This window comes from Xenorhabdus thailandensis (assembly GCF_037996785.1).
GTDB lineage: Bacteria > Pseudomonadota > Gammaproteobacteria > Enterobacterales > Enterobacteriaceae > Xenorhabdus > Xenorhabdus griffiniae.
The window spans coordinates 57672-115342 of record NZ_JBBMXF010000004.1 but is presented as its reverse complement, the minus strand read 5'-3'; the positions used below and the strand labels follow the sequence as shown (position 1 = coordinate 115342).

At 42.6% G+C, this 57671-nt stretch carries 50 protein-coding genes, 2 tRNA genes and 5 pseudogenes (2 of these 57 cut by a window edge); 31 read left to right on the top strand and 26 right to left on the bottom strand.

Annotation, left to right across the window (positions count from 1 at the left end):
- A protein-coding gene (gene tkt, locus AAC853_RS01560; protein ID WP_338883165.1) for a transketolase crosses the window boundary here: on the bottom strand, nucleotides 1–1497 show its 5' portion. Its footprint begins 498 nt before the window's first position; only the first 1497 of its 1995 coding nucleotides appear in the window; the start codon lies at nucleotides 1495–1497; the stop codon falls past the left edge of the window.
- Nucleotides 1498–2071: 574 nt separating this feature from the next.
- Between tkt and AAC853_RS01555 the strand changes: the two genes are divergently transcribed.
- The gene (locus AAC853_RS01555) at nucleotides 2072–2623 is read left to right on the top strand and encodes a GNAT family N-acetyltransferase (RefSeq protein ID WP_340613478.1); all 552 of its coding nucleotides are present in this window, start codon (nucleotides 2072–2074) and stop codon (nucleotides 2621–2623) included.
- A gap of 45 nt (nucleotides 2624–2668) precedes the next feature.
- Here the strand turns inward: AAC853_RS01555 and AAC853_RS01550 are convergent.
- Nucleotides 2669–2745 (bottom strand) — tRNA-Asp (locus AAC853_RS01550).
- Between the two features lie 137 nt (nucleotides 2746–2882).
- The gene (gene dnaQ, locus AAC853_RS01545; protein ID WP_338885610.1) at nucleotides 2883–3632 is read right to left on the bottom strand and encodes a DNA polymerase III subunit epsilon; all 750 of its coding nucleotides are present in this window, start codon (nucleotides 3630–3632) and stop codon (nucleotides 2883–2885) included.
- 1 nt (nucleotide 3633) lies between these two features.
- Between dnaQ and rnhA the strand changes: the two are divergent.
- Nucleotides 3634–4166 (top strand): annotated as a pseudogene (rnhA, locus tag AAC853_RS01540) (ribonuclease HI).
- An 8-nt stretch (nucleotides 4167–4174) separates the two neighbouring features.
- On the opposite strand, the gene AAC853_RS01535 reads toward rnhA, so the two are convergent.
- Nucleotides 4175–4891 carry a class I SAM-dependent methyltransferase gene (locus AAC853_RS01535; protein WP_338883167.1) on the bottom strand — a complete coding sequence of 239 codons (717 nt, stop codon included), beginning with the start codon at nucleotides 4889–4891 and terminating at the stop codon, nucleotides 4175–4177.
- 52 nt (nucleotides 4892–4943) lie between these two features.
- Here AAC853_RS01535 and gloB point away from each other — a divergent pair, with 52 nt between their 5' ends.
- Complete coding sequence (gene gloB / locus AAC853_RS01530; RefSeq protein WP_338883169.1) at nucleotides 4944–5699, top strand: hydroxyacylglutathione hydrolase; 756 nt, start codon at nucleotides 4944–4946, stop codon at nucleotides 5697–5699.
- A 72-nt stretch (nucleotides 5700–5771) separates the two neighbouring features.
- Nucleotides 5772–7103, top strand: coding sequence for a murein transglycosylase D (gene mltD, locus AAC853_RS01525; RefSeq protein WP_338883170.1), 1332 nt, complete (start codon nucleotides 5772–5774; stop codon nucleotides 7101–7103).
- Nucleotides 7104–7115: 12 nt separating this feature from the next.
- On the opposite strand, the pseudogene AAC853_RS17735 reads toward mltD, so the two are convergent.
- The 3 genes and pseudogenes from AAC853_RS17735 to AAC853_RS01515 form a co-directional block, all read right to left on the bottom strand.
- Nucleotides 7116–7248 (bottom strand): annotated as a pseudogene (locus tag AAC853_RS17735) (IS982 family transposase); the annotation flags it as partial.
- A 40-nt stretch (nucleotides 7249–7288) separates the two neighbouring features.
- Nucleotides 7289–7565, bottom strand: a pseudogene (locus tag AAC853_RS01520) (Arm DNA-binding domain-containing protein); the annotation flags it as partial.
- A 165-nt stretch (nucleotides 7566–7730) separates the two neighbouring features.
- Nucleotides 7731–7807, bottom strand: a tRNA-Arg gene (locus tag AAC853_RS01515).
- 190 nt (nucleotides 7808–7997) lie between these two features.
- Here AAC853_RS01515 and folD point away from each other — a divergent pair.
- The 3 genes from folD (at nucleotide 7998) to sra (ending at nucleotide 9842) form a co-directional block, all read left to right on the top strand.
- A complete protein-coding gene (folD, locus tag AAC853_RS01510) occupies nucleotides 7998–8873 on the top strand; it encodes a bifunctional methylenetetrahydrofolate dehydrogenase/methenyltetrahydrofolate cyclohydrolase FolD (RefSeq protein WP_189759615.1) in 876 nt (291 codons plus the stop codon).
- Nucleotides 8873–9085, top strand: coding sequence for a ribosome-associated protein YbcJ (ybcJ, locus tag AAC853_RS01505; RefSeq protein ID WP_273558785.1), 213 nt, complete (start codon nucleotides 8873–8875; stop codon nucleotides 9083–9085). Before folD ends, ybcJ begins: the two co-directional genes overlap by 1 nt.
- A 520-nt stretch (nucleotides 9086–9605) precedes the next feature.
- Nucleotides 9606–9842 (top strand): stationary-phase-induced ribosome-associated protein, encoded by a 237-nt coding sequence (sra, locus tag AAC853_RS01500; protein WP_338883179.1) that lies wholly within the window; start codon nucleotides 9606–9608, stop codon nucleotides 9840–9842.
- 135 nt (nucleotides 9843–9977) lie between these two features.
- On the opposite strand, the gene cysS is transcribed toward sra, so the two are convergent.
- On the bottom strand, nucleotides 9978–11360 hold the full coding sequence (cysS, locus tag AAC853_RS01495) for a cysteine--tRNA ligase (RefSeq protein WP_340613477.1): 1383 nt from the start codon (nucleotides 11358–11360) through the stop codon (nucleotides 9978–9980).
- 271 nt (nucleotides 11361–11631) lie between these two features.
- Between cysS and ppiB the strand changes: the two genes are divergently transcribed.
- The 4 genes from ppiB to purK all read left to right on the top strand — a co-directional run bounded on the left by ppiB (nucleotide 11632) and on the right by purK (nucleotide 14638).
- Nucleotides 11632–12126, top strand: a complete 495-nt coding sequence (gene ppiB / locus AAC853_RS01490) for a peptidylprolyl isomerase B (protein WP_074019340.1) — start codon at nucleotides 11632–11634, stop codon at nucleotides 12124–12126.
- A gap of 17 nt (nucleotides 12127–12143) precedes the next feature.
- Nucleotides 12144–12866 carry a UDP-2,3-diacylglucosamine diphosphatase gene (gene lpxH / locus AAC853_RS01485; protein ID WP_189759619.1) on the top strand — a complete coding sequence of 241 codons (723 nt, stop codon included), beginning with the start codon at nucleotides 12144–12146 and terminating at the stop codon, nucleotides 12864–12866.
- A 177-nt stretch (nucleotides 12867–13043) separates the two neighbouring features.
- Nucleotides 13044–13568, top strand: a complete 525-nt coding sequence (gene purE, locus AAC853_RS01480) for a 5-(carboxyamino)imidazole ribonucleotide mutase (RefSeq protein ID WP_223281696.1) — start codon at nucleotides 13044–13046, stop codon at nucleotides 13566–13568.
- The gene (gene purK / locus AAC853_RS01475; RefSeq protein WP_340613476.1) at nucleotides 13565–14638 is read left to right on the top strand and encodes a 5-(carboxyamino)imidazole ribonucleotide synthase; all 1074 of its coding nucleotides are present in this window, start codon (nucleotides 13565–13567) and stop codon (nucleotides 14636–14638) included. The genes purE and purK overlap by 4 nt, the downstream gene beginning before the upstream one ends.
- 67 nt (nucleotides 14639–14705) lie before the next feature.
- Here purK and AAC853_RS01470 read toward each other — a convergent pair whose 3' ends face one another.
- Complete coding sequence (locus AAC853_RS01470; RefSeq protein WP_340613475.1) at nucleotides 14706–15320, bottom strand: riboflavin synthase subunit alpha; 615 nt, start codon at nucleotides 15318–15320, stop codon at nucleotides 14706–14708.
- 408 nt (nucleotides 15321–15728) lie between these two features.
- Between AAC853_RS01470 and AAC853_RS01465 the strand changes: the two genes are divergently transcribed.
- From AAC853_RS01465 to AAC853_RS01455, 3 genes are read left to right on the top strand one after another with little or no spacing between them, the layout of a single operon-like run.
- Nucleotides 15729–16517 (top strand): outer membrane protein OmpK, encoded by a 789-nt coding sequence (locus AAC853_RS01465; RefSeq protein ID WP_338883184.1) that lies wholly within the window; start codon nucleotides 15729–15731, stop codon nucleotides 16515–16517.
- Nucleotides 16518–16571: 54 nt separating this feature from the next.
- Nucleotides 16572–17849, top strand: coding sequence for an MFS transporter (locus AAC853_RS01460; RefSeq protein ID WP_340613474.1), 1278 nt, complete (start codon nucleotides 16572–16574; stop codon nucleotides 17847–17849).
- 42 nt (nucleotides 17850–17891) lie between these two features.
- Nucleotides 17892–18947 carry an LLM class flavin-dependent oxidoreductase gene (locus tag AAC853_RS01455; RefSeq protein ID WP_338883187.1) on the top strand — a complete coding sequence of 352 codons (1056 nt, stop codon included), beginning with the start codon at nucleotides 17892–17894 and terminating at the stop codon, nucleotides 18945–18947.
- Nucleotides 18948–19119: 172 nt separating this feature from the next.
- Here the strand turns inward: AAC853_RS01455 and ybbP are convergent, their stop codons facing one another.
- Both ybbP and ybbA read right to left on the bottom strand, forming a co-directional pair.
- Nucleotides 19120–21552, bottom strand: coding sequence for a putative ABC transporter permease subunit YbbP (gene ybbP / locus AAC853_RS01450; RefSeq protein ID WP_340613473.1), 2433 nt, complete (start codon nucleotides 21550–21552; stop codon nucleotides 19120–19122).
- Nucleotides 21549–22235: a putative ABC transporter ATP-binding protein YbbA gene (gene ybbA, locus AAC853_RS01445; RefSeq protein ID WP_189759625.1), complete on the bottom strand. Its 687-nt coding sequence runs from the start codon at nucleotides 22233–22235 to the stop codon at nucleotides 21549–21551. The genes ybbP and ybbA overlap by 4 nt, the downstream gene beginning before the upstream one ends.
- Here ybbA and tesA point away from each other — a divergent pair.
- The 5 genes from tesA (at nucleotide 22206) to AAC853_RS01420 (ending at nucleotide 26098) form a co-directional block, all read left to right on the top strand.
- On the top strand, nucleotides 22206–22838 hold the full coding sequence (tesA, locus tag AAC853_RS01440; RefSeq protein WP_338885611.1) for a multifunctional acyl-CoA thioesterase I/protease I/lysophospholipase L1: 633 nt from the start codon (nucleotides 22206–22208) through the stop codon (nucleotides 22836–22838). The two genes, ybbA and tesA, sit on opposite strands and share 30 nt — an antisense overlap.
- A 67-nt stretch (nucleotides 22839–22905) precedes the next feature.
- Nucleotides 22906–23685, top strand: coding sequence for an SDR family oxidoreductase (locus AAC853_RS01435; RefSeq protein ID WP_340613472.1), 780 nt, complete (start codon nucleotides 22906–22908; stop codon nucleotides 23683–23685).
- 71 nt (nucleotides 23686–23756) lie between these two features.
- Nucleotides 23757–24635: a co-chaperone YbbN gene (locus tag AAC853_RS01430; protein WP_340613471.1), complete on the top strand. Its 879-nt coding sequence runs from the start codon at nucleotides 23757–23759 to the stop codon at nucleotides 24633–24635.
- 49 nt (nucleotides 24636–24684) lie between these two features.
- Nucleotides 24685–25617 carry an SPFH domain-containing protein gene (locus AAC853_RS01425; RefSeq protein ID WP_338883192.1) on the top strand — a complete coding sequence of 311 codons (933 nt, stop codon included), beginning with the start codon at nucleotides 24685–24687 and terminating at the stop codon, nucleotides 25615–25617.
- Nucleotides 25618–25636: 19 nt separating this feature from the next.
- Nucleotides 25637–26098: an NfeD family protein gene (locus tag AAC853_RS01420; protein WP_340613470.1), complete on the top strand. Its 462-nt coding sequence runs from the start codon at nucleotides 25637–25639 to the stop codon at nucleotides 26096–26098.
- On the opposite strand, the gene cueR is transcribed toward AAC853_RS01420, so the two are convergent.
- Nucleotides 26089–26493, bottom strand: a complete 405-nt coding sequence (gene cueR, locus AAC853_RS01415) for a Cu(I)-responsive transcriptional regulator (RefSeq protein WP_338883194.1) — start codon at nucleotides 26491–26493, stop codon at nucleotides 26089–26091. The two genes, AAC853_RS01420 and cueR, sit on opposite strands and share 10 nt — an antisense overlap.
- 79 nt (nucleotides 26494–26572) lie before the next feature.
- On the opposite strand from cueR, the gene copA reads away from it, so the two are divergent.
- The 5 genes from copA (at nucleotide 26573) to AAC853_RS01390 (ending at nucleotide 31562) form a co-directional block, all read left to right on the top strand.
- Nucleotides 26573–29320 carry a copper-exporting P-type ATPase CopA gene (gene copA, locus AAC853_RS01410; RefSeq protein ID WP_340613469.1) on the top strand — a complete coding sequence of 916 codons (2748 nt, stop codon included), beginning with the start codon at nucleotides 26573–26575 and terminating at the stop codon, nucleotides 29318–29320.
- A 129-nt stretch (nucleotides 29321–29449) separates the two neighbouring features.
- Nucleotides 29450–30262, top strand: coding sequence for a TraB/GumN family protein (locus AAC853_RS01405; RefSeq protein WP_340613468.1), 813 nt, complete (start codon nucleotides 29450–29452; stop codon nucleotides 30260–30262).
- Between the two features lie 75 nt (nucleotides 30263–30337).
- Complete coding sequence (gene ybaK, locus AAC853_RS01400) at nucleotides 30338–30814, top strand: Cys-tRNA(Pro)/Cys-tRNA(Cys) deacylase YbaK (protein WP_189759633.1); 477 nt, start codon at nucleotides 30338–30340, stop codon at nucleotides 30812–30814.
- A 161-nt stretch (nucleotides 30815–30975) separates the two neighbouring features.
- Nucleotides 30976–31143, top strand: a complete 168-nt coding sequence (locus AAC853_RS01395) for a hypothetical protein (protein ID WP_189760477.1) — start codon at nucleotides 30976–30978, stop codon at nucleotides 31141–31143.
- A gap of 167 nt (nucleotides 31144–31310) precedes the next feature.
- Nucleotides 31311–31562: a hypothetical protein gene (locus AAC853_RS01390; RefSeq protein WP_340613467.1), complete on the top strand. Its 252-nt coding sequence runs from the start codon at nucleotides 31311–31313 to the stop codon at nucleotides 31560–31562.
- A gap of 234 nt (nucleotides 31563–31796) precedes the next feature.
- On the opposite strand, the pseudogene ushA reads toward AAC853_RS01390, so the two are convergent.
- Nucleotides 31797–33457, bottom strand: a pseudogene (gene ushA, locus AAC853_RS01385) (bifunctional UDP-sugar hydrolase/5'-nucleotidase UshA).
- A 241-nt stretch (nucleotides 33458–33698) separates the two neighbouring features.
- On the opposite strand from ushA, the gene AAC853_RS01380 reads away from it, so the two are divergent.
- A complete protein-coding gene (locus tag AAC853_RS01380) occupies nucleotides 33699–34916 on the top strand; it encodes an MFS transporter (protein WP_338883199.1) in 1218 nt (405 codons plus the stop codon).
- A 233-nt stretch (nucleotides 34917–35149) separates the two neighbouring features.
- On the top strand, nucleotides 35150–36862 hold the full coding sequence (gene ybaL / locus AAC853_RS01375; protein WP_340613466.1) for a YbaL family putative K(+) efflux transporter: 1713 nt from the start codon (nucleotides 35150–35152) through the stop codon (nucleotides 36860–36862).
- A 66-nt stretch (nucleotides 36863–36928) separates the two neighbouring features.
- Here ybaL and AAC853_RS01370 read toward each other — a convergent pair whose 3' ends face one another.
- The 5 genes from AAC853_RS01370 to htpG all read right to left on the bottom strand — a co-directional run bounded on the left by AAC853_RS01370 (nucleotide 36929) and on the right by htpG (nucleotide 43599).
- A complete protein-coding gene (locus AAC853_RS01370; RefSeq protein WP_340613465.1) occupies nucleotides 36929–38239 on the bottom strand; it encodes an inosine/guanosine kinase in 1311 nt (436 codons plus the stop codon).
- Between the two features lie 184 nt (nucleotides 38240–38423).
- On the bottom strand, nucleotides 38424–39545 hold the full coding sequence (gene wzz(fepE) / locus AAC853_RS01365) for an LPS O-antigen length regulator Wzz(fepE) (RefSeq protein ID WP_340613464.1): 1122 nt from the start codon (nucleotides 39543–39545) through the stop codon (nucleotides 38424–38426).
- A 158-nt stretch (nucleotides 39546–39703) separates the two neighbouring features.
- Nucleotides 39704–40669, bottom strand: coding sequence for a ferrochelatase (gene hemH / locus AAC853_RS01360; protein WP_340613463.1), 966 nt, complete (start codon nucleotides 40667–40669; stop codon nucleotides 39704–39706).
- Nucleotides 40670–40893: 224 nt separating this feature from the next.
- Nucleotides 40894–41538, bottom strand: a complete 645-nt coding sequence (gene adk / locus AAC853_RS01355) for an adenylate kinase (RefSeq protein ID WP_338883207.1) — start codon at nucleotides 41536–41538, stop codon at nucleotides 40894–40896.
- A 171-nt stretch (nucleotides 41539–41709) separates the two neighbouring features.
- The gene (htpG, locus tag AAC853_RS01350; RefSeq protein ID WP_340613553.1) at nucleotides 41710–43599 is read right to left on the bottom strand and encodes a molecular chaperone HtpG; all 1890 of its coding nucleotides are present in this window, start codon (nucleotides 43597–43599) and stop codon (nucleotides 41710–41712) included.
- Between the two features lie 206 nt (nucleotides 43600–43805).
- On the opposite strand from htpG, the gene AAC853_RS01345 reads away from it, so the two are divergent.
- Nucleotides 43806–44567: an IS5 family transposase gene (locus AAC853_RS01345; protein WP_340613462.1), complete on the top strand. Its 762-nt coding sequence runs from the start codon at nucleotides 43806–43808 to the stop codon at nucleotides 44565–44567.
- Between the two features lie 114 nt (nucleotides 44568–44681).
- On the opposite strand, the gene recR is transcribed toward AAC853_RS01345, so the two are convergent.
- From recR to apt, 4 genes are all read right to left on the bottom strand, one after another.
- Nucleotides 44682–45290: a recombination mediator RecR gene (gene recR / locus AAC853_RS01340; protein ID WP_338883208.1), complete on the bottom strand. Its 609-nt coding sequence runs from the start codon at nucleotides 45288–45290 to the stop codon at nucleotides 44682–44684.
- On the bottom strand, nucleotides 45290–45619 hold the full coding sequence (locus AAC853_RS01335; protein ID WP_340613461.1) for a YbaB/EbfC family nucleoid-associated protein: 330 nt from the start codon (nucleotides 45617–45619) through the stop codon (nucleotides 45290–45292). Before AAC853_RS01335 ends, recR begins: the two co-directional genes overlap by 1 nt.
- 47 nt (nucleotides 45620–45666) lie before the next feature.
- Nucleotides 45667–47628 carry a DNA polymerase III subunit gamma/tau gene (gene dnaX / locus AAC853_RS01330; protein WP_340613460.1) on the bottom strand — a complete coding sequence of 654 codons (1962 nt, stop codon included), beginning with the start codon at nucleotides 47626–47628 and terminating at the stop codon, nucleotides 45667–45669.
- 107 nt (nucleotides 47629–47735) lie between these two features.
- Entirely contained in the window at nucleotides 47736–48287 is a 552-nt protein-coding gene (gene apt, locus AAC853_RS01325; RefSeq protein ID WP_338883211.1) for an adenine phosphoribosyltransferase, read from the bottom strand.
- Nucleotides 48288–48500: 213 nt separating this feature from the next.
- Between apt and priC the strand changes: the two genes are divergently transcribed.
- The gene (priC, locus tag AAC853_RS01320) at nucleotides 48501–49043 is read left to right on the top strand and encodes a primosomal replication protein PriC (RefSeq protein ID WP_340613459.1); all 543 of its coding nucleotides are present in this window, start codon (nucleotides 48501–48503) and stop codon (nucleotides 49041–49043) included.
- Between the two features lie 19 nt (nucleotides 49044–49062).
- On the top strand, nucleotides 49063–49227 hold the full coding sequence (gene rsmS, locus AAC853_RS01315; protein ID WP_338883213.1) for a pleiotropic regulatory protein RsmS: 165 nt from the start codon (nucleotides 49063–49065) through the stop codon (nucleotides 49225–49227).
- Nucleotides 49228–49277: 50 nt separating this feature from the next.
- On the opposite strand, the pseudogene AAC853_RS01310 reads toward rsmS, so the two are convergent.
- From AAC853_RS01310 to acrR, 4 genes and pseudogenes are all read right to left on the bottom strand, one after another.
- Nucleotides 49278–49847 (bottom strand): annotated as a pseudogene (locus AAC853_RS01310) (mechanosensitive ion channel domain-containing protein); the annotation flags it as partial.
- A 29-nt stretch (nucleotides 49848–49876) separates the two neighbouring features.
- Nucleotides 49877–50638: an IS5 family transposase gene (locus AAC853_RS01305; protein WP_340613458.1), complete on the bottom strand. Its 762-nt coding sequence runs from the start codon at nucleotides 50636–50638 to the stop codon at nucleotides 49877–49879.
- A gap of 79 nt (nucleotides 50639–50717) precedes the next feature.
- A complete protein-coding gene (gene mscK / locus AAC853_RS01300) occupies nucleotides 50718–53591 on the bottom strand; it encodes a mechanosensitive channel MscK (protein WP_340613457.1) in 2874 nt (957 codons plus the stop codon).
- A 283-nt stretch (nucleotides 53592–53874) separates the two neighbouring features.
- Entirely contained in the window at nucleotides 53875–54525 is a 651-nt protein-coding gene (gene acrR, locus AAC853_RS01295; protein ID WP_338883215.1) for a multidrug efflux transporter transcriptional repressor AcrR, read from the bottom strand.
- A 142-nt stretch (nucleotides 54526–54667) separates the two neighbouring features.
- Here acrR and AAC853_RS01290 point away from each other — a divergent pair, with 142 nt between their 5' ends.
- Both AAC853_RS01290 and AAC853_RS01285 read left to right on the top strand, forming a co-directional pair.
- Nucleotides 54668–55867 (top strand): efflux RND transporter periplasmic adaptor subunit, encoded by a 1200-nt coding sequence (locus AAC853_RS01290; protein ID WP_340613456.1) that lies wholly within the window; start codon nucleotides 54668–54670, stop codon nucleotides 55865–55867.
- Between the two features lie 14 nt (nucleotides 55868–55881).
- Nucleotides 55882–57671, top strand: partial view of an efflux RND transporter permease subunit gene (locus AAC853_RS01285; protein WP_340613455.1) — the 5' portion only. 1360 nt of this gene lie beyond the right edge of the window; only the first 1790 of its 3150 coding nucleotides appear in the window; it begins with the start codon at nucleotides 55882–55884; the stop codon falls past the right edge of the window.

The following is a 57671-nucleotide window of genomic DNA, read 5'->3' as shown; positions in this document are numbered from 1 at the left end:
AGATTCAACCTGGTCACATGGACGCCATGTGCTCATGTTTGGTGTTACGCGCAGGCTAGCAATTTGCTCGACTGGTTGGTGAGTTGGACCATCTTCACCCAGCCCAATAGAATCGTGGGTATAAACGAAAATGCTACGCACTTTCATCAGTGCCGCCATGCGTACAGCGTTACGGGCATATTCCACGAACATCAAGAATGTTGCGCCATAAGGCACAAAACCACCATGCAGTGCGATACCGTTCATGATGGCAGACATACCAAATTCACGTACACCATAGTGAATGTAGTTACCATCCTGAACTTCGTTCAGAGGCTTAGAGCCAGACCACATAGTCAGGTTACTTGGTGCTAAGTCAGCAGAGCCACCCATAAATTCGGGTAGAACTTTACCGAACGCTTCCAGTGCATTTTGTGATGCCTTACGGCTGGCAATGGAAGCTGGGTTCTGTTGCAGCTTTTCAATGAATGCCTTGGATTCAGTTTCCCAGTTCGCTGGCAGTTCGCCACGGGTACGACGGTTAAATTCAGCAGCCAATTCTGGATAAGCTTGCGCATAGGCAGCAAATTTTTCTTCCCAAGTAGCTTCCTTACTCTTACCTGCTTCTTGGGCGTTCCAGCCAGCGTAAATGTTCTGAGGAATTTCAAACGCAGGATGTTCCCAACCTAGCGCTTTACGGGTTGCTTCAATTTCAGCATCACCCAACGGCGCACCATGACATTCTTCTTTGCCTGCTTTGTTTGGTGAACCAAAACCAATGATGGTTTTGCACATCAACAGGGATGGTTTGTTTGTTTCTTTGCGTGCTGCTTCAATGGCTGCCGCAATAGCGTCAGAATCATGACCATCTACGCCACGGATAACATGCCAGCCATAGGCTTCAAAGCGTGCTGCGGTATCATCAGTGAACCAACCTTCAACTTCACCATCAATAGAAATACCGTTGTCATCATAAAATGCGATCAACTTGCCCAGTTTCAGTGTACCCGCCAAAGAGCAAACTTCATGGGAGATCCCTTCCATCATACAGCCGTCACCCATGAACACATAAGTATAATGATCGACGATATCATGGCCTGGACGGTTGAACTGCGCCGCCAGTGTACGTTCTGCAATCGCAAAACCAACTGCATTGGCAATACCCTGTCCCAATGGACCAGTAGTGGTTTCTACGCCTGGAGTATAGCCATATTCGGGATGGCCTGGCGTTTTAGAGTGCAGTTGACGGAAGTTCTTCAAATCATCAATAGAAACATCATAACCCGTCAGGTGAAGAAGGCTATATATCAGCATGGAGCCGTGGCCATTAGATAACACGAAACGGTCACGATCAACCCAGCTAGGATTAGAAGGGTTATGGTTCAGATAGTCGCGCCACAGCACTTCAGCAATATCGGCCATTCCCATTGGTGCGCCAGGATGCCCTGATTTTGCTTTCTGCACAGCGTCCATGCTTAAAAAGCGGATAGCATTAGCAAGGGTTTTACGAGTGGTCATTCTTTACTCCAAGTCGGATAAAAGCGTTAGTGAACTAAGGACTAATTTTCGCAGCGCAGCATACAAGCCGCAATCATTAATGTCAGATAAGGAGAACTATCTTAATTGTTCTCAGACAATAATTCTTTGATTTACCCTGTTGTTTTGATCCTCTTCAAAGTAATGCATACAACGAAAGGTACTCTTGCGCAAATAGGGAGTCATTTCCTTGTTTGATTTGCGCAATAGAAAGCCACGTATTAGACACGATATTCAATAGGTTAATCAAGGCTAAAAAGGTGAGTTTTTCGGCCCAATTAGGTTTATGATGCAAAAGTAATACATCCTCTAATTCCGAACATTTACTCACTTCAAAGAACAGTAGTTTTGATAAATTCACTTGTAATATAATGCATTAAACTTCAAGTTGTAATTTACAACACGCTATGAAACCTGATTTCTCCCCACGAAGCGGGGAGAAATCACACACATTCAGCTTCATTTTATTATTGACATATGCATTTATTTTCATATACATGGCAAAAATATTATTGTACGGTATTTAACTTTCCTCTTACTCTAAAATCAATAATAAATGACAAAACCTATACCTGATTCAATATTAACTCCAGCCATCATACAATTAGATTCCATCAATACAAAACGCGATGAGCTTATCCAATTACTCCATAACTGTGTCGAAAGTAATGCCTCTATCGGCTTTATTGCGCCATTGAAAGAAAACGAAGCAGAACAATATTGGCAAGATGTCGAAGCAGATCTTATATCAAGTCATCGATTACTGCTTGTCGCGCTAGCAGGTGAAAACATCGCAGGTTCAGTGCAACTTTCCCTCTGCAAGAAAAAGAATGGACTGCACCGTGCCGACGTGGAAAAACTGATGGTACATACCGCTTACCGCCAGCGTGGGCTTGGTAGAAAGTTGATGAATGAACTTGAGCGCCTGGCGAAACAATATCAACGTCATTTATTGGTATTGGACACGCGCACTCACGATCCAGCTTCTACACTGTACCGAAAATGTGGTTTTATTGAAGTCGGGCAGATCCCCAATTTTGTTATCGATTCCAACGGAGAATTTTCAGGGACAACGTATTTTTATAAATGGATTGAAGATGTTCTGTAAAAAACAAAAAACCCTGAGTTAAAAAAACTCAGGGCTTATAAATTCTGGCGGTGCGGACGGGACTCGAACCCGCGACCCCCGGCGTGACAGGCCGGTATTCTAACCAACTGAACTACCGCACCGCATGGCGTTCTGGTTGAGAACGGGGTGGATAATACGGGCTACGATAAAATCCGTCAATCGCTTTTTATAACAAAATAGTTTATTTGCGCAGTATTTCGCCTAAATTATGCATTTACCCCTATTTTGCGGCTGTTTCTCAATGTATCTGTTCAGGTTTTATACGCCAAAGACAGCTTCCCCCCTTCTTTTCCACCAAATCCAAACGAGATTCATGCTGAATTAATTCTTCATCGGAAGCATAAACAATTCTCAGCCCTGACTGTGGGCGAGTAATCTTCTGGATTTCTGCAACCTGCGTACTGCCTGACGTTTCCCCTTCCATCGAAAAAGCCAATGATGTCTGACCACCTGTCATTGACAGATAAACATCAGCCAGAATCTCGGCATCGAGCAACGCCCCGTGGAGGGTACGTTTTGAGTTATCAATATGGTAACGATCACATAACGCATCGAGATTATTGCGTTTGCCGGGGAAAAGTTTCCTCGCCAATGCCAAAGTATCTGTAATAGTACAAAACTCAGCAGTGGGTGGAATATTGCGATTCAGTTTACTGAATTCATAATCCATAAAGCCAATATCAAACGTTGCGTTATGAATAATCAACTCAGCACCACGGATAAATTCAATGAACTCATCAGCGATATCAGCAAATTTCGGTTTATCCTGCAAAAATTCATCACTAATGCCGTGAACTTCAAACGCTTCGGGATCAACTAAACGTTCTGGCTTGATATAAATATGAAAATGGCGTCCAGTCAGACGACGGTTGATAACCTCCACGGCACCAATTTCAATGATGTTGTGTCCTTCATAGTGAACCCCTAGTTTGTTCATACCGGTTGTTTCAGTATCGAGGACTATTTGGCGAGTAATAGCAGTGCTCATCATGTTTTTTTGTGTCAGACTTAGATTTTTGATTAAAGACAATATAGGAAGAGTCTACCAAAAATGAACAAACAGGTAGAAATTTTCACCGATGGTTCTTGCCTCGGCAATCCTGGCCCTGGCGGATATGGCGTTTTACTCCGCTACCAACAGCAAGAAAAAACCTTGAGTGGCGGTTATTTTCGCACAACCAATAACCGTATGGAATTAATGGCAGCCATTATAGGATTGGAGGCTCTTAAACGTCCTTGTACCGTGATCTTGACGACGGACAGCCAGTATGTACGTCAAGGGATCACCCAATGGATCCATAACTGGAAAAAACGCGGCTGGAAAAAAGCGGATAAATCTCCCGTCGTCAATGTCGATCTCTGGCAGCGGCTCGATCAAGCTATCTCACGGCATGACATTGATTGGCGCTGGGTAAAAGGCCACGCTGGACATCGGGAGAATGAACAGTGTGATGAACTGGCTCGCACAGCCGCTAGTAACCCGACTCAAACGGATAATGGCTATATAGAAAGCGAAAATTAACCCGTCAATTAATAGCGTCGGTGAATATTTTTTGCTGCCCCCAACGCATTACTGAGTCTTGGTTTCATCAATGTTGCCCGCATGGGGTTCAATGTCAACGGTATTGTCCGTTTGCGGGCGATAATCACATTCAGACAACCAAATATTGACATACAGGAGTTATCAAAACGCTTTCCGTTTTGCCACGGTAAAACATGGAAGTTGGCGTGGTGGATAACTTCGTAATTAAGAAGACGCAGCCAATCCAATTGGCGCAGCATTGTAAACATTTGAGCTTTGCAAGATTGCCGACGATATACCGGAGCAATCATTTTCCTGAAACCTAATATACTCATTGGATTAAAACCACTGATAACCAACCAACCATCGTCTATCATGATCCTATCAACTTCTCTCAAAAGCCAGTGTGGATCAGTACTATAAGTCAACATATGCGCCAACAAACAGGCATCAACAGATTTAGTTGCAAAAGGGAGATAATTGGGATCAGTAATGACATCCATATTTTGCCCTTGTGATCCTATATTGACTTGATGGCTGACCAAACAGGAACGAGTATCAATTTCGGCACTTAAGTTACCAATTTTCACTAAATGAAAACCAAAGATTTTGGGCCACCATGGTTCCAATTGACGTTCCAGAGCGACACGGTAATATTCTCCCCATGGTAACTCAGCCCAAGAAGCAGGGAGGGTTATTTGCTTGATTAAACGTGCTGATCGCATGTCATCTTCCTTTCAACCTACTTATAAACCTACTATGAAAATGAGGCATATAATGGAGCTTATCAGGATACCGGCCCTTTCAGATAACTACATTTGGTTACTTTGTGATGAAAACAAGCATTGCGCTATTATCGATCCTGCTGAATCACAACCTGTGATTGATATTTTAGCAGCAAATCAACTTACTCCCGCTGCGATACTGCTGACGCACCACCATTATGATCATGTTGGCGGGGTTCCTGGACTACTTAAACAATATCCTGAGTTACCCGTATACGGCCCTGAAGAGACAAAAAACAAAGGAACAACTCATATTGTCTATGAAGATAACACGGTTGAAATAGGAAATTTTTCTTTCCGAGTCATCGCGCTGCCAGGACACACACTTGGCCACATTGCATTCTATCAGGCTCCCTATCTGTTTTGTGGAGATACTCTATTTTCTGGTGGTTGTGGGCGATTATTTGAAGGTACAGCTGAACAGATGTTTTCCTCTCTGGATAAAATTTCATCATTACCTGATGATACATTGATCTGCTGTGCTCACGAATACACGGCGGCAAATATGAAATTTGCAACAGCAGTATTACCCAATAATCAGATTATTCATGATTACTATCAAGAAATTCTTAAATTACGTAAAAATAACCAAGCAACAGTCCCAACAAATTTACAAACAGAGAAAAAAATTAATGTTTTCTTAAATTGCCACGATACTGATTTACAAAAAAATATCGGAATCAAATCTAATTCAATGTCACTTCCTTCTATTTTTCAGCAACTAAGGGCTTATAAAGATCGATTTTAACTTTATTGGGTTGTCTTCTACATAATAGGCCAGTATTATTGCTCGCCTTTTAGGCAAGCATCAGAAAAGAACATGAAGGCAAAAGTGATCTTGTTCAGCTCTGTTCTTCTTGCTGGGTGTCAATCGAGCCTACAGACAAAGGCTCCTTCCCAGCAACAAGCACAGAAGATGTTTTCAACGAACCAGAAAACGGACGGTATTGCAAAACCAGATGATACTGCAAACTGGAAGATAAGTCCGACAGCCCAACAAGATTTGTGGGGACATATTCGCGATGAGTTGAAAATGGAAGTTCCTGATAATAGCAGAGTGAACGAACAACAAAGTTACTACTTGAAACACAAGAGTCATATCCAAAACGTGATATCGCGTGCAGAACCATACATTTATTGGATAGTTGAGCAACTTGATAACCGACATATGCCAATGGAATTGGTATTGCTACCTGTAGTGGAGAGTGCTTTTGACCCCCATGCTACTTCCTACGCCAAAGCGGCAGGATTATGGCAGATTATCCCAAGTACCGGCCATCATTATGGCCTGAAACAAGATAAATGGTACGATGCTCGTCGTGACATTGCTGCATCAACAACCGTCGCTCTTGATATGCTTGAATCCCTCAACAGACGATTCAATGGTGATTGGCTTTTAACTATTGCCGCTTACAACAGTGGCGAAGGCAGGGTCATACGTGCAATCAAAGATAATAAAGCACAAGGAAAACCAACTGATTTTTGGTCGCTGTCACTACCACGGGAAACAATGCATTATGTTCCTAAGATATTGGCACTGAGTAATATCATTCACCATAATCAAAAATTTGGTTTCAAACTCCCTAAGCCTAACAACCAACATGCGCTGGCGAAGGTTGAAATAGGGCAACAAATAATGTTGTCACAAGCAGCTGAATTATCTGGGCTATCGTTGACATCAATCAGGGCATATAACCCAGGCTACAAACAAGGTATGACATCTCCTTATGGACCGCATTACATCATGCTACCAAAAAAGAATATCAACCAATTTAAGGCGTCCTTAGCAGATAAGGACATCTTGAACGACATCCGATTAGCAACTGAATACAATACACACAAATTACAGCAACGAAGCCACTATACCGTTCGTGCTGGAGACACATTGTCAACGATTGCAAAACGTTTCAAGACTACCCATCAAAAGTTGCAAAAACTAAATAGCTTAAAAACGGTAGATCGGCTCAAGATCGGTCAAGTGCTAAAAATCGATAACAATAGCCCGGTTACTTATCATGTGCGCAAAGGTGATTCATTCTTCAGTATCGCTAAACGTCATGGCGTGAATCTTAATGATTTGATTAGTTGGAATAAAAACTTAAAAATCAAAGAGATAAAACCTGGCATGGCGTTAACGCTTTATCTTAATTAACCCCAATTCCGTTTAAGCCATCATTGAAAAATCTTCTTCTGAGTAGAAGACTTCCAGTGATGGCTTATTCAATTTAAGGTAATAAGCAATCAATTAAAATACACAACAGAAAGCCTTTTATACTTCGGTGACGCGGATGCTCTATTTAAGACTAATCAACATCTTGAATATGTGACTCGAAATACTTTGGCTACCTTCTCCGCTTTCTTTTCCTCTATCGAATCATTACCATCCGATAGCGTCCGCCGTGCATCATTTTTCTTGGTTCTTGCTTCAGCAAGAGAGATTTCAGGATATACCCCAATCAATGCGAGTAATTTTTTTGCCTGCAATCCGATACGTTAACCTCCAATAGCGAAAGCCATTAGGATTAACCAATAGATATAATCCGCCACCATCTGCAAGTTTATAGGGTTTTTCTTTCGGCTTTGCAGTGTCCACCTGTCGGGCTGTTAGCTTCACTTGGGGGTATCTCACTTCATTGAACCTGAATGTACCCCTAAATGTGCCCCTATAAGATCGTAGATTTCAACATACCTGACTAGACTACAGGAGAACGGGAAAAGGCTAATACTGCGGATTTACTGGGGTTTTATAGACTTCGGAAGACGTTACGATATGAATGGATGGTACGCCCTACAGGATTCGAACCTGTGACCTACGGCTTAGAAGGCCGTTGCTCTATCCAGCTGAGCTAAGGGCGCATTAGGGGATATAGAATAAGGAACATTATTAATGCCTTAACGCAGCACCGGATTATACGGGCATAATGGAATGAGTCAATGCCCTTTTCGCTCATATGTTCATTTTATGGTTATTAATAAAACTGACAGGCGGTTCATGTTCTGACAAAATAGTCCCCATTCCTATACTTGATAGTGGAATCTTAAATACATGTCAGCAAAAATTATTGATGGGAAAACGATTGCGCAGACAATCAGAAACGAAGTTGCAGAAAAAGTCAGACAGCGCGTTGCCGCCGGAAAACGAGCACCAGGTCTTGCCGTCGTTTTAGTGGGAGAAAACCCAGCTTCTCAAATTTATGTCGCCAGCAAACGCCGCGCCTGTGAAGAGGTCGGGTTTATGTCCCGCTCTTATGACTTGCCTGATACTACCAGCGAGGCCGAATTACTCTCCCTGATAGATGACCTGAACGCCGATGCGCAAATCGATGGTATTTTGGTTCAACTCCCTTTACCTGCCGGCATTGATAATGTCAAAGTACTGGAACGCATTCATCCCGATAAGGATGTGGATGGTTTCCATCCTTATAATATCGGCCGTTTGTGCCAGCGCGCCCCTAAACTGCGCCCTTGTACTCCCCGTGGAATTGTAACTCTGCTTGAACGATGCAATATCAATACCTATGGGCTAAATGCCGTTATTATTGGCGCTTCTAATATCGTTGGGCGCCCTATGAGCCTTGAATTGCTGTTGGCAGGCTGTACAACTACTGTAACGCATCGCTTTACCAAAAACTTACGTCAGCATGTTGAACAAGCGGATTTACTCGTCGTTGCGGTTGGTAAACCCAACTTTATTCCTGGTGAGTGGATTAAGCCGGGCGCAATTGTGATTGATGTTGGTATCAATCGGCTGGAAAATGGCAAAGTCATTGGTGATGTTGATTTCGATAAGGCGTCCGAACGCGCAAGTTGGATCTCCCCCGTACCTGGCGGTGTCGGACCAATGACCGTTGCAACATTGATTCAAAATACCTTGCAAGCTTGCGAGGAATATCACGATGTGGATACAACTGAAGGTTATTGATGGAAATTTTTTATTTAGATGGTCACCCCTATGTCGAGTTATGTGATTTGCTGAAATTTCAAGGCTGGTGTGAAAGTGGTGCTGCGGCGAAAGCCGTGATTGCAGAAGGTTTGGTTCAGGTTGATAGCCAACTCGAAACGCGTAAACGCTGTAAAATTACTGCCGGTAAGGTTGTTGCCTTTAATGGCGAATCTGTTCGCGTTGAAGCATAACTCAATAGGTAAACATTACCACTAATACTTTTCAGAAAAACAGTACCTTAATATACAAGGTACTGTTTTTTTTATTTTATAAATAGAAATTAATTATTTTATATACCAATCGTCTTTCAAGATGCGTCTTATATCTCCCCGCTACGCGGGGAGATATAAACAGTTACATTGATTTGCAAGCTGCAACTTAAAATTCATTGGGTATATACGCATTAAACTTCAAGTTGCAATTTATAACACTATATGAAACTTGATGTTTTCCCGCAAAACGGGGAGGCATCACTCGCATCTTGAAGTTAGATTGGTATCAACCAGTACAAGGTGATATGTGAATATTAAATAATATGATGTCAATAATAACATCAATATTATTGGCAGATATTATTTTTTCTGGCTACGGATTTATCTGTTTTTATTCGAAAAATATGTGACATTGACGATATATTGATAAACAATCATATCAATTTTTTAATAAGTCGCTATACTGGGAAACTTATGTACAACTGAAACGGAGTTAATTATGTTAAGTAATAGAGCTGCAAGAAGGTTGTTAGGTTTGCCTTATAAATTAAGTAATTCTAAACGCAGAGTAAAAATTTCTCTTCTTAATCCTGCTTCCAGTGATAACACTCATCAAATACCAGAACATCTGAGCCATTCTTCTTTCGTTGCCATGAAACGAGATGCTGTTTCTGGAAAAGTCACGTATCACGCTGGAAATGCTTTCTATCCTAAGCACTTAAGCAGTCATCAATAAATTTGTCGGTTTTATTCCGCTCATTTATACAACCAGAACTACAACTAAAAAATCTCGCTAAGAAAGCGTAAAGACATTAAAAACTGAACCGCCCATCTAAGGGGCGGTTCTGGTGATCAAAAAAGCAAAAATCGATTATTTACGGCGCCATGTTGTTCCTTGTGGGCCATCTTCTAGCTCAATTCCCATTTCATTTAACTGATCGCGCGCCGCATCAGCCAATGACCATTCTTTGTTTTTACGGGCATCGTTACGCTGTTTGATTAATGCTTCAATTCGGGCAACATCGTCGTCCGCCTGTGCTCCGCCTTGCAAAAAGTGTTCTGGATCTTGTTCCAACAGACCAAGGATCCCTGCTAATTTACGTAACCTTGCCGCCAGACCATTAGCCGCAACCATGTCTTCGGTCTTCAAACGATTAAGCTCACGCGCCATATCAAACAAGACTGAATACGCTTCTGGTGTATTGAAATCATCGTTCATTGCTTCAACGAAACGGGCTTCAAATGCTTCCCCACCAGCAAGTTGGGCGAATTTATCGGTGCCACGCAGAGAAGTATACAAACGTTCAAGGGATGTGCGTGCCTGTTTTAGGTTCTCTTCCGTATAATTCAACTGGCTGCGATAGTGGCCGGACAACAAGAAATAACGCACGGTCTCAGCATCGTAATATTCCAGCACATCACGGATAGTAAAGAAGTTGTTCAATGACTTGGACATCTTCTCTTTATCCACCATGACCATGCCGGAATGCATCCAATAATTGACGTAAGGACCATCATGGGCACAAGTGGATTGGGCAATTTCATTTTCATGATGCGGGAACATTAAATCAGAACCGCCACCGTGGATATCAAAGTGGTGACCCAGCGTCTTGCCGTTCATGGCGGAACATTCGATATGCCAACCCGGACGTCCTGCTCCCCACGGAGATTCCCAGCTCGGCTCGCCTGGTTTGGACATTTTCCATAATACAAAATCCATCGGGTTACGTTTTACATCTGCCACTTCAACACGGGCACCCGCTTGTAATTGCTCCAAATCCTGGCGGGAGAGCAGGCCATAATGAGGATTGGTGTCGATGGAAAACATGACGTCACCATTAGCGGCAACATAAGCGTGCCCGCGCTTAATCAGCTCTTCCGTGATGGCAATGATCTCTGGGATATGCTGCGTTGCACGAGGCTCTAAATCCGGGCGCAAGATATTCAATGCATCAAAATCGCTGTGCATTTCTGCCAACATGCGTACGGTCAAATCGTCACAACTTTCATTATTTTCGATGGCGCGTTTAATAATTTTATCATCCACGTCAGTGACGTTACGAACATACGTCAGATTATATCCCAGATAACGCAGGTAACGAGCAATCACATCAAATGCCACAAATGTTCGGCCATGACCAATATGACACAAGTCATAAATGGTGATACCACACACGTACATGCCCACTTTTCCTTCGTGAATCGGCTTAAATTCTTCTTTTTGACGGCTGAGAGTGTTGAAAATTTTTAGCATCAGTGGGTTTCCGTAAAAATTAATGTACGTGTAATAAAATCAAATGAATTGGCTGATTATAGGCTTCTTTATCAGCAAGATAAATAAATGAGAATATAGAAAAGCCAGACGAGTATTTCACCTTGATATGCAATGCTTTGCAAGTGCCATAAACCGCCTTGTTCTGATACGTCTCAGAATACTGACTCAAAATCTGAGATATGATATAACAACGGTTGTTCCGAATCCCCTAAATACAGGGTCAATCAAAACTATTACTAGGATTTCTATTATGGTGACTTTCCACACCAACTTTGGCGATATCGTAATCAAAACCTTCGCTGATAAAGCACCTGTAACTGTTGAAAATTTCCTGAGTTACTGCTCTGAAGGTTTTTATGACAACACTATTTTTCACCGTGTTATCAATGGCTTCATGATTCAAGGCGGTGGCTTTGAACCAGGTATGAAGCAGAAAACAACGAAAGCTCCTGTCAAAAACGAAGCCAACAATGGCCTGAAAAACAGCCGTGGCACTATCGCTATGGCACGCACCAATGATCCGCACTCTGCAACTGCCCAGTTCTTCATTAACGTTGTCGATAACGATTTCCTGAACTTCCGTTCAGAGCGTCCAGATGGATGGGGTTACTGTGTATTTGCCGAAGTTGTTGAAGGCATGGACGTGGTTGATAAAATTAAAGGTGTTTCCACCGGTCGCAGCGGTATGCACCAAGATGTACCACATGAAGATGTGATCATTGAACGTGTCACTGTTGGCGAATAATTACTGTTAGACGCTACATGAGTACACTGTTTATTGCAGATTTGCATCTCAGTGAACAAGAGCCGGCAATTACTGCCGGTTTTCTGCGTTTTTTACGTGAAGATGCAATCCACGCTGAAAGTCTTTATATTCTCGGTGATTTTTTTGATTACTGGATTGGTGATGATGATCCCAACCCATTGCATACCAAAATCGCCCAGGCCCTTAATGAACTGAAACAACAAGGTATTCCCTGTTATTTCATGCATGGCAATCGTGATTTCTTGCTCGGCTCCCGTTTTGCCAGAGAGAGCGGTTTGATTCTGCTTCCACAGGAAGAAGTGCTGGAGTTGCATGGTAAACGTATTCTGATTTTGCATGGCGATACGCTATGCACCGATGATATCAACTATCAGCAATATCGTAAGCGGGTACATACTCCGTGGATACAACGGCTATTCCTGTTTCTCCCTTTATTTATCCGTTTAAAAATTGCAGCCAAAATGCGAGCAGGTAGCCACTATGCCAACAGCCAAAAATCCGCGTCTATTATGGATGTCAACCAAGAGGCTGTTATTGAGCATTTTAATAAATATCAAACAGATTGGATCATTCACGGGCATACTCATCGCCCAGCAATACACGATATTCAGATTGGCGATAAGACCGTGCATCGCGGTGTATTAGGGGCCTGGCATGAGCAAGGTTCGATGTTCAAAGTTACAGAAACGGCTATTGAATTGATATCCTTCTCTTTCTAAGCGCCTTGCTTATTTTGTAAAAATCGATAAATCAAACGACGCAAACGTTTTCCTCATGCTATTGGCATGATATGATCCGCCATCTGAAATTTCATCTTTGTTCTGGTAGACACCCAATACAGGAGCATCCGATTTATGACGTCCAGCTCTGATCCCACACTAGCTATTACTCCTACAATGACTTTTCCAACAGAAATAGAATCCCAAAACCACGCCAAAGTCGCCATTGTCATGGGTTCTAAAAGTGACTGGGCAACCATGCAACATGCAGCCGATATCCTGACCGATCTCGCCATTCCTTTTCATGTTGAAATTGTTTCGGCACACCGAACGCCAGATAAACTTTTTCGTTTCGCAGAACAAGCGAAAGAAAACGGTTTTGATGTCATTATCGCGGGCGCAGGTGGGGCCGCACATCTACCAGGAATGTTGGCAGCCAAAACTTTAGTGCCTGTGTTTGGGGTTCCTGTACAAAGCGCTGCGCTTAGCGGTGTTGATAGCCTGTATTCTATCGTCCAAATGCCAAAGGGCATTCCTGTTGGTACACTGGCTATCGGCAAGGCTGGAGCCGCAAATGCCGCATTACTGGCTGCGCAAGTGCTGGCGTTGCATGACAGTGCACTGTTTCAACGTTTATCAGATTGGCGCAGTGAGCAAACCCAGGCTGTTCTGGATAATCCAGATCCACGGGAGGATGCATGAAGCCCGTTTGTGTATTGGGAAATGGTCAGTTAGGCAGAATGCTGCGTCAAGCCGGTGAACCGTTGGGGATCGCTGTTTATCCTGTCGGGTTGGATGCCGAACCAGAGACAGTGCCTTACCAAAGCAGTGTGATCACCGCAGAAATTGAACGTTGGCCCGAAACCGCATTAACCCGCGAACTGGCTCATCATCAGGCTTTTATCAATCGTGAGATTTTTCCGCAACTGGCGGATCGTTTGCCACAAAAACAGCTCATGGATACGTTGGGTCTGGCAACCGCACCGTGGCAACTGCTTTCCTCTCCCGAACAATGGCCACAACTATTTGCAGAGTTAGGCGATTTTATTATTGTCAAGCGACGGAGTGGGGGCTATGACGGGCGTGGTCAGTGGCGCATCCGGCCAGGTGATGAAACAACGCTTCCACCTGAAATTTACGGTGAATGTATTGTAGAACAGGGTATTCCGTTTTCGGGAGAAGTCTCGCTGGTGGGAGCCCGTAATGCCAAAGGTGAATCAGTCTTCTATACTCTGACTCACAATTTGCATCAGGAAGGTATCTTACGTACCAGTGTTGCTTTACCTGATAATAGTGCCGATAAGCCATTTCAACAGCAAGCAGAGCAGATGCTATCCAGCATCATGAATCACCTGAATTATGTTGGTGTTATGGCGATGGAGTGTTTTATTATTGGTGATAATTTGCTGATCAATGAATTGGCTCCACGGGTTCATAATAGCGGCCACTGGACGCAAAACGGCGCTTCTATCAGCCAGTTTGAACTTCACCTGCGGGCGATCTTGAATCTTCCTATGCCACAACCAGAAATCTTTGCACCATCCGTCATGATCAATCTGATCGGCACAGAGGTGAATCCCGCATGGCTGAATTTGCCACTAGTTCGTTTACATTGGTATGAAAAAGATGTTCGTCCTGCACGTAAGGTAGGTCACTTAAATGTTATCCATGCAGATAAAGGGACATTGGAAACAACGTTGCAAACATTAGCCTCGCTATTGCCAGCAGAATATCAAAGCAGTCTTAAATGGGCACAAGATAAATTAAGTTAATCGGTTATTTTAGGAAGTGGTAACGATTAACATAAACTACCACTTCCCATTCCAGCCCGGTCAGCGATTATCGCATTCTTGATAGCGTTCGGGACAGTGTATCCACGATAGTTCTTGTCGTTTGATCTATTTCATAATTAAGGAAATCACCGACCTTAATCTTACTGAGATTGGTCATTCTTAATGTTTCCGGGATCAGGTTTAAAGCAATTGTCTTATTTTCTTCATCAATGCCATTAATGGTTAAACTACAACCATGTAATCCAATAAAACCTTTCAGGAAAAAATAGTTAATATTGTCTTGAGGTATCCGAATAACTAACCGATAAGTTTCACCAGTCGCAGTAAACTCTACCACTTCTGCTATACCTTCTATATGCCCATAAAGATTATGTCCGCCATTTTCTTTATGCATCTGATGTGAGCGTTCAATGTTGACTTCATCTCCCATGGAAAGCAACTTTAATGTGGTGGTATCGGCAGTAAAGTCAGAAATATCAAAAGAAACGCTATCGCCACTAAATTGGGTAACAGTCAGGCATGTACCATCAATCGCAACACTGGCCCCGACTGTAACATCATCAAAAAAATGATTATTATTGCTAATAATCAGTGTGCTAAACCCATTATTTTTATTGAGCGATAATACCCTTTCTTTTCCTTGTACAATACCTGTATACATAATTACCCTCTTCTACTTTATATCAAATCATTTCAATCTTAATACTTTTATCATAATTTAATTATTTTATTTAAAAGCAATTAAATAATTGTGATGAATATCGGCATATTAATATACCAATCTAACTTCAATATGCGTGTGATTTCTCCCCGCTTAGCGGGGAGAAATCAGGTTTCATTTAATGTTATAAATTGCAACTTAAAATTGCATTCGTATATATTCAATAACATCTTAGGTAAATTAAAAAAATATATCTATTTTATAAGGAAAAATTATTTACCTTCCCATTTATATGAAAAATAGCTTCAATTTGTTTTCGTTCTCGAGAGAAATTTTTTTGACAAAATTACCCTGTTAAGAGGATGCTATTATCCATCGCCAAGTCATAAATGTGAAAGGAGAAATCACTTGCGATTTACCAACAACTTGAAAGACCTTATGATTAGGATGGCTTTATCTCCGATCTTATTGTTATTTGTTGTCAGTTACGCCCACGCAAACAACTTTGTCAATTTTCAATCAATTGATACCAGCCTTTACTTCCAATTTGAGAATAAAGTTGCCCCTCAAAAAACCCTTTCCCCAATTGTGGAAGCGTTTGGTGATTACAAAATTGGCGATATGTATGTTTACAGTATTTGGCAAAATTCGCTGCAACACGATTACCAAGGCGACAAAAGTACCTATTACTATAAGTTTGTACCAAGGCTTAGTGCCAGCAAAATCACAGGGTATGACCTCTCCTGTGGCCCATTAAAAGATGTCCTGTTTGCCCAATGGATAGCCAAAACCAAAAACGTAAGATACGACTATTTCCCTGGTATCAGCTTTGATTGGCAAGTCGGCGGATTCAATTGGTTGCGCACTATCTTTTATTTTGAAAATAATGCTAAGGGAAACTGGAACGATCAGCGTATCCATATTGATTACGGTATTCCTTTCAGGAATCAATTGGGCGATTTCCGCATTGTAGGCACTTTCGATTATACACTGGGATTAGGTGATAACCCTGAAATGATCGATTTCAAACCCGAATTGCATTATGACTTAGGCAAAAAATTAGGCTATCAAACCGGCCATCTGTGGACTGGGGTTGTCGTGAATCCCGTCAAAAATAAGTACAAAATAAAAGATACGCCTGGCTTTCATACCAATCAATTTAGCTATGGTGTGTTTATTCGATACAGCTTTTTCTAATAAACACATAAAATAGTGCCGCTTTTAATCGTTTATATCCTTGATGGAGTCACAATGTCCATTCAACATGACAAATTCGGGCGTACTTATCAGTGGTTTTTGCTGATACTTTTAGGCATGGTCTATTTTCTATCCACAGCAACAACCTTTACGTCATTAGGTGTTGTCCTGCCGAGTATGATTAATGAACTGGGCTGGAGTTGGACAAATGCGGGGTTAGGGTTCACACTGCTCGGCCTGACTTGCGGGCTATCCAGTTTTCTGCCAACGATATTTATTCGTAAAATTGGTGTTCGTTTTACCCTGTTTACCGGCCTGCTGATTTTTCTGGCGGGTTTCTATAGCCTTTATCACACATACGCTATTTCATCCTATTTTATCGGTACGGCTTTAATGGGTATCGGTTTTACTTTTCTGGCGACAGTACCGGGCACTTATGTGATTTCACGGCTATATGAGAAACAATCCCTTGCGTTTGGTTTCTACTTCACAATCGGTGGACTAGGTGGGGTAATTGGCCCGTGGATCTACTTTCTGGCAACTCGTATTTGGGGAACATGGCGAATGCATTGGATGATTTCCGCGATTATCCTCTCCATTTTCGTCATCCTGACGATTATTATTCTTCAGGAAGGTAAACGGGAAATCGCCCACGCCAAGGCAATAAACCAGAAACATAACAATCAGGATACACCCAGCATTTATCGCACTAAGCAACGCTGGACTGCACATCAAGCACTGCGGACGTGGCAGTTCTATGTGATTGCTGCCACTTATACCGCATTTTTGTGGTGTGGCATTACCGTCAACAGTTTTGCAGTTGCTCATATCATCGAAAATGGTTTCAGCGAAGCTATCGCCGCAGGGTTACTGAGCACGATGGCTTTTATCAATGCCTTTTCCCGCTTAGCCGGTGGTGCTGTTGGAGAGTGGGTAGAACCGAAAAAGTTACTGATTATCAGCCTGTCTATTATTATACTTGGCTTGATTGCACTAAGTATCGCCTCGTCATGGCCATTCTTGATTGCATTCACACTGTGTGTCGGAATGGGATATGGCATGACTTTCCTTGCATCCAGTGTATTGCTGGCTAACTATTTTGGCCGCAAGCCTTATCTGGAACTGTTTTCTATCATGAACCTGATATCCACCCTGGCTTGTCTGGCGCCTTTTTTCGCCGGTGCCATCAAAGATTATTCAGGCAGTTTTACCTCTGCATTCCTGATTATTGCTATTCCCGTATTTGTTGTTCTTGTCGTAACATTAATGATGAAACCACCTGCTCATAAAATGAGAAAACCCGCGGTTGAAAACACCCAATTTACTCAATAAGGTAAATATGAACTGAAATAACGTAGAAACAAGGAAATAGCGATGTCAAAGAAAGAGTTCGGTGTATTTCTACCCATCGCCAAAGGTGGGTGGATCATATCCAAAAACACACCACTACTGGATGCGTCTTATAAACAGAACCGAGAGGCTGCTATTTTGGCCGACCAGATTGGCCTTGATTTCATTATGTCCATGGGAAAATGGCGCGGGTTTGGTGGTGAAACCGATCATTGGGGCTGCTCGCTTGAATCCGTCACCATGATGGCGGGCATTGCCGAAGTAACCCACCGCGCAAAATTAATCGCAACGGTTCATGCCGGGCTGCATAATCCGGCGGTTACAGCCAAAATGATCGCCACGCTGGATCATATTAGTCAGGGACGTGCGGGGCTGAATATTGTTTCCGGTTCATTCCAAGATGAATTTGAACAAATGGGTGCATGGGATGATAGTTTGAACCATGACCAGCGTTACGCCATGACTGAAGAGTGGACTCAGGTGATCAAACGACTTTGGCGTGAGAAACAAGTCAATCATGAAGGCACTTATTTTCATTTAAGACAGTGCGTTTCTGAACCCAAACCCCTTTCCCTTCCTTACCCTTATCTCGTTTGTGCCGGCCAATCCGAACAAGGACTGCGTTTCAGTGTACGTCACACCGATGTTTGTTTTATCGGTGGCAAAGATGAGACTGAAACGCGCAATATCAGTTTAACCGCAAAGCGTATCGCTGCTGAATACAACACAACCGCTAAGACATTCTGCATGTGTACCGTCATTTGCGCTGAAACAGATGCCTATGCTGAAACCCTCGCCCAGTTCTATCGCCAAGGCTTGGATGTGGAAGCGGTCAAAAATATGATGCATAGTTTTGGCGTCGATACGGATGGGAAATGCAATGCGATGATAGAACGCTCCCAAAACGCCTTTATGACTCATACTGCCATCGGTACACCAGATACCTGCTACAAGCAAATAACAAATTTAATGCGTACTTGTGAGTTGGATGGCGTTATGTTGATTTTCCCCGATTACATAAAAGGATTAAAGATTTTTGGCGATCAGATCCTGCCCAAGTTAAGAGAAGAATTTGCCTGATAATATCTGGTCAAATGACCGCTGATATACACATTAAACTTTAAGTTGCAATTTATAACATTAAATGAAACCTGATGTCTCCCCCGCAAAGCGGGGAGACATCGCACGGATCTTGAAGTTAGATTGGTATAAACCTCGTTGGTTTAAACGAGGTTTATCAAAGAGATGAAAATTATTCCGGCAAGCGCCGATATTGCCCTGGCCTCCGTAATAACCTGACGCCCAACCAGCCACCACATAGTGAAAGCAATAAGCTACTGATAATGGGAAGCAGAAACCACATTTGCCATTGTGGTTGCCACGGAAAATCAAAGACCTGAGTCTGTAACAACCAAAGTGCAATTTCTGCACCCAATGCCGCGGCCAAACCAGCCATAAAACCAAGCAGGGCAAATTCACTCCACAATGTACAACGCAAAAGTTTTTTGCTTGCCCCTAATGTGCGATATACCACCAGTTCAAGTTGTCGCTGGCTCATGCCGACCTGAATTTGTGCCAATAACAGCAAGCCACCACAAATCATCACCAAAACGACCATCACTTCTAATGCCTTGCTAACTTGCTGCAAAATGCCTTGTGCTTGTTTGATTATCGAACCAATATCCAACATGCTGATGGTTGGGAAATGACGGTTAATTTCCGTTAGTAGCTTTCCATCACCGTCATAATGAAAGCTGGTTAACCACATTCTGGGCTGATTTTCCAACGTCTCTTTGGCGAAAATAAAAATGAAATTCGGATTTATGCTCTCCCAATCCACTTTGCGAATGCTGCTTACCGTAGTATGAAATGTTCGAGTATCTCCGGTGAATGTGAGCCTGTCTCCAAGGTTGATTTTCAACCGCTCAGCGACGCCTTGTTCTATCGAAACTTCATTCGGTTTCGGCGGCCATGTTCCCGCAATCACGGTATTAAAAGGCGGCAATTCCGCTTTCCATGTTAAGTTCAGTTCACGACGTACCGTAGTACTATTAGGGTGTTTTTCATTTGCCCATTCCAGCGCAGATTGTCCATTCACTTCCGTCAAACGTGCCAATACTACGGGATAAAAATCAGTAGGCTCTACCTGGTATTTAGCCAATAAGTCATTAACTTGAGCAGTTTGTGGTTGGGTCATGTTAAGCAAGAAATAATTAGGGCTATCCGGCGGTAATTGCTGTTGCCATTGGTTCAATAAATCTCCCCTTGCCATAATCAGCAAAGCCAACAACATGAATGACAGGGAAAATGCCGCCAATTGGGTCATGGTCTGAAATGGCCGACACAGTAACCGATTGACTGCCAGACGCAGGCTTAACTGACGGAACGTCACACGGCGCAATAGCCATAATCCTCCCCATCCCAATAATGCCAGGAACAACGCGACAACCGGTACTCCCGCTAACAGCGACCATAATAACGGTTGAGTACCTGCCAGTAATACTAATCCTCCCGTTATGATGAATGCCACCGCAGGCAAATAATAACGCAAGGGCCAAATGGATGCTGTTACGTCACTTCTCAATACCCGTGAAGGCTGGGTAGCCATAAGTTGGCGATAAGGGCGAACACCCACTAATATGGCAATCCCAAACAGCGCAGCAACCGCCCATACCCACGGCCATATTCCCGCAGCCGGTAACATCTTAGGTAACATTCCAGCCAAAATTCGAATCAGTGCAGATTCAAAAGCCAAACCTAGAATGGAGCCTACCACTATGGCGGCCAGTAATATCACTAGCCATTGCCCAATGATCCATTGACGCAACGCCCAACGCCCTGCCCCTAATGTCTTCAAAATGGCAATCAGGTTATGTCGGCTACGGCAATAATGCGCCATAGAAACCGCCATCGCCGCGACGGCAAGGAGTAATGTCAACAAAGCTGACAGCAGTAAAAATTGCTGGGCACGCTCAATAGATTGTGCCATGACACCATTATCCTGTTTCAAGGTCAGCCAGCGTTGATCGGCTTTTAGTTGTGGCTCCACGAATTGCTGGAATGATTGGATGGCGGCAGGAGAGCCTGCAAACATATAACGGTAAGTCAAGCGACTGCCGGGTTGAATCGCTCCGGTTGCCTGGGCATCATCAATATTGATTAAAATTCGGGGAGAAATCTGGAAAGGATTGAAACCGCTGTCAGGCTCTTGCAACAGTTCCCCACGGATCTTCAACGTGGTATCCCCCACGTCAATATTATCCCCAACCTTGACACCTAATAATGTCAACAATCGTGGTGCCACCAACACAGAACCTTTTTCCGGCTTTAACCCATGCGGATTGGTTTCCAGTTCGCCATACAGCGGATAACGCGCATCTGCCGCTTTCACCTGAGCCAGTTGCGGAATATCTCCTGCATATGTCATGGTCGAAAATGAGATTTGGCGACTTAATACCAACCCCTGTTCTTGCGCCTTTTGCAACCAGGTTTCATCAACGGGATACGAAGCCCTTAAGACAATATCACCCGCCAGAAAATCACGGCTTTGATAATGCACACTTTGATCAATACGATCACTAATACGCCCTAATGCCAGTACACAGGCCACCGCTAAGGTCAGGGATAACCAAACAATCAAGAGAGAGGGTGTACGCCATTCACGCCAAAACCAGCGCCAGATCATGCTTCCTCCCGCAATTTGCCATCTACCAGACGTAAACGACGCTGGCAACGCGCCGCCAATTGGTTATCATGCGTGACTAAAATCAATGTGGTGGCGTAATCATGATTAAGGGAAAACAGCAAATCAGCGATGCGATCTCCTGTTTGGCGATCAAGGTTACCTGTTGGTTCATCAGCAAACAGAATTTTAGGACGAGTACAGAATGCCCGCGCCAAAGCCACCCGCTGTTGTTCTCCCCCCGAAAGCTGGGCTGGCATGTGTTTCAGGCGTTTTCCTAACCCTAATAATTCGAGTAGCTCAATGGCTTGTTCACGGCTTTGGTTTTCCGATTCACCACGCAATAGTGCCGGAAGCTGGACATTCTCCAATGCATTCAATGTGGGGATCAACATAAACGACTGAAAAACAAAACCTACATTTTCTGCCCTTAACTGCGCACGCTGCTCTTCATTCATGCGACTGATATTTTGCCCCAATAGATGAACTTCCCCTCCACTGCCATCATCTAATCCGGCAATAATGCCCAGAAGCGTTGATTTGCCTGATCCTGATTCACCAATTAATGCAATTGTCTGTGCTGGCTCGACAACCAACTCAATACCTTGCAATATATTAATTACCTGTTCCCCTTGACCGACATGTTTAGTGAGATGATGAACTTCAAGAATACTTTCTACAGCCATGTATTTTTCCTTTTATTGTTGGTGCTATGCAGTGCCAGAGCAGTGGCGGCAGATACCCTGCTTATATTAGGCGATAGCCTCAGTGCCGGATATCGTTTGCCAGTTGAGCAGTCATGGCCTGCCCTGATGGCAAAACAGTGGCAACAAGCCGGCAAAAAAACAGTCATTGTTAACGGCAGTATTAGTGGCAATACTGTAGCGCAAGGGCTTGAACGTTTGCCTGAGTTATTGAAACAGCACAATCCAAAATGGGTTTTGATCGAGCTTGGTGCTAATGATGGACTGCGTGGTTTTCCCATTCAAAACATAGAACAAGATTTGCAACAGGGCATCAATCTGATTAAACAAGCCGATGCGCAACCACTGTTAATGCAAATCCAAATTTCACCCAATTATGGAAAGCGATATACCGAATCTTTCGCCAAAATTTATCCTGTGCTTGCTAAACGTAACCAAATTCCTTTGCTGCCATTTTTCATGGAGCACGTTGCTATCAAACCAGAATGGATGCAAGATGACGGGTTGCACCCCAATCAAGCCGCACAACCCTTTATTGCTGATTGGATGTCCAACATATTGTCGGCATATATCAACTATCCTTAAGTAAAAAATATTTCTTAATAGTAAATCATTTATTTCCATAAATTGATGCAGATGGACAGGTAAAGTTATGCAAAAAGCCATTTTTATTACTGGGTGTTCTAGCGGGATCGGGTTAGTCGCGGCCAAAACCCTCCACCAACGTGGTTACCGCATACTCGCAGCTTGCCGCAAGCTCTCTGATTTGGCACATATGCGTGAGTTGGGGTTCGATCCCATCGAATTGGATTTAGATGATAAAGAAAGCGTAGAGCGCGCAGCCAGGAAAGTTATCGAATTAACCAACGGGCGTCTATTCGGACTATTCAATAATGGGGGATTTGGTGTCTACGGTCCATTGGAAAGTATCTCCCGCGAACAAATGGAAAAACAGTTTTCTACCAATTTCTTTGGCACCCATCAACTGACGTGCCTGCTACTGCCAGCGATACGCGCTTATGGCGCCGGGCGGATTGTCCAAACCAGCTCTGTGATGGGATTGATCTCGACGCCAGGCCGTGGGGCGTATGCTGCCAGTAAATATGCCCTTGAAGCCTGGTCAGATGCCTTACGTGGCGAATTGGCAAAAACAGACATTAAAGTCAGCCTGATAGAGCCTGGTCCAATCCATACCCGTTTTACGAAGAATGTTAATCAAACGCAGCAGGATCACCCGGTTGAAAATCCAGGTCTTGCTCGTCGTTTTACGTTAATGCCTGAAGATGTCGTTTCTAGGCTCATTCATGCGCTGGAAAGTCCCAACCCGAAATTACGCTATTCGGTTACGTTATTGACCCATACAGTAAAAGTGATGCGGCGTCTACTTCCTGAGCGATGGATCGATAGGATCTTACGCTGGCAAAGTAAATAGACATTGAAAAACGGACAAACAAGTCTTATTTATTCATGTAATCACCTTACAACGACTCAGAGAAAAATCCCATGGAACCAACCGCAAATACAAACAACAATACTGCCTCTATCATTAATATTGATGAATCGAATATTGCCCAGGTTGTGCAGCACTCTCTCACCCAGCTTGTCGTATTCTACTTCTGGTCCCCACAAGACCTACATTGCCATGAGTTAGAAACCACGCTTGATAAAATAGCCCATGAATATGCCGGGCTATTTACCCTGGCTAAAGTCAATTGTGACCAACTTTCTCATATCGCTGCACAATTTGGTGTGCGTAGCTTACCTACTGTACTGTTTGTAAAAGAAGCTCGCCCTGTTCAGGGTTTTGAGGGGATACAGACAGATGAAGCCATCAGAAAAATTTTTGCCACTCTCCTACCCCAAATGGAAAAATCACCATTAGAGCAAGTTAACGAGCTACTTGTAGAAGGTAAAAATCAGGAAGCATTGCCTTTACTAAAAGAAATCCTTCAAGAAAATCCACAAGATACAGAGATTACCCTATTGCTAGCCCAAGTGAATCTTTCACTCAATCATCTTGAAGAGGCCCAAAAAATACTGGATACCGTTCCATCAGAAGCACAAGATGAATACTATCATGAGTTACTTGAATACCTTAAGTCACAGCAAGAGGCGGCGGATTCGCCGGAGATTCGACAACTACAACAAACGTTGGTAACTCAACCAGAGAATGCAGAATTAGCCGTACAACTGGCTGCCAAATTACACGAAGTTGGCCGTAATGCAGAAGCCCTGGAATTGCTATTTAGTTTTCTGAAAAGGGATCTTTCCGCTGCCGAAGGTGCAGTGAAAAAGACGATGATGGATATTCTCTCTACACTGGGTACTGGAGATGCTCTGGCATCTAAATACCGTCGTCATGTATACTCTTTACTCTACTAAGTAGAGAAGATTTATATATTCCATAATTAACTTTAATAAGGGAATTGTTATGGATTTACTCTCTTTTGGTGCTGTCCCGATTTTAATCGTTATTGCGATTGCTATCGTCTTTACCTGTGTCAAGACCGTTCCACAAGGCTATCAATGGACTGTTGAGCGCTTTGGACGTTACACTCGTACATTAACACCAGGCCTGCACATTATCACGCCATTTGTTGATCGTATCGGTCGTAAAATCAATATGATGGAACAGGTTCTGGATATTCCATCGCAGGAGGTCATTTCTCGCGATAATGCCAATGTCACCATTGATGCCGTCTGCTTCATCCAGGTTGTCGATCCTGTACGTGCTGCCTATGAAGTCAGCAATCTGGAACTGTCCATCATCAACCTGACCATGACCAACTTCCGTACCGTGCTAGGCTCCATGGAGCTGGATGAAATGCTGTCCCAACGCGATTCCATCAACAGCCGATTGCTGGCAATCGTCGATGAAGCGACTAACCCGTGGGGCGTCAAGATCACCCGGATTGAGATCCGTGATGTGCGTCCACCAAAAGAGTTGATCTCCGCCATGAACGCCCAAATGAAAGCCGAGCGTACCAAACGTGCAGATATTCTTGAGGCAGAAGGTATTCGTCAGGCCGCCATTTTGAAAGCGGAAGGAGAAAAACAGTCGCAAATTTTGAAAGCAGAAGGTGAGCGCCAATCAGCCTTCCTTCAGGCTGAAGCCCGTGAACGTGCCGCCGAAGCAGAAGCGCGGGCAACCAAAATGGTTTCTGACGCTATTGCAAATGGTGATATGCAGGCAATTAACTACTTCGTTGCCCAAAAATATACCGATGCCCTCACCAACATCGGTGCCTCAAATAACAGCAAAGTGATTATGATGCCACTGGAAGCCAGCAATTTAATGGGAGCCATTGGTGGTATTGCTGAATTAATTTCCGAAAGCAAGAAAAGCAAGCAAGATAATAAATAGCCATACAGGGTAAATTGTTATGATTGAACAGATCGCCGCTCAGCCAGCCTGGTTCTGGCTCTGTTTTGGTGGCCTGCTTCTGATTGCAGAATTGCTGGGAACAGGAGGATATCTGTTGTGGACAGGAACCGCAGCCATCGTTGTTGCCCTGCTCACATGGATTTTCCCTACTATGGGCTGGGAATTGCAAGGTACTCTGTTTGCTGTCTTAACCTTGCTTTCTGCTATTGCATGGCGTAGCTGGCTACGCCATCGCCCACGCCTGACTAGTGATAAGGCGCTCAATCAGAAAAACCACCAGCTGATTGGAATGCGTACCCGTTTAATCACGGATACCGAAAACGGTTTTGGGCGAGTCAAACTGGCCGATGGCAGTTGGCGCGTTCATTGTAACCAAGCGCTTCCAGCCAATACCGAAGTTGAGGTTATCGCCGTTGACGGGATCACATTAAAGGTGAAGCCAGTTTCCCATCAACCATGATGCTTACAGCAACCAGATAAATGCTCAATGATGGGACAATCAGCCCCATCATCTCCTGGGCATTCAGCCACCAATACCAGCAATTTTTCCTTTATCTTTTGCAATTCCAACATCGTTTTTTCTATTTCCGCCACTTTTTGCAGGGTTGCCATTTTTACATCAGCACTGTGACGGTGAGGATTGCGAAATAATCGCAGCAATTCGCGACACTCCTCCAACGTAAATCCGACTTCTTTTGCCTGACGCAAAAGCATCAGTTCGTCAATATGCCTTTTTTGGTAATGACGATAGCCATTATCTCCCCGCGCTGGTGCGGTAATGAGATCTTTTTCTTCATAAAACCGAATCGCTTTGCTGGTTAAACCGGTCTTACGGGCAATTTCACTGATATTCATTATTTCCCCTTGACCTTCCCCTTGCAGGAAGGTTTAGCCTTAATGATAAGTATATCACTCTGTATCAGGAGATATTGTTATGTCCACAACCACCATTCTCGCACTTCAAGGCCTGACTTGTATGCATTGTGTCGGCAGGGTTAAAAAAGCGCTGGAAAGAATACCTGGCGTTGAGCTGACAGATGTGAACCTCAATTATGCCAAAGTTATCAGTAATGTTTCACCTGATGAATTGATTGCGGCCATTGTTGCCGAAGATTATCAAGCCTCTGTAGCCACCCAACCCGATGTTGTATTACGCCTGTCAGGTTTAAGCTGCATGAAATGTGCAAATAAAACACAAAAGGCATTGGACGCGGTAGAAGGTGTTATCGCCACAGAAGTTGATACCCAAACTGCAAAAATCTATGGTAAAGCAGAGAACAGCGCCTTAATCTATGCAATCGAACAAGCCGGATATCACGCTGAATTAGCAACGGAAGCCGAGTACCCAAAAACTAAGCCGCTGGCAATACATGTTCCACAGACTCCGGAGTCTTTGGCAGCGGCAATATCTTCGACTCCGGTAAAAACCGTTTCTGTTGAGCACAGCAACAAAAATGATGTGAATGGTAATGACAGTATTCAGCTCCTGCTGGATGGCATGAGCTGTGCAAGCTGTGTCAGTAAGGTACAAAAAGCCCTGCAATCCGTTGATGGCGTGGAACATGCCAGAGTCAATCTCGCGGAAAGAAGCGCATTGGTCACAGGCCACGCCTCACCAAATGCCTTAGTGGAAGCCGTCATCAAGGCCGGTTATGGTGCGGAAATCATTCAGGATGAAACAGAACGCCGTGAGCGTCAGCAACAAGTAGCACAGGCCAATATGCGCCGCTTTCGCTGGCAATCGGCTCTTGCGTTAGTGGTTGGGTTGCCTGTCATGGTGTGGGGTATGATAGGCGACAATATGATACTCACACCAGCAAACCACACCATTTGGCTGACTATTGGTTTGGTGACACTGGCTGTAATGATATTTGCAGGCGGGCATTTTTATCGTAATGCGTGGCAAAGTCTAAAAAATGGCAGTGCGACAATGGATACCCTCGTAGCTCTGGGTACTGGTGTCGCATGGCTCTATTCAATAAGCGTCAATTTATGGACAGAAATTTTCCCCCTCCAAGCCCGCCATCTTTATTATGAAGCCAGTGCCATGATTATTGGTTTGGTCAATCTCGGCCATGCCTTAGAACAACGTGCCCGCCAACGCTCTTCCAAGGCTCTTGAGCGATTATTGGATCTCACGCCACCAACCGCGCGGCTAGTTACCTCTGAAGGTGAAAAAACAGTGCCACTGGCTGATGTCATGCCCAATATGGTACTGCGCCTGACAACAGGAGATCGTGTTCCGGTTGATGGTGAAATTACTCAAGGTACAGTTTGGCTGGATGAAGCCATGCTGACAGGTGAACCTATTCCTCAGCAGAAAACAACTGGCGATACCGTCCATGCCGGCACTGTAGTCCAGGATGGTACGGTATTGTTTAAAGCCAATGCCGTTGGCAGCCAAACAACCTTGGCACGTATTATTAAACTTGTTCGTCAGGCACAAAGCAGCAAACCTGAAATCGGCCAATTGGCCGATAAAATATCTTCAATATTCGTGCCTGTTGTCGTTGCTATCGCCCTGATTGCGGGCGCGATTTGGTATTTTGTTGGCCCTGCCCCACAAATCATGTACGCACTGGTCATCATGACAACCGTCTTGATTATCGCCTGTCCTTGCGCACTTGGGCTGGCAACTCCCATGTCCATCATCTCAGGGGTAGGACGGGCAGCCGAACTAGGTGTATTGGTGCGTGATGCTGATGCCCTGCAACATGCCAGTCAACTGGATACGATTGTCTTTGACAAAACAGGAACCTTAACTGAAGGTATGCCACAAGTCACAGAGATCCACACCTTTAATGGTTTCACCGAAGAGCAAGTATTACTGTGGGCTGGTGCATTAGAAAATGGCTCTAATCACCCCTTGGCAAAAGCTATTTTATTGCAGGTTGAAGGGCAAAAATTACCCGAAGTACAAACATTCCGAACCCTCGCAGGACTGGGTGTTAAGGGAGAAATTGGAGAGGCTACGCTATTATTAGGTAACCAAAAATTACTTGAGCAGCATCAGATTGAAACAGCAGAATTAAAGCCATTTATTGCGGCACAGGCAGAAAGAGGCATTACTCCCGTTATTTTGTCGGCCAATGGGAAAATCGCAGCCCTGTTTTCTATCCGTGATCCCTTGCGCCAGGATACCGTTTCTGCCCTGCAACGCTTACACCACCAAGGCTATCGTTTGGTTATGTTAACCGGAGATAATCCCATCACAGCGAATGCTATCGCCCAAGAAGCAGGTATTGACCAGGTGATTGCCGGTGTTTTGCCTGATGGCAAAGCCGCAGCCATTCAGTCACTTCAATCAGAAGGCAGAAAAGTGGCGATGGTCGGCGATGGCATAAACGACGCCCCTGCATTGGCGCAAGCGGATGTCGGCATCGCAATGGGAGGCGGTAGCGATATCGCCATAGAAACCGCAACAATTACCCTGATGCGCCATAGCTTGCATGGGGTTGCTGATGCAGTTGAATTATCCCGCGGTACATTGCGTAATATGAAACAAAACCTATTTGGTGCATTTGTCTATAATACTTTAGGCATTCCAATTGCGGCCGGCATTTTATACCCATTTACGGGCACTTTATTAAATCCTGTCGTTGCAGGTGCGGCCATGGCATTGTCTTCTATTACTGTTGTCAGTAACGCCAATCGCTTATTACGCTTCAAACCTAAGTCCTGACCTAATTTATTTTTTCCATGAAAAGCTAAACCTATTCCGTTTAGCTTTTTATCCCGCATTTTTCCCTCTTTCTTGTTGGCGATTAACAGGTTAGCATACCGACCAATGCCAACTATTGGAGGATGTAATATGGGAAAATTACTGTCATATTTCAGTAAAATATTGGGACTCAATTCCCAACGACATTACCCTTATCCTGCTTTTGACATCAATTTAAATAACAACAAACAGTTACATATTGTTGGCAGCATTCATATGGGTACTAAGAACATGTACCCACTTTCTGAAGTATTGTTGGAACAGCTAGAGCAAGCGGATGCTCTGATTGTCGAGGCAGATATCACGCAGGCCAATTCCCCTTTCAAAGAAACATTTCCTGAACAGACCGAGTTATCACAACGTTTATCTCCCGAACATTTTGCCTGTCTGCAACACTATTGCCGAGAAATTCAACATCCTGTCACGTTGCTGGATCCATTGCCATCGTGGCAAGTCGCATTGATATTACAGGCCGCCCAAGCCCAATATTTGGGGTTACAACCCCAATATGGTATCGATTGCCAATTACTGAACAGTGCACAAGCACTCAATAAACCCATTATCGAGTTGGAAGGCACTGATGCACAAGTTAGCCTTCTCACCAACTTGCCAAACGGTGGGATCTCACTATTGGAAGATACCATCACCCATTGGCATACTAATGCCCGTGCTTTACAGACCATGATTAGCTGGTGGATGAATTACAAACCGGAGAAACAAAATCAGGTAATACCCATGACATTCTGCGAAGAGATTTATCAAACCTTAATGGCTGAACGCAACCGTCAATGGAGTGAACAGTTACATAGCTTACCAGCAGGAAAATATTTGGTTACAGTGGGCGCTTTACACCTTCACGGTGAGAACAACTTACGCCAGATGCTGGCAAAACCGCAAACATAACAACTTCATCTGCTTCATTCTGAAAGTCAACCATTACGGATAAGCAGTGATAAATTGATCTTTATAGGAAAAAATATGACTCCCGCTGTTGTCTTGCTGGAAAAACAAAAAATTAATTTCAAACTTCATCCTTATGACCACGATGTCAATGAACATAATTTTGGTGATGAAGTGGTGAAAAAACTCGGTTTAGATGCCAATCAGGTTTTTAAGACATTGTTGGTTTCATTGAATGGTGATCCTAAACATCTTGCTGTCGCCGTTACGCCTGTCTCTGGGCAACTCGATTTGAAAAAAGTGGCTAAAGTTTTCAAGGCCAAGAAAGCAGATATGGCCGATCCCCAACTGGCACAAAAGGTAACGGGTTATTTAGTGGGTGGCATTAGCCCGTTGGGACAGAAAAAGCGTCTACCTACCGTGATTGACAGTCAGGCGCAAACCTTACCAACCCTATTTATTTCGGGTGGTAAACGTGGTTTAGATATTGAGTTGTCCCCCATAGATTTATGCCAATTACTTCATTGTTCATTTGCTGATATTGCTAAAATTTGAAAATCAATTGCAATTCTCGCTGAATTTTTTCGAGCTGGCTCTGTTTTCTTTAAAACAGAGCCTTGTGATAAACAATAATGCAGATATACTTTCCTCACAACGAAAAAATCACTAATTACCATTTCAATTAACTTAGTTTATTTAAATAAAAGAGGAATAAAATGGCAACTTCATCATTTTTCCGTCCCATCGTTATCACTGATCCAAAAGCAATTAAAATGCTTAGAAAGGCTAATAGGAAGCCAAGGGAAAATAATTTTGAGACAATCGATTTTGAAGCACAGCAAAAAGAGGCTATAGAGATATTAAAACGAAAATTCTCACTCTAAGTAAAATTCTGGCGGCCTTTGGTAGTGACAGAGCAAGAGAATATTTACTCTCATTTTCTTGTCCCCCTAACCATGACGTAGAATCATTTTTACATTTAAAATCAATTAGATTTGAACAAGCTGATGCAACAAGAACCTATTTAATTCTAAATAAAGAAGGATTATTATTGGCTTATTTTTCTTTAACATTTAAGAAGATATCAACAAATAATCTTGCCATTTCGAAGACAAAGATAAAAAAACTTAACGGTATCAGTAAAAATGCAAATTCTCTAAAAGTTTATTTAATTGGTCAAATAGCTAAAAATTTTTCATTACGTAAAAACCCAATAAGCCTTAGAGACATTTTATTTCATATCAATGTCACCATTGAAAAAGATCAAGAATTAATAGGAGGGAGAGTAACTATTTTGGAATGAGAAAACAATTCAAAAATTATCACCTTATATGAAAAAAATGGACTTGAAAAACTACCAACCAAAGGAGAAAGTAATTCATTAATTACCATGCTATTTAATCATTAAATTATTATTCAGTTTCAACCGTTCTTATTTATGCATAACACGCCTTATTGCTAATAAGCAAAAGACCATCTGCAAGAACAGATGGTCTTTTTATGCAAATAACTAATAAAGTAATCTATTGCTCAGGGATTAATTATTGATACGAATTTCACCTTTCGGTTCATAATCAGAGGATTTCAATGGAGAGTGTTTTTCAATATATCCTTTCAATACTTCAGCATCGACAAACCCTGTATCAACATAACCAGGCAAATTATCAATCCGTGGATAACCATCTCCGCCAATCGCGTTAAAGTTCAACGTCGCCATGCGGTAAGTTTTATTTGGATCTAATGGCTTACCACCAATTTTTACCTCACTGATATTCTTACCCTCTTTCACGAAGCTCACATTATAAAACTGACCATAAGCGCCAGAATCCTTTTCCATATTTGCAACAGCCGTCAAATAGGTCAAAACTTCGCTACCTTTGAAGTCCACATAAACCAGTTGGTTAGCAAATGGGTGAACTTTCATGACATCCTTGTAAGTAATATCCCCTGCTTCAATAGAGTCACGGATCCCACCACCGCTCATCACTGCAAAATCAGCGTTTGTCCGTTCCATCTGAGCAGCTAATACAAGGTGTGCCATATTCGTTTGCACGAAACGTACTTTACTGCGATCACCTTCTAATTTGTTATCTACTGAGCCTATTTTCACATTAAGGATCTTGCTGCCCTTATCTTCATAAGGTGTCAACAACTTAAGCATTTCAGGATTTTGCTTAATTTCATGGGTATAGTAAACACGTTCCGTACTGCCATCTTCTTTTGTTACTTTTTTCTTTAGGTTAATCGGGATCAATTGATAATGAACTAACTTGAATTCACCATTACGGAATTGAAAATCAGCCCGACCTACATATTTCCCCCATTCGTGAGCCTGAACAATCCATGTACCATTTTGGCGATCAGGAGAACAAGGTGTACCCGGAACATAATCCACTTGTTTATAGTTTTTATTCTCCGCAGACATACACACCGGATCTTGTGAGTGTCCCCCCACAATCATGTTCAAATAACCCGCAGGCAAACTACGTGCCATTTCAACATCTCCCGGCGCATTCGTACCATGATGACCATCGTCATAGTGCCCCATGTGGGTTGCTGCAATAATCACGTCCGGCTTTTCATTCTTTTTCAGCTCTTCAATAACTTTTTTGGCTTCTTCAGCAGGAACACGGAATTCAACATCCGGAAAATTAGCCGGATTACCGATTTTCGCGGTGTCATCGGTTGTCAGGCCAAGAACCGCTATTTTCACACCTTGCTTATCAAAAATAACATATGGCTTAAACAAGCGCTTGCCTGTACTGGTTTGGTAAATATTGGCAGAGAGAAATGGGAAGTTTGCCCATTTTTGTTGCTGGAACAAGACATTTAAGGGCTTATCAAATTCATGGTTCCCCAATGCCATTGCATCGTATCCCACCAGATTCATGCCCTTAAAATCTGGTTCAGCATCTTGCATATCTGATTCTGGTACGCCGGTGTTAATGTCACCACCTGACAATAGCAATACGCTCCCCCTTTCTTGGCAACCTCCTGACGAATGGAATCTACCACCGTTTTTTGAGCCGCCAAACCATATTCACCATAATCGTTATGCCAGAAATGGCCATGATGGTCGTTAGTATGCAAGATGGTTATGTCATAGGTTTTATCTTTTTCCCAGGCGTTTGCAATTAACGGTGCCAGTGACAGCGAAACTGCAAGGGCGCAAATTGACGCTTTAAACGATAGTTTCATGGGGTATCTCCATGTATTTCAAAATTTTATTAGTTATATGATGGTAGTGGTTCATCCCTTTCAAACCGCGGCTTAAAAGATTTCACCTTTTTGATATTGCGGCCAAATTATATAGGTATAAATAAAAATTTTGTTAATTATCTAAGATGTATTATGGTGTAAAAATTAAACAGAAATTCAACAAACCTAAAAATTTCCCCCTATAAACTTTATTGATAATGACATTGATAAGCGAATAGATATGAGTGAAAAAAGTAAAACAACCTTGTTTCCAACTTCACCAACAAAAAAACATCGCACCGTTTTTTCAATTCTCGGCGCCATCAGCTTATCTCATATGCTGAATGATATGATTCAATCGTTGATTCTGGCGATTTATCCACTGCTGCAATCTGAATTTACTCTCAGTTTTATTCAGGTTGGGATGATAACTCTGGCCTATCAGGTAACAGCATCTCTATTGCAACCCCTTATCGGTTTGTATACCGATAAACATCCGCAACCCTATTCACTGCCTATCGGTATGGGATTCACCCTATCTGGTTTGCTTCTGCTAGCTTATGCTGAAAGTTTTTCAATTATATTAATGGCTGCCGCATTGGTTGGTACGGGATCATCCGTTTTTCATCCCGAATCATCACGAGTCGCACGTATGGCTTCAGGTGGACGTCATGGTCTGGCGCAATCTTTATTTCAAGTAGGGGGAAATTTAGGAAGTTCATTAGGCCCTCTGTTAGCCGCCATTTTTATTGCGCCTTATGGCAAGGGGAACGTCGGTTGGTTTTCCCTGGCAGCACTGTTGGCTATCGTAATCCTCTTGCAAGTCAGCCAATGGTACAAGATGCAGCATCGGGTTATCTCCCCCCTGTCTTCCCGTACTAATGCCCTGCCAAAGCTTCCGAGAAAAACCATTATAAATTCTTTTGCCATTCTTCTGTTACTGGTTTTCTCCAAGTATTTTTACCTAACCAGTATCAGTAGCTACTATACTTTTTACCTGATACAGAAATTTGGCTTATCCGTGCAAAATGCCCAGATCCACCTATTTATCTTTTTATTTGCCGTAGCAGCAGGTACCCTGATTGGCGGGCCGATTGGAGATAAGATAGGTCGGAAATATGTCATTTGGGGTTCAATTCTTGGCGTGGCACCTTTTACCCTGCTGTTACCTTATGCCTCCTTATTCTGGACAAGCATATTGACGGTTATTATTGGTATAATATTGGCCTCTGCGTTCTCTGCTATTTTAGTCTACGCTCAAGAGCTTATTCCCGGCAAAACAGGCATGATTGCCGGTTTGTTCTTTGGCCTGGCCTTTGGTATGGGGGGCATTGGGGCTGCCGTACTTGGCTATGTCGCAGATAAAACCAGTATAGAATTGGTTTACAAAATTTGTGCTTTTCTGCCACTTCTTGGTATTTTTACGCTATTTTTGCCAAACTTAGAAAAAAACACGTGAAAAACACAAGGAATACCCTGGATAAACACCATAATTATTAAAGTATTCTTCTTTGTAAACTAGCGTAAATGATGGCAAAATCTACATAAAATTACATTAAAATAATGTTTATGTAGATCACTCTCTTTTTTGCCACTCAATATATTTTTTTGTAATCTTTAATTATTTATAAAATATATTATTACCTCACCTAACTACACAATTTATATACTCGCTACCCAGAAGGAGCCTTGATGGAGCACTCGACACCTCTTATCACGACCATTGTTGGCGGTTTTGTTCTTGCTTATCTGCTTGGCATGCTTGCACAGCGCCTGAAAATTTCACCTCTGGTAGGATACCTCGTTGCAGGTGTACTAGCGGGTCCCTTCACGCCTGGTTTTGTTGCCGATACATCTTTAGCTCCAGAACTATCAGAAATTGGCGTGATCTTACTGATGTTTGGTGTCGGGCTACATTTTTCACTTAAAGATTTGTTAGCCGTCAAATCAATTGCCATTCCTGGCGCTATCGCCCAAATTGCAGTTGCAACCTTATTAGGTACCGGGTTATCAGTGCTGCTCGGCTGGGGATTACTCAGTGGCATTGTATTTGGTCTTTGTCTGTCTACCGCCAGCACAGTAGTATTGCTCAGGGCATTAGAAGAACGACAGCTCGTTGATAGTCAAAGGGGACAAATTGCCATTGGTTGGCTAATTGTTGAAGATCTGGCCATGGTGCTAACGTTAGTATTACTTCCTGCAGCAGCAGGAATCATGGATAGTCAAAACGCAAATATTAGTCAATTGCTGTTAAAAATCTCCCTCACTGTTGGAAAAGTCGTTGCCTTTATTTTGTTGATGGTTTTCGTCGGACGACGTGTCATTCCCTGGTTACTGGCGAAAACCGCGGGGACAGGCTCCCGTGAACTTTTCACGCTGGCTGTACTTGCCATTGCGTTAGGTGTTGCTTATGGTGCAGTGACACTATTTGATGCTTCATTTGCCCTCGGTGCCTTCTTCGCTGGCATGGTACTAAATGAATCAGAATTGAGTCATCGGGCGGCGCAAGATACTTTACCGCTAAGGGATGCTTTCGCAGTTCTGTTCTTTGTTTCTGTTGGTATGCTGTTTGACCCTATGGTCTTACTCCAACAGCCTCTGGCGATTATAGGAACCCTTGCCATTATTATCATTGGCAAGTCATTAGCTGCTTTGCTACTGGTCAGAATGTTTGGGCACTCACGACGCACAGCCCTCACTATTTCAGCCAGTCTCGCCCAAATTGGTGAATTTGCCTTTATCCTCGCCGGGCTTGGTGTCACGTTGGGATTCCTGGATGGGGAAGCCCGTAACCTTGTACTAGCTGGCGCTATCATTTCAATCATGCTGAATCCTGTGCTATTTAGCTTATTGGATCGCTATTTGGAAAAAACAGAAACCATTGAAGAACAGTTACTCGAGGAAACACTGGAAGAAGAAACCCAGATCCCAGTCAATATTTGTGGTCATGCTATTGTGGTGGGTTATGGCCGAGTGGGGGATCAGCTTTGTCAGCGTTTACAAGAAAAAAATTTTCCTGTTGTGGTCATTGAAGATACACGCGCCCGGTTTGAAGAGTTAGGCGAAATGGGTATCAGTGCCGTGATGGGTAATGCCGTCAATAAAGAGATCATGGCCCTGGCAAGGCTCGATTGCGCTTGTATTTTATTCCTGACAATCCCTAATGGTTATGAAGCCGGTGAGATCGTTGCGAATGCCAGGGAAATTAGGCCAGATATCAAGATCATTGTTCGAGCCCATTATGATGATGAAGTCACTTACATTACAGAGCGTGGCACTAACCACATCATCATTGGTGAACATGAAATAGCACGGGCAATGGCTGATTCACTACCTGAATATGAAGAGGGTTGTCCAATAGAGCCGCCATTATTGCACTCACCTGCGACTTCATCGCCAACATAACTTACGAGTCAGGGAATATCCCCAAATGAGGGATATTCCCATAAAAACCCCATACTACTAGCAGAGTCAGCGTTCCCAGTAAGACTCTTCCAGACTATCTTCTTTCTCCGGCAACCCTCGGGTTAGACGCGGAGAATGCTGACTCAATACCTGATAACTCACTCTATTAGCGTACTTACATACCTGAGCCAAAGAAGAATAGGTCAAATAAGAGCGCGTATGTTTGCTGGAGTTAGGTACATTCATGCGATGATAACTGTTGGCTGTGATATCATGCAGCAATGCAGATAACGCACCATCCCCAGCACCATTAGTATTCATGATTTTTTCAGGCCCTCCCATATAGGGTTCAATATGGGAATAAACCCGCATTGGGTTTTGGCAATCCACCTTACGCATCGCCCGGCTGAATTCATAACGGTTAAATTCTGCAATTGCACCAGGCAGCAAAGGATGCAATGTTTGGCGCTTTTGTTCTTCCTCAGTGTAACCTGCCATATATAATCCAGCAGGCCCTGCTGTACATAACACCAAATCCACCCAATTTAGCGCCATGTCAGCCGCTAATAAAGGATCACTGAAACCGGTTAATTCACAAGCTTCATCTTCATTCATTGCAACAACAGAAACATTTTCAGCCAGAAAATCGCGCCACCATTGTGGATCATCCGCAATGACGTATTTTGTTCCTAATGTTAATACAACAGGTACGTTATGCTTCTTCGCATATTCAATGGCTTTCATTGTTGCTTCTGGCATTGGCTCACCCGGTTTACAACGCACCAAATAAGCGGTGATCACCAATGCTGACGCTTCCGCAATAATATGTTCAGGGATGCTTTCTGGACGAAGCTGATTCATTAACCCCGGGCTGATCGCAAATGTTCTTTCACCATTTTCCGTCACTAAAGTAAAACAACGGCCAATTGGGCCATCAACGCCCTGAAGATGATTGAGATCCATACGACTGGATGTATTGCAGAGATAACAATATGCATAACTTCCTATTTGGATGTTATTACACATTGCGCCAAGCAGGACGGATTTATCATCAGCCAGCACAGAATAGTTATGCAAAGTATTGCCGATAGTGCCACCCGCAAATTCATGGCTGATAAGATTCTTTTCTGTCAGTTCCTTGTAAAGCGCCTCGGCTACATCATCTTCAATGACTAACGAATGTCCCTGGCTTAGGTTATAACGCTGAATAAAATCCTCATCAACTTTGGCTTCAATATCAACTAGTGTCTGGTCAATGCCAACAATGTAGGCTTGATTATTTTCAGTATCCATCATCTCTTTGATGGGTTGGAGCAGAGGATCTCTTAAACTGACAGGAAAATAGTGTTTAGATTTACGTTTACCAGGGAATTTCATAATTAATTGTTGCGGTAGAGCCAAAATATGCGGCATGTTAGCATAATATAATGTGCCACAATACCGGAGAGAAACAAAAATATGGAGATAAAAATGAAGACAGCCAATGCTATTACAGTATTGGCTGTCAAAATATCAACTATCAAAACATATTATCTATAACATATTTGAATTATAAACAATATTAGGCCTCTTGTTTTTGGCGACTACGTACCATGTGGCGCAACAGAACATACATGATGGATAAAATAAATCCGATAAAACCTGCTCCAATCAAAATCAGCAAACGCTTAGGTGAATCTTTTGATGTTGGTTCATAAGGTTCCTGCATGTACTTGAATGGTACAAAATCAACTGTACTCACATTCACGTTTTCCAGATTTTTAATATACAACTGGCGGTTACGCAGATCCGCATCAATTTTTGTTGGATCGATAACTTCTTCAGTAATCTGTAATTTACGTTGCAGTGCATCGGAACCCAACGCAATCGAATAATCTGGGTCATCCTTGATCATAGCTCCGCCATTTGATACTGGCTTTTTAATCCCGGCAGAATCCGCAAGAGAAATCGCATACTTCAGTCGCTCAATATCCACACTGCGCATATTGCCGATACGCTCCAAATCGAGAGAATAAAGCTTTTGGGAGTAATCCAATTTCTGATTCACCATATCACTCAGTTCCTCTTTCACTTGATCACGAACCACCGAAGAGACGAATTTGATATAGCCACTTAATAAATTGTAAGCATTTTCTGCATTGTCAGCACTGAAAGAAAGTTTAACCTCATTAAAAATGTCATCATCTTTCTCTTTTTTCTCGTTATGAGGTAAAGATATGGTAATATTTTTATTAACAATTTTCTCGATCAGCTTTCTTTTTTCCTGAACCGAACCACTATGATTCTGAGCTAACAAGGTCTTAAAGTAATCGGTGCTAACCAAATATTTTTCACGCAATACACGTGAATTATAGTTTTCAATAAACCGCTTATACAGCGATTCTTCTGTCACTTTGGGATCTATATTAAGAACATGCAAATCCGTTAACGCATTTTTCAGTGGCTGGAACTCTTCTAAATCCGGTTTTACTACAGCGGCTGTACTAGTCCATTTTTGCGGTAAAAATGATGCAATACTGAAACCAATAATTGCAAAAACGAAAGATACTGCAATGATCAAATATTTTGATTGGAAGAGAACAGAAAATAGTTCAAACAAATCAATTTCATCCTCCCGCGCTGGAGGATAATAGTTTGTATGCTCTTCGTAAAAATCGGGGTGCTTAATAGGTTTATTACTCATTATCTATAATCCAAATAATTTCTCTTTCCATTGATATGCAAGCATTTTCTCTCGCTTATCGAATTTACTGGTTAAAAACCATATTCCTTAAAATCATACGATGATCAATGTCTGCCATTCACCATACGTGATAATGTTATACAATCAGTAATTGCAAATTATTTCATGAAATTGTTTACTAACTGTTCAAGCAAAGAAATGTGGGCATCATTATCATTAAGTGCAGAGATATATTCAAACTTTTTCCCACCAGCCTCTAAAAAAGTAAGTTTATTCTGTTGGTTAATCTCTTCCAACGTTTCCAAACAATCTGCTGCAAATCCTGGACACACCACTTGAATATGTTCCACACCTTGGCTCGGTAATGAAGCTATGGTCTTATCTGTATAAGGAGATAGCCACGGCAAATAACCAAAACGCGACTGATATGTCATCATAATTTTATCTGCTGGATAATCTAGTACCTGATTCAACAGTTCAGTCGTTGCCTTACAATCCTGTGGATAAATATCCCCCATCTTTGCTAGACGTTCAGGAATACCGTGATAGGAAATAATTAACCGATCAGGCTGTCCATGCTTTTCAAAGCTCTGCTCGATAGTTTCCTTTAGTGCTGCAATATAGGCAGGGTGCGTAGCATAACTACGGACAAAATGCAGGGTAGGAATTGTCCGATATTCCCGTAATATTTTACTGATCCCGTCAAAAACCGCTGCCGAAGTTGTACTGGAGTATTGGGGGTAAAGCGGCAGTACAATGAGAGCCTCAATGTCCTGCTGCAACAAACTCTCTACAGCCTGAGACAAAGAAGGAGAGCCGTAAGTCATCCCCAAAGCAATAGGAATATCCACCAACCTCTCACCCAACAATTTTTGTTGGCGACGACTATAAACTAATAAAGGAGAGCCTTCTTCCATCCAAATTTCTCGGTAAAGCTTAGCAATTTGAGAGGCTCGGAAAGGGAGAACGAAAGCATTTAAGATAGGTTTCCAAATCAATGGAGAAATATCAACTACTCTTCTATCACTCAAAAATTTTGCCAGATAACATCTTATTGCTGCTGGTGTTGGCGCATCAGGTGTACCAAGGTTCACTAATAGGACACCATACCTCTTGCTACTCATTCCTCAGAGCTCCATTAAAATGACTGACGATATAGTATAAAGCATGAAAGATAGTTACATGTAACATTTCATGGAGTAAATTTCTCTAAGGTAACGTAATATATAAAAAAACCAGGCGGTATGAAGGCCGCCTGCTATAATAACTTAAGAGATATCCCCTCTCTTACAAGCAAAAGCCAGAAGTCTCCTCTTGGAGATATCCCTTAAAGGTACACACTAAATCATTAACCCAGAATGTTAGCCAGCTCTGCGCTCACTTCCACTACTTGACGAGTACCATCAAGTTTAAAGTATTTTGTGTTACCGGCCTGTGCTTCTTGCTGATAGTAAGAAACTAAAGGTGCAGTTTGTGCGTGGTACTCAACCAGACGTTTACGGACCGTATCTTCCTGATCATCTTTACGAATAGTCAGCTCTTCACCTGTAACATCATCTCTATTTTCCACTTTTGGTGGATTGAATTTGATGTGGTAAACACGGCCTGACGGCGCATGCACACGACGACCAATAATACGTTCAACGATGATTTCATCAGGAACGTCAAATTCCAACACATAGTCAACCTCGATACCAGCGTCTTTCATGGCATCTGCCTGAGGAATAGTGCGTGGGAACCCATCCAACAAGAAGCCATTATGACAGTCATCTTGTTTGATGCGCTCTTTAACTAAAGCAATGACCAGTTCATCAGTGACTAGCTTGCCATTATCCATCAACTCTTTTGCTTGCAAACCCAACTCGGTACCCGCTTTTACTGCAGCACGCAGCATATCACCTGTAGAAATTTGGGGTATCCCATATTTCTCCATAATAAATTGTGCCTGAGTCCCTTTACCAGCGCCTGGTGCGCCCAGTAGAATAATACGCATTGCGTAAATCCCCTTGCTATTTACTTTTCATATTTTAAAGAAAACGTACTACCATACCATTTGAATGGGGAATGGCTCAAGAAAACAGGTAAACGTTTCCGCACTAACTAAAAAAATAAACCACGCCTCATTTTTCGTTGAAGCGTGGTTTTTATAATTATCTCAATAAGTTTAAGCTTTTTCAGCTAATAATAATTGATTCATACGACGAATAAACTGATTTGGATCATCCAATGTGCCACGTTCAGCAAATAACGCTTGATCCAACAGCAACTCTACCCAATCAGCAAATTGAGCATCATCATCAATATCAGCCGCTTTTTTAACCAGAAGGTGTTCTGGATTCAGCTCAAAGTTATAACTGACTTCTGGCACAGACTGACCCGCTGCCGCAAATAGCTTCGCCATTTGGGTGCTCATCGCATTAGCATCAGTTGTTACAATAGCTGGAGTATCGGTCAGACGATGAGTTAGCTTCACTTCTTTCACGCGTTCACCTAGCAGAGTTTTCACGCGCTCAACAAATGGCTCCAGTTTTTTGTCTGCTTCTTCTTGTTCAGCCTTGTTTTCATCAGCCAGTTTATCGAGGGATTCATCCGCTTTGCTGACTGATTGGAGTGACTTACCATCAAATTCAGTCAGGTAGCTCATCATCCATTCATCAATGCGGTCAGACAGTAACAGAACCTCAATGCCTTTCTTACGGAACAGCTCCAAGTGTGGGCTATTCTTCGCTGCAGCATAACTATCCGCAGTAATGTAATAAATCTTCTCCTGCCCTTCTGCCATACGGCCAACGTAATCTTCCAGAGAAACAGTTTGAGCGGAGCTATCATTATGAGTCGTAGCAAAGCGCAATAACTTAGCAATAGCTTCTTTGTTTGCGCCATCTTCGGCTGGACCTTCTTTCATCACTAGGCCGAACTGCTGCCAGAAGGTCTGATATTTTTCTGCATCGTCTTTTGCCAGCTTATCCAACATTTGCAATACACGTTTAGTCAGCGCGCTGCGCAAGTTACGTGTGATTGAACTATCTTGCAAAATTTCACGGGAAACGTTCAATGGCAGGTCGTTGGAATCAATCAGACCACGGACAAAACGCAAGTAATTTGGCATGAATTGTTCAGCTTCATCCATGATGAATACACGCTGTACGTATAGTTTCAGGCCATGTTTATGTTCGCGGTTCCACATATCCCACGGTGCCTGGGAAGGGATATATAGCAAGCTGGTGTATTCCTGCTTACCTTCAACGCGGTTATGACTCCAAATCAGAGAGTCAGTAAAGTCATGGGAGATGTGCTTATAAAACTCTTGGTACTCTTCATCACTGATTTCAGCTTTATTACGAGTCCACAACGCTTGGGCTTTGTTGATTTTTTCCCATGTAACGGTAACTGAATCGTCTTCTTCGTTTTTAGTTTGGGTTTCGATTTCAACTGGCAAGGCAATATGATCAGAATACTTGCCAATGATAGAACGCAGACGCCAATCATTGAGGAACTCGCTTTCCCCATCTCGCAGATGTAAGGTAATTTCTGTACCACGATCTACTTTTTCAATATCAGCAACGGTGTAGTCACCTTCTCCCGTTGATTCCCAGAACACACCTTGTTCAGCAGGTGCCCCTGCTGCACGGGTACGTACGGTGACTTTGTCAGCGACGATAAAAGCAGAGTAGAAGCCTACACCGAATTGGCCAATTAATTGGCTGTCTTTTGCTTGATCAGAACCAATGGATTCAAGAAATGCTTTAGTACCAGATTTTGCAATCGTTCCGAGATTATCGATCACTTCATCACGGGACATACCGATACCATTATCACTGATGGTGATAGTTTTCTGTTCCTTATCAAGAGCCAGACGAACACGCAATTCGCCATCATTTTCATACAGCTCAGGGGCAGACAATGCACGGAAGCGCAATTTGTCAGCCGCATCAGATGCGTTTGAAATCAGTTCACGGAGAAAAATTTCTTTATTGGAATAGAGAGAATGGATCATCAACTGTAGCAGTTGTTTAACTTCAGACTGAAATCCACGGGTTTCCTGATCTTTCATGCTCATTTATTACCTCAATCTAAATCCAGTTCAGATATGTAAAATCGGACGATGGTAATCAAATGGGGATAGATACGGAAAGTTTCAAGTTAAGACAGCAATAAGAATATAAAATTAGGGCGTGTTGACGTTTTGAAAGGGGAATTTGAACAGCATGATGATCTGGTATCATTGTCTTCGCGAAAAAACCATTACTCCAGCTCATCATGCCAAGAACAATGTTATCAAAATCTTTATGGAATACGCTAGCTGTATTGATGCAACAACATGGATGCATTTACTACAAAGAAGAACATTACCTAACTTTCGAAGGGATACTTTATCGAATGAGAACGGGATGTCCGTGGCGGGATTTACCCGAGGAATTCGGAAAATGGAATACCCTTTTTAAGCGTTTCAATGCCTGGTCAAAAAAAGGGGTTTTTGCGCTATTATTCAAATTATTATCTGAGAATACGGATACCGAGTGGTTATTCATTGATGGCAGTATTGTGCGTGCTCATCAACACAGTTCAGGAGCCGTATCACCGGAAGATGAAGCCATTGGCAAGAGTCGGGGTGGGCGTTCTACAAAAATTCATTTGGCTGTAGACAGTTACGGGCTGCCCGTGCATTTTGAGCTGTCAGGGGGCCAAACACATGACATTGTCCATGCGGAAAGTTTAGTTGCACATTCACCCACATCCGATTTTGTGATTGCGGATAAAGGTTACGAGAGTAACGTGTTCAGAAGATTCGTTGAAAAACGAGGTTCGAAAACAGTGATTCCTTATCGAAAAAACAGCCGAAAATCAGATAAGAATATTGATGATGTTTTATACCGTTATCGGCATTTGGTCGAAAATGCGTTTGCCAGAATAAAACATTTTCGAGCTATTGCGACAAGATACGATAAATTAGCCCGAAATTATGCCAGCATGTTGGCGCTGGCATTTGTCATGATATGGCTACCCATGTGGGTTGAGTAAATGGTGAACTCAAAACGTCAACAGCCCCTAGTTTAATAAGCGGGTAAGTCAACTATGGATGGCGGCATAATCAGCAGCACCATCCATAAAATCACCCATTAGTCGGGAACAAAATCACAAGTTCGTGATTTTTTGCCGGCCAGCCAACGAATGAGACAGTGTCGTACCATCCACCATTTCAAGCTCTCCGCCCACAGGAACACCATGAGCAATTCGGCTGGCTGTCACACCATATTGAGAACATATTTCTGCAATATAGTTTGCCGTTGCCTCTCCTTCGACAGTTGGATTAGTTGCCAGAATGATTTCTGACAAGGTTTCAGAAGATAAACGTTCTTCTAAACGATCTAAACCAATATCCATTGGCCCGATACCATCCAGTGGCGATAAATGCCCCATCAAGACAAAATAACGGCCCGCAAACTGACCGGTTTGTTCGACAGCATGAATATCTGCGGGGCTTTCCACTACACAAATCTGGCCATTCTGCTGACGACGCGGATTGGCGCAAATCGTGCATTGTTCCTGTTCCGTGAATGTCCGGCAGTCCTGACAATGACCAATTTCAGACATCGCTCGTGTCAGTGCCTGGGCCAATCGCATTCCACCACTGCGATCTCTCTGCAATAGATGAAATGCCATCCGCTGTGCAGATTTTGGGCCTACGCCGGGCAAACAGCGCAGGGCTTCCATCAGAGATTCAAGAAGAGGACTGGTTTGCATTAGAATGGCATCTTAAACCCAGGTGGTAACTGCATTCCACTGGAAACACTGGCCATTTTTTCTTTCTGGGTTTCTTCAATACGACGAGCTGCATCATTGAATGCCGCTGCAATCAGATCTTCCAACATGTCTTTGTCATCGTCTATTAAACTTGGATCGATTTCAACCCGGCGGCAGTTATGTGCACCATTAATAGTGATTTTTACCAAGCCTGCGCCAGATTCGCCTGTCACTTCCAGATTTGCAATTTCTTCCTGCATTTTCTGCATTTTTTCTTGCATCTGCTGGGCCTGTTTCATCAAATTGCCCAAACCACCTTTACCAAACATAATTTTCTCTCTTCGCTATCGCCACAGCATAAAATACACTGCGGCAGTTAAACAGGCCGGATACTTTCTTCATCCAATTCTGCATCAAATAGTTGCTGAAGTGTTTGAATCGTTTTATCCGAAATAATGGATTGACGCGCTTGTGCCAATTTTTCTTCATAAATGGCTTGTCGCCATTCCAGAGGCGTTTTTACCGCAGGATTATCATCTTCAATGATATTGAGTTCAATAGGTTTTCCATGCAATTCTCTCAATGCTTCGGTCAACACTTTCTGAGCCGATGCTGAATTAAGATGGCGCTGCTTTGAACGTAAATGCAGACAAAGACGATTTTCATCAATCTGTTCTTTAAAAGCATTCAGTGCTACCTGCTGAACCAATTTTGGAATCTGCAGTTTATCAATTTCCGCAGCCCATGGATCCCTTTGTTTCGATTCAATCGCCAGTTTTTCTACCAATTCTGTTGTTTTCTCGTGCTCCAAAGCGGCTTTGATCGCTTTTGGTGTCGTAGTCGGGCGCGGTTTCTCCTCTCCACTATTCGTTGCCCGCCAGCGATAAGATTCCTTTTTTACCGGATTAGCTGGATTAGATTCCCGTGCTTTAGGGATATAAGATTGAGACCGTTGTTCTGCCACCGCCACCAGTCGCTCCAGCGCTGAGCTTGCCGGTTTAGCAGACTCTGCCGGATCAGACTTTTTTAGTGGGGTATTTCCTTGATGCATCAGTGAACTTCTGGCTTGCAATAGCTTCGCTGTAGGACTGTTTGCAACAGGCGATTCACCGCCTATCGATTGGGATATTGTCTGCTCAGCAGGACGCTTATTTTCGTCTTTATTTGAAGTCAATTGCTTTGCAGATAGCGAGGCCGAAGGTGGTGCTACAGGGCTTTCCACAGCAGGAGGTAATATTTCCTCAATGACTGTTTTAGGATGAAAAGCCAGAGCACGCAATAACGCCATTTCCACTCCCATCCGTCGTTCTGGTGCATAAGGAAGCTCTTTGCGCCCCACCAGTAGCGCTTGATAATACAGCTGCAAATCCGTCGGGGAAATCGCTCTTGCCAACAAACGCAACCGCCCTTCCGTTGAAGAAGGCTCACTTTCAGGTTGCTGAGGCAATAGTTGGAGCATGGCAATCCGATGCAACAGCGACAATGTTTCAACCAGCAAATTTTCCCAATCGACACCACGAGTTGCCACTTGTTCCACCAATGCCATCATTTGTTGACCATCTGCACGCACCAACGATTCAATCATTGCCAATGGTTGGTCATCATCCAGTGTTCCCAGCATCTGGCTAACAATATCTGATGTCAGCTTTCCGCCACCAAGAGCAATAGCTTGATCCGTTAAACTCAAGGCATCACGCATACTGCCATCTGCTGCGCGGGCAAGTAACTGACGGGCTCGAACATCGCTTTCTATTTGCTCCGCATTAAGAACATGTTCCAATTGGCTGCTAATTTGATCCACATCGAGTGTTTTCAAATGGAATTGTAAACAGCGTGAAAGGATAGTCACTGGCAGTTTCTGTGGATCAGTTGTGGCCAAAAGGAATTTCACATGTTCCGGTGGTTCTTCCAATGTCTTCAACAATGCATTGAAACTATGGCGAGAAAGCATGTGAACTTCATCGATAAGGTAAACTTTGAAACGACCTCTGGCAGGCGCATACTGGACGTTATCCAACAACTCGCGAGTATCTTCTACTTTTGTTCGGGAAGCAGCATCGATTTCAATCAGATCAACAAACCTACCCTGTTCAATTTCAAGACAGTTGGTACACTGACCACACGGAGTCTTTGTTATGCCCGTTTCGCAATTCAGTCCTTTTGCCAACAGACGTGCAATAGTGGTTTTTCCCACACCACGAGTGCCGGAAAAAAGATAAGCGTGATGGAGGCGTTGGTGTTCGAGACCATTCGCCAATGCAGTCAACACATGTTGCTGACCAATCACATCAGAAAATATTTGTGGGCGCCACTTACGGGCAAGTACCTGATAGCTCATGAATACCGAGGAAATTGAACATGATTATCTAACATGCTAGCACAGCCTCACCATTAACGGCGAGGCTGATATATTAATATGTATCAATATTGCAAAAAATAGAATAATCAGTGGCCGGGAAATTCAACGATGGTATAGCTGTTAACACCTTGTTTTTGCAAACGTTCAACGCCACCTAAATCCGGTAATCCAATAATAAAAGCCGCTTCAGAAACTTGTCCACCTAGACGACGAATCAAGCGTACTGTCGCATCAATGGTACCACCCGTTGCAAGCAAATCATCAATAACCAGAACTTGATCCCCTTCCTTGATGCTGCTTTTATGGATTTCTAATGTATCTGTACCATACTCCAGATCATAAGTTTCGCTCAGCGTTTCACGCGGCAATTTACCTTTTTTACGAACAGGAACAAAACCAACCCCCAAACGCAGTGCAACAGGGGCCCCGAATAAGAAACCACGAGCTTCAGTGCCAACGATTTTCGTAATGCCTGTATTCTGATAACGAGCTACCAATAAATCTATCGTAGCTTGGTAGGCAACTGGATTATCAAGCAATGTGGTAATGTCACGAAAAAGTATTCCTGCCTTTGGATAATCAGGGATTGTTTCGATACTATCTTTAATTAATTGCAGTTGTTGTGCGTTAGCGGTCATAATCGATGTCAGCCAGGTTTAATGAAGAGAGCAAGAAAGCGGTAAAATTTATTCAAACTACTGTGAAAAAGCAACTGCCAAACAAGTCGTTACTTATATTTTGTTGACTTAAGATAAACCCCACACTTAGCAGGTTCAGTGTGATTGCAACCAAATCTGCGAAACTAATTAAAAGACTTTGACAAACTGATTATTAATCATAATGAGATACTAATGGGTATACAAAATTTATTATGTGTACTTGAAAAACAGGTCAGTATTCTGGAAAAAGAGCTCGCCTTACTACCTGATACCCCTTTTTCCAGTGCCCGTTTTGATCAAATGTTGTTTCACCACCGCAGCAATAAACTCAATGGATATATGCAAGAGATCCGACAAAATCTGGAACAACTGAAAGCCTGTGTAAGCGATTCTCGGATTGAACAAGTGAAGTTCCTTGCTGAGCGTTTAGTGGTACAAACCGAAGCACTTAAGCGCGAGATATCAACCCAAGCGCTACGAAAACAGGAAGATAAATTTGAGTACCGCTCACAAAGCCAAGATCTTTATCAACGTCTGGCAGAGCATCAAGATTATGAACGTCGTTTAATGGCAATGATTGATGACCGGGAATTACAGTTAAATAAACAAACTACACTTACCAATAAGCACAAACTGCAAAAAGAAATTGCAGCCCTCGCGGGTAGGCTCGCCCGCTGCCGTCAAGCATTAATGCGGATCGAGAAATCGATAGAAAAGCAAGAACATTTAGATTAATCACAGAGGAAAACTAGCTATGGCCCTAGAACAAGCACCACCTGAAGTACAACTTGCAGTAGATCTTATTTATTTGCTTGAATATAACGAAATTTCACCTGCTATTGCATTAGCAGCACTAGAAATTGTCAAACATGATCTTCAAGGAAAATTAGAAAAACAAGTTCAAAAACCTGATGAATAAGTTTGATTAATGCTTACTCCTCAGATTTCGTGTTTCAACGATAAAACAACTTAAAATGGTTTATCACCAGATAAAAATCTTTTATCTGACTGATTGCCTTCATCATTCAATGGATCCTGTACTTCTTGCAAACTATCACCCTGCCGATTGTGTAAGTAAACTTCTAGCTGATTGAATGCAATATTGATGTCGTTTTCCCGACATAATTTATCAATACTGCGGTTAATTTCATCTACAGTACGGCTACGATCACCCAGTTCTCGGACGTAAAGCCTCAACTCGTGATCCAATGTACTGGTGCCAAAATTCATAAAGTAGACTTGTGGCCCTGGCTCACTCATTACGCGGGCATTTTCGCTTGCCGCTTTTAATAAAACCTCTTTAACCTTATCAAGATCAGAGCCGTATGCGACACCAACCTTAATAATAATCCGCGTAATGGTATCGGAAAGCGTCCAGTTAATTAGACGTTCTGTCACAAATGCCCGATTAGGGATAATTACTTCTTTACGGTCAAAATCTGTAATTGTCGTCGCACGAATACGGATTTTGCTAACAGAACCAGAATAAGTTCCTATCGTTACGGTATCACCAATCCGGACGGGGCGTTCGAACAAAATAGGGGCTGTTGACGTTTTGAGTTCACCATTTACTCAACCCACATCGGTAACCATATAATGACAAACGCCAGTGCCAACATACTGGCGTAATTTCGCGCCAATTTATCGTATCTTGTCGCAATAACTCGAAAATGTTTTATTCTGGCAAACGCATTTTCGACCAAATGCCGATAACAGTATAAAACTTCATCAATACTTTTATCGGGTTTTCGGCTATTTTTTCGATAGGGAATGACCGTTTTTGAACCTTGTTTTTCAACGAAATCTCTGAAAGTACCGCTATCGTAACCTTTATCCGCGATCACAAAATCGGATGCGGGTGAATGGGTGACCAAACTTTCTGCATGTACAATGTCGTGCGTTTGACCCCCTGACAGCTCAAAATGGACAGGCAAACCATAACTGTCTACGGCCAAATGAATTTTAGTCGAACGTCCACCTCGACTTTTACCGATGGCTTCATCTTCTGTTGAAGCTGCCCCTGAGCTATGTTGATGAGCGCGGATAATACTCCCATCAATGAATAACCATTCGGTGTCTGTATTTTCAGATAACAATTTGAATAATAATTCAAAAACACCTTTCTTTGACCAGGCGTTAAAGCGCTTAAAAAGCGTATTCCATTTGCCAAATTCATCGGGTAAATCCCGCCACGGACATCCCGTTCTCATTCGATAAAGGATCCCTTCGAAAGTCAGGTAATGCGCGTCTTTGTGGTAAATACATCCATGTTGTTGCATTAATACAGCTAGCGTATTCCATAAAGATTTTGATAACATTGTTCTTGGCATGATGAGCTGGGGTAATGGTTTTTTCGCGAAGACAATGATACCAGATCATCATGCTGTTCAAACTTCCCTCCACGAAACGTCAACACGCCCTAATCAATCCCGAAACAAAGTTAGCAAAAATTTCCTGTAAACCGAAACCTAAACCAACCGAAAGCGCCGCCGCTAGCCATTGTAATTTATTCCACGAAACACCCAATGTTCCTAATGCTGTAATTCCGCCAATACCAATGATTAGGTAAGTCAGTGTTGTTTTAATGGCATACGAAGAGCCTTGTTGCAACTGCAAACGGGATAACACCAACACTTCTAGTAAACCTGGTAAGTTTCTCATCATGACCCATGAGATGACTAACATTGCTATTGAAAGTACCAAATCTTTCAAAGTCACGTGATTTAGAACGTTACCAAGTTCCGTTGCAGTACTGTATTGCCACAAATTGATCCCATCAAGATAAGAAAATACCGTCACCAGATCAGACCAGATCCAATAAAATGCACCTAAAAAGATCAAAAACAGCACCATGGTAGTTAAGCGCAATGATTGCTGATTAATGCGATCTAAGGCCATTGGCGGTTCTTCCATCACTTCACCTTCAGCCCCTTCTTTCGTGAGGGACTGACGCCGGGCAACGGCACGCTGATAGGCAATGCGACGCGCTGCAATACCCAATCCTCGCAAACAGGCTTGGTAACTAATATGCCAGAGAAACAGTAAATACAAACTATAGAGCCAACGTTCTGCTAAACGTAAAGTTGTGTAGAAATAACCCGATACCATCAACACCATCATAATCAATGGTGCAAAAGTTAATGTCGTCACTACGATGGTACGGATCATATGTGAGCTTTTTTCACGCCATACATAGCGGCAGAATGGAAAAATAAACAGGAAGACAAATAACAGGCAGACCAATACAGTGCACTGACCAATAACATCATCAGACAGTCGCAAAGGATATTTAGCCCCCAATGTTATCCAGAATAAAATAGGAAATAACGCAATCGACAGACGAACAAGATTTTTGCGGAATAAACGACAAGCTACACTATCTAGAAAAAAATGCTGCTCTCCAATCCCACCTTTCGCAAGGATCTGGTAGCTACAACTATACATAATCCAAAAAAGCGCCAACTGGCGGGAGAACCCCCAAATCAAATCCCCAAAATCATCACCTGATTTCGAATACCAATAACCTATCGCCAATACGATGAAAGCAAATGGTAATGTTTTTATTAATGTCAGTAACAGTGCCAATGGCGTATGTAGTTGGCTGTCACGGCGAAACTGCCCCACTTCGCCTGCTATTTTTTTCAACTGCTCGTTAATACCTTTGGTTTGCCAACGTAAAAACAAGCCAACTAACACAAGAGGAATGACAAAATGGATAGAATTTTTCAGCCCTGTAATCATGCCATGAAAAGTCAAACGAATATCTAAATGACTCAGTTCTTCTTGAATTAGTTCAGGTAAAGATTTCAACCACACTGCATTCATTGGTTTATTACTGTTAACCCAAAAGATTTGTTGGACAAGGGTCTGCTCCAGTGATGCAGAGACATCCAACAATTGCTGCTGATCCATTTGCAAGTTAATAGCATGAGTAATCTGATTTCCCAATTGATTATTAAGCTGCTCTAAAAGATCACAATGAACGTCTAGGATCTGGTTGATAGCATTATGTATTTCATCCATTATTTCATTGGATGCATTTTTTATTTGATTACGATTATTACTCAATAATTTATTGACATAGTCATTCCCTTGACAGAGTCGATCTCGTTCCTGATTAATTTCAAATTGCTCCAAGCGCAAGTCTGCTATTTTCGTTGATAAATCTTTTGTTAGAACATCCTGAGGTATTTTCATCTGTTCTTGAAACAAGATACGTGATAACAATAAGCTGCCACGTAACACATTAATTTGCTCTTTAAGGTTACGCTCTGATTGGATGGTGCGCTCCAAGAAGTTCTTAACGCGAATACTTTTCTGCGCCAGTTGGTTATTATCACGTGTTGCTGCAATTAACCGTTTACTCAATTCACGGTTATGCTCAATTTCTGCCTGAACTAATGAATTATCTTGGATATGTAAATTTTTACCATCCTTAGTTTGTGCTTCTTTCGCGGTTTCCTCAGAAAGAACCAGCCGTTTTCCACTCATTACGTTTTGAATAAACTGAACATTGCGTTCCAATTGCTCAATTTGGAGAGCTGTATAATCCCGTTGCCGTTGTAAAAGCACTTGTAACTGAGTATTCGCTTGCAGAGATTCTCTTTGATATTCATTTTGCTGAGTCAGAAAAAGTTGTTCTACCTGCAATAACTCTGTCCGGGTAGGACTCGATTCTGACTGCTCAGTCAGTGCATTATTGAGTTGGTTGCGAATCTGTTGCAATCTCTGCATGTTACGGAATAGCGCATTTTGCACGCGTTCTGGTTGAGTTTGCAGCCCAATCAACTGACTGTTGTAGCTAGCAAGATTTTCCTGTGCCTTCTGCAGGTTATACCATGTGTTATTCAGTTTAGATTCGAGCTGCTTTAGAGACAGTGTTTCCAATGTCTGTTTATATGCATCCTGCTGATCGTTATTTTTCAGATTCTCTAATTCAGTCGTAACCTGATGTGATTTTTGTGGCACATTTTGCACATTTTTTCTGAGTAGATCGAAATCCAGCTTCAGTTGTTCTATTTTGTCAAAGAAAGAGAGCGTCTTTTCCAAATCAGCTATCGATACTTTTTCTTCAACAGTATGCTCCTTACGCTCCGTTAGTATCTTAAGCTGATTTTGAATATCACTACGGGTTGGAATATCGCTACCAAAAGCCGCACTTACCGAACAAGAAAAAGGCAACAGAAGAAAAAACAGTATCGTGGAGAAACATATCGCAGAGAGTTTGTTACACAAACTCTCCTTATTGAGTAAAATACCCAAATATCGGTTAACTGAAACCATGAACTTATCTACTCATCATTTACTACGCCATCAACCAATGCCAGTTTACTAATTCCCCTATTAGTTCAGACTTTGCACAATTTAACTTCAACATTTTGTACAGTCAAAATTTCCAGCATTTGTTTTAAATTATAGCCTTCTTTAGGCGTTTACCTGGCCAAACCAGCAACCATAGCATTACACATTAAGCACAATGGATTATCTCAACGTATTAAAAGGATTCAGCCATATGCTGCGAGACTGGCAATCATCAGAACGGCTCTCATTGATATTTACGCCGTATTCAAGATGTATTTTCTTTGCCGTTTCGCAAATGATAGCTGTATTTAAGTGTATCGATGAAACTATCCACTAAATGAACAGATTGTTCTTGAAGATTAAAACTGTCCGGTGAGAATGACCAGTTCTCGAATATCCCAGTCATCAATGCTCTTAACATGATGGCAGAACGCTTGAAATCAAGATCATACGGTAGTTCTCCAGATTGAATACAAGCAAGTAGCATTTTTTCAATCTTCTTGTAATCGGAAATGCATATCTCCCTAATCTCTTCTACTAGTGGAGATATTTCTCCAACAAATTCACATTTATGGAAAAAAATTTCCATTAATTGACGAATCTGAGAATCCTCCATCATCATTCTTAACACGGAAATTAATAAATATCTCAAAGCAATAAGTGGATTATCAGGATATTTTGATTGATACTTTTTCTCTAGTTCGTCTATTTTATGCTCTGGCATTCTACAAACAACAGAAAGTAGATCTGTTTTATTTTTAAAGTGCCAGTAAATTGCTCCGCGTGTTACACCTGCGGCAGTTGCGATATCGGATAATGAGGTAGCAGAAACACCACGCTCAGAAAAAATCTTTATCGCAGCATCTATGATTTGCTGACGAGTTTGATTTGCTTGCTGTTTAGTTTTTCGTGCCATTTTAGTGCCATAAACTTTGTTTTTGACTGAGGCTGATTTACATACATTCATGTATGTTTGTACTATAGCATCCATTAACCAACGAAGTAATGATTTCACTTGTTAGATTAACGAATCAACATTGAAAAATTGAGGTTTACTTATGCGAAAGAACAGGGGAGTTTTGCCTCTGGCCACATTACTGGTAATTTCAGGCAGTTTCATTCTTTCAGGATGTAACGACAATAAAAATACACAGCAAGAAGCTGCTGGCCAGCATGTTCCTGAGGTTGGTATTGTAACGCTGAAGGCAGAACCTCTCACTGTCATCACAGAACTACCAGGCCGTACATCAGCTTATCGTGTTGCCGAGGTTCGTCCTCAAGTCGGTGGCATCATACTGAAACGTAACTATAAAGAAGGGAGTGATGTGGTTGCCGGTGAGTCGTTATACCAAATAGATCCAGCAACTTATCAAGCAGAATACAGTAAGGCCAAAGCAAGCTTAGCCAGAGCACAAGCCAATGAGAATGTTTCCCGCTTAACTGTTGAACGTTACCAATCCTTGTTAGGCACACAATACGTGAGTAAGCAGGAATTTGATAAAGCAAATTCAGAATATGCTCAAGCAAAAGCAGATGTGCAATCTGCTCAGGCCGCATTGGAAAATGCCAGAATCAATCTGGCATACACCAAGGTGACCTCTCCTATTTCTGGGCGTGCGGGTAAGTCTACCGTCACAGAAGGGGCATTGGTTTCTGCAGGTCAACCAACAGCCCTGACAATTGTTCAGCAGTTAGATCCTCTCTATGTTGATATTACTCAATCAAGTGACGACTACCTGCGATTCAAAAATGAAATCGCAAAAGGAACTGTTCAAAAAGAGAGCAAAAAAACCAAAATCCGTCTAATCACTGACACCGGACAAGAATACAATCAAGAAGGTTACCTTGAGTTTTCTGACGTAACGGTTGACGAAACAACAGGCTCCATAACTATGCGTGCCGTGTTCCCAAACCCAAATGAAGAATTACTCCCAGGTATGTTTGTTCGCACCAAGTTAGAAGAAGGAGTGCGCAAAAATGCGATTTTGGTTCCTCAGCAAGCTGTTACCAGAACACCTCGTGGTCAAGCAACCGCGCTGATTGTAGATAAAGATAACAAAGTAGAATTACGCAATATCAACGCTACTCAGGCCATTGGTAACAAATGGTTGGTGACAGAAGGTCTGAAAGCTGGAGATAGAGTAATCGTTACAGGATTGCAGAAAATAGCACCGGGAATAACTGTAAAACCAACGGAAACAGATTTAAATGCTAATCCTACGGCTAATCAAGCTGAGTCTGCAAAAAAGTCTCAATAAGGAGTCGATGATTAATGCCTAAGTTTTTTATCGAACGGCCAATTTTTGCATGGGTAATAGCAGTTATCACTATGCTATCTGGCCTGCTGGCAATCATGAAATTACCCGTGGAGCAATATCCTGCTATTGCGCCACCTACTATTTCCATTTCAGCAAATTACCCAGGAGCTGACGCGAAAACAGTACAAGATACTGTAACACAGGTTATCGAACAGAATATGAACGGCATCGATAACCTAGTGTACATGTCTTCGAACAGTGATTCTGCGGGACACATGAATATCATGCTAACCTTTGAAGCAGACACAGATCCAGATATCGCGCAAGTTCAAGTCCAAAATAAACTTCAATTGGCAATGCCACTATTGCCTCAAGAAGTTCAACAACAAGGTGTTAATGTTGATAAAACAACCAGCTCATTTTTGATGGTGGCAGGTTTCATCTCTCAAGATGGTACCATGACTCAAGATGACATAGCTGACTATATCGGGGGGAGTGTCAAGGATACCTTAAGCCGTGTTACTGGCGTAGGTGAAACAGAACTCTTTGGTACGCAGTATGCCATGCGCATCTGGCTCAACCCTGACAAACTACTCAACTATAAAATCACCACTCAGGATGTTATTAGTGCAATCAGAGCTCAAAATAATCAGGTTGCTGCCGGACAATTAGGAGGAACACCACCGGTTCCAGGTCAACGTTTGAATGCTTCGATCATCGCACAAACTCGCCTGAATTCGGCAGAAGAATTTGGCAACATTTTGCTACACATGAATCCAGATGGTTCACAAATTCGCTTGCATGATGTCGCTACTATTCAATTAGGCGCTGAAAATTATAGTATTATTGGTCGCTTCAATGGCAAACCAGCATCAGGTATTGGTATCAAACTAGCAACAGGTGCCAACGCCTTGAATACCTCCAAGGCGGTCAAAGAAGCACTGGCTGAGATGCAACCTTTCTTCCCACATGGGTTAACTGTTGTTTATCCCTATGACACCACTCCATTCGTTAAAATTTCCATTTTCGAAGTGGTGAAAACATTGGCAGAAGCCATTCTGTTAGTGTTTATCGTTATGTACCTGTTTTTACAAAACTTTCGAGCAACCTTTATCCCAACAATCGCAGTTCCGGTTGTCCTGCTCGGTACATTTGCCATTCTTGCTGCGTTTGGCTATTCCATCAATACATTGACCATGTTCGCTATGGTACTTGCCATAGGCCTGCTCGTGGATGATGCCATTGTTGTAGTCGAAAATGTCGAACGAATTATGCAGGAAGAGGGGCTATCACCGAAAGAAGCTACCAAAAAATCAATGGGACAGATCCAAGGAGCTTTGGTCGGTATTGCACTGGTACTTTCCGCCGTATTTGTACCAATGGCATTCTTTGGAGGATCAACAGGCGCGATTTACCGCCAATTCTCAATCACGATCGTTTCAGCAATGGTGCTGTCTGTTCTGGTAGCTCTAGTCCTGACTCCGGCACTGTGTGCGACCATGCTAAAACCTGTTGCTAAAGGCAGCCATGGAACTCACACTGGATTCTTTGGCTGGTTTAACCGTCTATTTGAAAAGAGCACACATCATTATACTGATAGTATCGGCCGTATGTTACGTGGTACAGGACGTTACTTGGTAATTTATGTCATGTTGATCGCGGGTATGGCCTGGATATTTAAGAATCTGCCATCGTCTTTCTTGCCAGAAGAAGATCAGGGAGTTTTACTGGCAATGGTTCAATTACCACCTGGCTCTACTCAAGAACAGACACAAAAGGTATTGGATGGAATCAATAATTACTT

Coding starts and splice junctions, on each gene's coding strand:
- AAC853_RS01555 (WP_340613478.1), top strand. CDS start 2,072: ATGACAAAACCTATACCTGATTCAATATTAACTCCAGCCATCATACAA.
- dnaQ (WP_338885610.1), bottom strand. CDS start 3,632: ATGAGCACTGCTATTACTCGCCAAATAGTCCTCGATACTGAAACAACC.
- AAC853_RS01535 (WP_338883167.1), bottom strand. CDS start 4,891: ATGCGATCAGCACGTTTAATCAAGCAAATAACCCTCCCTGCTTCTTGG.
- gloB (WP_338883169.1), top strand. CDS start 4,944: ATGGAGCTTATCAGGATACCGGCCCTTTCAGATAACTACATTTGGTTA.
- mltD (WP_338883170.1), top strand. CDS start 5,772: ATGAAGGCAAAAGTGATCTTGTTCAGCTCTGTTCTTCTTGCTGGGTGT.
- folD (WP_189759615.1), top strand. CDS start 7,998: ATGTCAGCAAAAATTATTGATGGGAAAACGATTGCGCAGACAATCAGA.
- ybcJ (WP_273558785.1), top strand. CDS start 8,873: ATGGAAATTTTTTATTTAGATGGTCACCCCTATGTCGAGTTATGTGAT.
- sra (WP_338883179.1), top strand. CDS start 9,606: ATGTTAAGTAATAGAGCTGCAAGAAGGTTGTTAGGTTTGCCTTATAAA.
- cysS (WP_340613477.1), bottom strand. CDS start 11,360: ATGCTAAAAATTTTCAACACTCTCAGCCGTCAAAAAGAAGAATTTAAG.
- ppiB (WP_074019340.1), top strand. CDS start 11,632: ATGGTGACTTTCCACACCAACTTTGGCGATATCGTAATCAAAACCTTC.
- lpxH (WP_189759619.1), top strand. CDS start 12,144: ATGAGTACACTGTTTATTGCAGATTTGCATCTCAGTGAACAAGAGCCG.
- purE (WP_223281696.1), top strand. CDS start 13,044: ATGACTTTTCCAACAGAAATAGAATCCCAAAACCACGCCAAAGTCGCC.
- purK (WP_340613476.1), top strand. CDS start 13,565: ATGAAGCCCGTTTGTGTATTGGGAAATGGTCAGTTAGGCAGAATGCTG.
- AAC853_RS01470 (WP_340613475.1), bottom strand. CDS start 15,320: ATGTATACAGGTATTGTACAAGGAAAAGAAAGGGTATTATCGCTCAAT.
- AAC853_RS01460 (WP_340613474.1), top strand. CDS start 16,572: ATGTCCATTCAACATGACAAATTCGGGCGTACTTATCAGTGGTTTTTG.
- AAC853_RS01455 (WP_338883187.1), top strand. CDS start 17,892: ATGTCAAAGAAAGAGTTCGGTGTATTTCTACCCATCGCCAAAGGTGGG.
- ybbP (WP_340613473.1), bottom strand. CDS start 21,552: ATGATCTGGCGCTGGTTTTGGCGTGAATGGCGTACACCCTCTCTCTTG.
- tesA (WP_338885611.1), top strand. CDS start 22,206: ATGAACTTCAAGAATACTTTCTACAGCCATGTATTTTTCCTTTTATTG.
- ybbA (WP_189759625.1), bottom strand. CDS start 22,235: ATGGCTGTAGAAAGTATTCTTGAAGTTCATCATCTCACTAAACATGTC.
- AAC853_RS01435 (WP_340613472.1), top strand. CDS start 22,906: ATGCAAAAAGCCATTTTTATTACTGGGTGTTCTAGCGGGATCGGGTTA.
- AAC853_RS01430 (WP_340613471.1), top strand. CDS start 23,757: ATGGAACCAACCGCAAATACAAACAACAATACTGCCTCTATCATTAAT.
- AAC853_RS01425 (WP_338883192.1), top strand. CDS start 24,685: ATGGATTTACTCTCTTTTGGTGCTGTCCCGATTTTAATCGTTATTGCG.
- AAC853_RS01420 (WP_340613470.1), top strand. CDS start 25,637: ATGATTGAACAGATCGCCGCTCAGCCAGCCTGGTTCTGGCTCTGTTTT.
- cueR (WP_338883194.1), bottom strand. CDS start 26,493: ATGAATATCAGTGAAATTGCCCGTAAGACCGGTTTAACCAGCAAAGCG.
- copA (WP_340613469.1), top strand. CDS start 26,573: ATGTCCACAACCACCATTCTCGCACTTCAAGGCCTGACTTGTATGCAT.
- AAC853_RS01405 (WP_340613468.1), top strand. CDS start 29,450: ATGGGAAAATTACTGTCATATTTCAGTAAAATATTGGGACTCAATTCC.
- ybaK (WP_189759633.1), top strand. CDS start 30,338: ATGACTCCCGCTGTTGTCTTGCTGGAAAAACAAAAAATTAATTTCAAA.
- AAC853_RS01395 (WP_189760477.1), top strand. CDS start 30,976: ATGGCAACTTCATCATTTTTCCGTCCCATCGTTATCACTGATCCAAAA.
- AAC853_RS01380 (WP_338883199.1), top strand. CDS start 33,699: ATGAGTGAAAAAAGTAAAACAACCTTGTTTCCAACTTCACCAACAAAA.
- ybaL (WP_340613466.1), top strand. CDS start 35,150: ATGGAGCACTCGACACCTCTTATCACGACCATTGTTGGCGGTTTTGTT.
- AAC853_RS01370 (WP_340613465.1), bottom strand. CDS start 38,239: ATGAAATTCCCTGGTAAACGTAAATCTAAACACTATTTTCCTGTCAGT.
- hemH (WP_340613463.1), bottom strand. CDS start 40,669: ATGAGTAGCAAGAGGTATGGTGTCCTATTAGTGAACCTTGGTACACCT.
- adk (WP_338883207.1), bottom strand. CDS start 41,538: ATGCGTATTATTCTACTGGGCGCACCAGGCGCTGGTAAAGGGACTCAG.
- htpG (WP_340613553.1), bottom strand. CDS start 43,599: ATGAAAGATCAGGAAACCCGTGGATTTCAGTCTGAAGTTAAACAACTG.
- AAC853_RS01345 (WP_340613462.1), top strand. CDS start 43,806: ATGCCAAGAACAATGTTATCAAAATCTTTATGGAATACGCTAGCTGTA.
- recR (WP_338883208.1), bottom strand. CDS start 45,290: ATGCAAACCAGTCCTCTTCTTGAATCTCTGATGGAAGCCCTGCGCTGT.
- AAC853_RS01335 (WP_340613461.1), bottom strand. CDS start 45,619: ATGTTTGGTAAAGGTGGTTTGGGCAATTTGATGAAACAGGCCCAGCAG.
- dnaX (WP_340613460.1), bottom strand. CDS start 47,628: ATGAGCTATCAGGTACTTGCCCGTAAGTGGCGCCCACAAATATTTTCT.
- apt (WP_338883211.1), bottom strand. CDS start 48,287: ATGACCGCTAACGCACAACAACTGCAATTAATTAAAGATAGTATCGAA.
- priC (WP_340613459.1), top strand. CDS start 48,501: ATGGGTATACAAAATTTATTATGTGTACTTGAAAAACAGGTCAGTATT.
- rsmS (WP_338883213.1), top strand. CDS start 49,063: ATGGCCCTAGAACAAGCACCACCTGAAGTACAACTTGCAGTAGATCTT.
- AAC853_RS01305 (WP_340613458.1), bottom strand. CDS start 50,638: ATGCCAAGAACAATGTTATCAAAATCTTTATGGAATACGCTAGCTGTA.
- mscK (WP_340613457.1), bottom strand. CDS start 53,591: ATGGTTTCAGTTAACCGATATTTGGGTATTTTACTCAATAAGGAGAGT.
- acrR (WP_338883215.1), bottom strand. CDS start 54,525: ATGGCACGAAAAACTAAACAGCAAGCAAATCAAACTCGTCAGCAAATC.
- AAC853_RS01290 (WP_340613456.1), top strand. CDS start 54,668: ATGCGAAAGAACAGGGGAGTTTTGCCTCTGGCCACATTACTGGTAATT.